Here is a 56415-nt window from a genome sequence, read left to right as displayed (position 1 = left end):
ATGTGGCCTTGCTGCAATATACCGGCGGCACCACGGGGCTGCCGAAGGGCGCCATGCTGAGCCACGGCAATCTCACCTCAGCGGTGTCGATCTACACCATCTGGGGCGAAGCAGCGCGTGCCGAGCGCAACACGATCGAGCGCGTGATCTGTGTGTTGCCGCTGTTCCATATCTACGCGCTGACCGTGATCCTGCTGCAGCGGATCCATGTCGGCGACACCATCTCGCTGCACCAGCGCTTCGACACCGGCCGCGTGCTCGACGACATCGAGAAGAACCGCGCCACGGTATTTCCCGGCGTGCCGACGATGTGGATCGCGATCGCCGCCGATCCGTCGCTGGAAACGCGTGACCTGTCGTCGCTGGTATCGGCCGGATCGGGCGGCGCACCGCTGCCGGTCGAGGTCGCGCGATTGTTCGAGGCCAAGACCGGGCTCAAGCTGAAGAGCGGCTGGGGCATGACCGAGACCTGTTCGCCGGGCACCGCGCATCCCGCCGTTGGTCCCGATAAGCCGGGCTCGATCGGGCTGATGATGCCGGGCGTCGAGCTCGATATCGTCTCGCTGGACGATCCGTCGCGGGTGCTGCCGACCGGCCAGAGCGGCGAGATCCGGATCAAGGGCCCGAACGTCACCAAAGGCTACTGGAACCGGGCGCAGGAATCCGCTGACTCGTTCGTCGGCGAGCACTTTCTCACCGGCGACATCGGCTACATGGACGATGACGGCTATTTTTATATCGTCGATCGCAAGAAGGACATGATCATCTCGGGCGGCTTCAACGTCTATCCGCAGATGATCGAGCAGGCGATCTATGAGCACCCGGCGGTGCACGAGGTCATCGTGATCGGTGTGCCCGACCAGTATCGCGGCGAGGGCGCGAAAGCCTTCATCAAGCTGCGGCACGGTGCCGAACCGTTCAGCCTCGACGACCTCCGGGATTTCCTGTCCGGCAAGCTCGGCAAGCACGAATTGCCGGTCGCGGTCGATTTCGTCGACGATTTGCCGCGCACCGCCGTCGGAAAACTCTCGCGCCATGCCTTGCGCGCGCTGCATCCATCGCCAACACTCGATCAACGACAAACCGCCACCGGAGGCCGCCCATGACTGAAGCCGTAATCGTTTCCACCGCCCGCACCCCGATCGGCAAGGCCTATCGCGGCGGCCTCAACGCCACCGAAGGCGCGACCTTGCTCGGCCACGCCATCGAGCACGCCGTCAAGCGCGCCGGGCTGGATCCCCGCGAGATCGAGGACGTGGTGATGGGCGCTGCGTTGCAGCAGGGCTCGACCGGCGGCAACATCGCCCGCAAGGCGCTGCTCCGCGCTGGCCTGCCCATCAGCGTCGGCGGCACCACCATCGACCGGCAGTGCGCTTCGGGCCTGCAGGCGATCGCGCTGGCGGCACGCTCGGTGATCTTCGACGGTGTCGAGATCGCGGTCGGCGGCGGCGGCGAGTCGATCTCGCTGGTGCAGAACGACCACGCCAACAAGTTCCACACCGTCGATCCCGAACTGATGAAGATCAAGTCGGACGTCTACATGCCGATGCTCGACACCGCCGAGAACGTGGCGAAGCGCTACAACATCTCGCGCGAGCGCCAGGACGAGTACTCGCTGGAGAGCCAGCGCCGTACCGCGGCGGCTCAGCAGGGCGGCAAGTTCAACGACGAGATCGCCGCCATCACGACGAAGATGGGCGTCGCCGACAAGGCGACCGGTGAAGTCACGTTCAAGGACATCACGATCCACAAGGACGAAGGCCCGCGCCCCGAGACCACCGCCGAAGGCCTCGCCGGCCTGAAGGCCGTGCGCGGCGACGGCTACACCATCACCGCCGGCAACGCCTCGCAGCTGTCCGATGGCGCTTCCGCCACCGTGATCATGAGCGACAAGACTGCGGCTGCGAAGGGTCTCACCCCGCTCGGCATCTTCCGCGGCTTCGTCTCGGCCGGCTGCGAGCCGGACGAGATGGGCATCGGCCCGATCTACGCCGTGCCGCGGCTGTTGAAGCGTCATGGCCTCAAGGTCGAGGACATCGACCTCTGGGAGTTGAATGAAGCTTTCGCGGTGCAGGTGCTGTATTGCCGCGACAAGCTCGGCATCGATCCGGAGAAGCTCAACGTCAATGGCGGCGCGATCTCGGTCGGCCATCCCTATGGCATGTCGGGCGCCCGCCTGACCGGCCACGCGCTAATCGAAGGCCGCCGCCGCAAGGCGAAATACGCGGTCGTCACCATGTGCGTCGGCGGCGGCATGGGCTCTGCCGGCCTGTTCGAGATCATCCACTAACTGTCATTCCGGGGCGCACGCGGCGCGAGCCGCGCGCGAACCCGGAATCCCGAGATGGGACGATGAACATCTCGAGGTTCCGGGCCTCCGCCAGCCGGCTTCGCCGTCTGTCGCATCCCGGAACGACAACATTATCGTTTAATTTTCACAGGAGGATCCGATGGATCTCAACTTCAGCAAGGAAGAAGTCGCGTTTCGCGACGAAGTGCGCGCGTTTTTCAAGGATCACGTACCGCCGGCGACCCGGCAGAAAATGGCCGAGGGCCGCCATCTCGGCAAGGACGAGATGGTCGCCTGGTGGCGCATCCTCAACGACAAGGGCTGGGGCGTGACGCACTGGCCGGAGGAATATGGCGGCACCGGCTGGAGCTCGGTGCAGCACTACATCTTCAACGAAGAGCTGCAGATGGTGCCGGCCCCGGCGCCGCTCGCCTTCGGCGTCAGCATGGTCGGCCCGGTGATCTACACCTTCGGCAGCGAGGCGCAGAAGAAGCGCTTTTTGCCGCGCATCGCCTCGGTCGAGGATTTCTGGTGCCAGGGCTTCTCCGAGCCCGGCTCCGGCTCCGACCTCGCGTCCTTGAAGACCAAGGCCGAGCGCAAGGGTGACAAGTGGATCATCAACGGCCAGAAGACCTGGACCACGCTGGCGCAATACGCCGACTGGATCTTCTGTCTCTGCCGCACCGATCCCACCGCCAAGAAGCAGTCCGGCATCTCCTTCATCCTGGTCGACATGAAGACGCCGGGCATCACCGTGCGCCCGATCGTCACCATCGATGGCGGCCGCGAAGTCAACGAAGTATTCTTCGATGACGTCGAGGTGCCCTATGAGAACCTCGTCGGCGAAGAGAACAAGGGCTGGGACTACGCCAAATTCCTGCTCGGCAACGAGCGCACCGGTATCGCCCGCGTCGGCGTGTCCAAGGAGCGCATCCGTCGCATCAAGGAGCTGGCGTCGCAGGTGGAGTCGAACGGCAAGCCGGTCGCAGACGATCAGAAGTTCCGCGAGAAGCTGGCGATGATCGAGATCGAGCTGAAGGCGCTCGAACTGACGCAGCTCCGCGTCGTCGCGGATGAAGGCAAGCACGGCAAGGGCAAGCCCAACCCGGCGTCCTCGGTGCTGAAGATCAAGGGCTCGGAAATCCAGCAGGCGACGACCGAGTTGCTGATGGAAGTCATCGGCCCGTTCGCGGCCCCCTATGACGAGCATGGCGACGACGGCAGCAACGAGGCGATGGAATGGACCGCGCAGATCGCGCCGAGCTATTTCAACAACCGCAAGGTCTCGATCTACGGCGGCTCCAACGAGATCCAGCGCAACATCATCACCAAGGCCGTGCTGGGGCTGTAAGCGCACTTCTTTCACCTCTCCCCAGCGGGGAGAGGTCGGCGCGCAGCGCCGGGTGAGGGGGCGGCTGCGAGTAAAACATGGGCTCCCCCTCACCCGAAGCCTCGCTGGCGCGAGACTCCGACCTCTCCCCGCTGGGGAGAGGTGACCATCACTGCCATTGCAAAAAATCGACGCAGCGACCGGATCGCGCGAAACAGGAAACGGAAACATGGATTTTGATTTGTCGGAGGAGCAGCGGCTTCTCAAGGATAGCGTCGACGGTCTCCTGAAGACCTCGTACGACTTCGATCACCGCAAGAAGTATCGCGGCGAGAAGGGCGGCTGGAGCAAGAACGTCTGGGGCAAGCTCGCCGAGCAGGGCCTGCTCGGCCTGCCGTTCACGGAAGAAGAGGGAGGCTTCGGCGCCGGCGCCGTCGAGACCATGATCGTGATGGAATCGCTCGGCCGCGCATTGGTCGTCGAGCCCTATCTGCCCACGGTAATCATCGGCGGCGGCTTTTTGCGTCGCGGCGGATCTGCCGCGCAGAAGGAAGCCTACATCCCCGCGATCATCGACGGCTCGAAGACGCTGGCTTTTGCGCAGCTCGAGAAGAACTCGCGCTACGATCTCGGCGACGTCTCCACCTCCGCGAAGAAGAACGGCGACGGCTGGTTGATCGACGGCGAGAAGTTCGTCGTGCTGAACGGCGAGAACGCCGACACGCTGATCGTCTCGGCGCGCACCAATGGCGGCCAGCGTGACCGCAGCGGCATAGGCCTGTTCCTGGTGCCGGCGAATGCCCCCGGCGTCAGCATCAAGGGCTATCCGACGCAGGACGGCCTGCATGCCGCCGACATCACCTTTACTGCGGTGCAGGTCGGCGCAGACGCGGCGATCGGAGATCCCGCGAACGCGCTGCCGCTGATCGAGACCGTGGTGGATGACGCCCGCATCGCATTGTGCGCCGAGGCGGTCGGCGAGATGGACGAGTCGCTGAAGACCACCGTCGAATATCTCAAGACCCGTACCCAGTTCGGCGTCGCGATCGGCACGTTCCAGGTGCTGCAGCATCGTGCCGCCGACATGTTCGTCGCGGTCGAGCAGGCGCGCTCGATGGCGATGTTCGCCACCATGGCCAGCGACTTCGAGGACGCCGCGGAACGCGCCAAGGCGGTCTCGGCGGCAAAAGTGCAGATCGGCAAGTCGCTGAAATTCGTCGGCGAGCAGGCGATCCAGCTGCATGGCGGCGTCGGCATGACCATGGAGTACAAGATCGGCCACTACTTCAAGCGGCTGACCATGATCGAAAGCACCTTTGGCGATACCGACTATCATCTGCGTTGCGTGACAGACGCGGGCGGCTTGAACGGCTAGAACACCGGCCTCTCCCCGTCATTGCGAGGAGCGAAGCGACGCGGCAATCCAGAGAGCCACACGCGCAGTCTGGATTGCTTCGTCGCAACGGCTCATCGCAATGACGGGGAGAGCGAAGTGCAAACAAAAACAACAACAGGGAGCTCTCCATGAACAACCCGTTCGATCTCACCGGCAAGGTCGCCGTCATCACCGGCTCGAGCCGCGGCATCGGCCGCGCGTCGGCCGAGTTGCTGGCCAAGCTCGGCGCCAAAGTGGTGGTGTCCAGCCGTAAGCAGGACGCCTGCGAGGAAGTCGCCGAAGGTATCCGCAAGGATGGCGGCGACGCGCACGTCATCCCCTGCAACATTTCCCGCAAGGACGAGGTTGCGGCGCTGATCGCGGGGACCGTGAAGCATTACGGCCCGATCGACATCCTGGTCTGCAATGCTGCGGTCAATCCCTATTACGGCCCGCTGCTCGACATCACTGACGAAGCTTTCGACAAAATCATGGGCTCCAACGTCAAGAGCAACATCTGGCTGTGCAAGGAGGCGATCCCGGCGATGGCCGAGCGCGGCCGCGGCTCCGTCATCATCATCTCATCGATCGGCGGGTTGCGCGGCTCCACGGTGATCGGCGGTTATGGCATCTCCAAAGCCGCGGATTTCTCGCTGTGCCGCAGCCTCGCCGGCGAATGGGGCCCGAAGGGCGTCCGCGTCAATTGCATCGCGCCGGGCCTTGTGAAGACCGATTTCGCGAAGGCGTTGTGGGAAGACCCCGAAAGTCTCAAGCGCCGCACCGCCACCACGCCGTTGCGCCGGATCGGCGAGCCGCACGAGATTGCCGGCGCGGTGGCCTATCTCGGCTCGGATTCCTCGACCTTCATGACCGGCCAGACCATCGTCATCGACGGCGGCGTCACGACGGCCGGGGCATAATCTTCCTTCCCTCTCCCCGTGCGAAGCTTCGCTTCGCTAGGTGGGAGAGGGTGGCTTCGCGAAGCGAAGACGGGTGAGGGGGCCGCGCGCTCTGTCGCCAAAGCCCCCTCATCCGTCACGGCCTGCGGCCGTGCCACCTTCTCCCACAAGGGGAGAAGGAAGATGCGCGAGTTGTCAGAGAGGAGACCCCCATGCCCTTCATCCTCGCCATCGATCAAGGCACCACCTCGTCCCGCGCGATGGTCTTTCGCGAGGACCTCTCGATCGCCGCCGTCGCGCAGCAGGAGTTTCCGCAGCATTTTCCGGCGTCCGGCTGGGTCGAGCACGAGCCGGACGACATCTGGTCGTCGATGCTGCAGACCTGCCGCGAAGCGATCGCCAAAGCCGGCATCACCGCCCGCGACATTGCTGCGATCGGTATCACCAACCAGCGCGAGACCACGGTGGTATGGGACCGCTCGACCGGCCAAGCGGTGCACCGCGCCATCGTCTGGCAGGACCGCCGCACGGCGGAGATGTGCGCGCAACTCAAGGCCGATGGCCACGAGCCCGCGATCACCGGGAAGACAGGATTGATCATCGATCCGTACTTTTCCGGCACCAAGGTCGCCTGGATCCTCGATCACGTGCCCGGCGCGCGCGTTCGCGCCGAACGCGGCGAGCTCTTGTTCGGCACCGTCGACAGCTATCTGCTGTGGCGCCTCACCGCGGGCCGGGTGCATGCCACCGACGCCACTAATGCCTCGCGCACGCTGCTGTTCAACATCCATACCGGGCAGTGGGACGAAGATCTGTTGCGCCTGCTGCGGGTTCCCGCGGCGATGCTGCCGGAGGTGAAGGATTCTTCCGCCGATTTCGGCAGCACCGATCCCGAATTGTTCGGCGGCGCCATCACCGTTGCCGGCATCGCCGGCGACCAGCAGGCGGCGACCATCGGCCAGGCCTGCTTTGCGCCCGGCATGATCAAATCGACCTACGGCACCGGCTGCTTCGCGCTGCTCAACACCGGCACCACCGCGGTGGCGTCCCAGCACAAGCTGCTCACCACGGTTGCCTATCAGCTCAAGGGCGTGCGGACCTACGCGCTGGAGGGGTCGATCTTCGTCGCCGGCTCCGCGGTGCAATGGCTTCGCGACGGGCTTGGCATCATCAGGAACGCCGCCGAGACCGGTCCGCTCGCCGAGCAGTCCGACCATGCGCAGTCGGTCTATCTGGTGCCGGCCTTTGTTGGCCTCGGTGCGCCGTACTGGAACCCTGACGTGCGCGGCGCGCTGTTTGGCCTGACGCGTAACACCGGCCCCGCCGAGCTGGCGCATGCCGCGCTGGAGAGCGTGTGCTACCAGACCATCGACCTGCTGGCCGCGATGCGCGCCGACTGGCCGGAGGCCGACGCCGCCAATATCGTGCTGCGCGTCGATGGCGGCATGAGCGCGTCGGACTGGACGATGCAGCGCCTCGCCGACTTGCTGGACGCGCCGGTCGATCGCCCGACTATTAGCGAGACCACGGCGCTGGGCGCGGCCTATCTCGCCGGGCTGCATGTCGGCCTCTATCCGGAGCCGCAGAAATTCGCCGACAACTGGCGGCTTGAGCATCGTTTCCGCCCGAACATGAGCGAAGCCACTCGCACGCGAAAACTGGCGGGCTGGACGCGCGCGGTGAAAGGATTGCTGGCGAGCCAGGCGTAGCCCGGATGACAATCCGGGGCCGGCTCATCTATACGTACGACGGCTCCTGGATTGCGTCACCGCCCGCGAGCCGCGGTCGCTAACTTCATCCGGGCTACGACTGAGCCGTTGGTGATTTTCCACGCGCCAGCCACGAACACACGACAGCCGGGATGGCGCCGACGATCCCGAAGGTGAGGATCTCGCGCAGCGACAGCGGGCGGCTGGTGGCGACGACCAGAAGCGCGATGACGGCGACGTAGCCCGTCACTGCAGAGGTCAGCAGCTTCGGCCACAGTCCCATTTTGCGCTCGAGCAGCCAGTCCTCGAACCACATCACCAGCACGATCGGCAGGCCGAACACATAGGCGAACGGCAGCCCGACCAGCAGCCCGATGGCGCCGCCATAGATCTTGCCGCCGAGCACGTCGCGCACCGCAAAGACCGCGAAACCGATCAGCGGCCCCAGCAACAGGAAAACCAGAAAACGCCTCATGCCACCTCCGGACCGCTCACCCGCAAGATGCAAGCCTAGCCCGGATGGCACAAAGCGCAATCCGCCGTTGTGGATTACTTCGCGCCGATCGCCCGGCCACGGAACTGCAGATGTACCGCGCAATTGCAGCCCGGCGGATGCGTGGCCATCTCTTTGGCGATGACGTCGTTGGCCGGTTCGGGGGCGTGGACCGGCGTGGCGGTCATGGCTTCCTTGACGCGGCGGTCCTGCGCCGACTGCTCCTGCGTCGGAATGTAGTTCAGCACCGGCGCCAGCCAGCGTTCCGCTTCGGAGACGCTCCAGCCCTTGCGGGTGGCGTAATCATCGACCTGGTCGCGCTCGATCTTGCCGACGCCGAAATAATAGCTCTCCGGATGGCTGTAATACATGCCGGACACCGACGAGCCCGGCCACATCGCGTAGCTTTCGGTCAGCGTCACGCCGGCGGTCTTCTCGGCGTCGAGCAGGCGGAACAGGGTGGCCTTCTCGGTATGGTCGGGTTGCGCGGGATAGCCGGGGGCCGGGCGGATGCCCTGATATTTTTCCAGGATCAGCTCGTCGACCGGCAGGTCCTCGTCCGGCGCGTAGCCCCAAAACTCCCGGCGCACGCGCATATGCATGCACTCGGCAAAGGCTTCGGCGAGACGATCGGCCAGCGCCTGGCACAGGATCGCCGAATAGTCGTCGTTGGCGTTCTTGAAGCGGTTGGCGATGATGTCCTCGCCGATCCCCGCGGTGACGACAAAAGCGCCGATATAGTCCGGCACGCCGGAGGCCACCGGCGCGATGAAGTCGGACAAAGCGGCGTTGAAGCGGCCGTCGCGCTTCACCAGCTGTTGGCGCAGCGTGTGCAGCGTGGCGACCGGCGCGGTGCGGGTTTCGTCGGTGTACAGCACGATGTCGTCGCCGACCGCGTTGGCCGGCCAGAAGCCGATCGTCGCCTGCGCCTTGAACCATTTTTCGTCGACGATCAGCTTCAGCATCTTTTGGGCGTCGGCATAGAGCGAGGTCGCGACATCGCCGACCTTGTCGTCTTTCAGGATCGCCGGGAAGCGTCCGGCCAGTTCCCAGGTCTGGAAAAACGGCGTCCAGTCGATGTATTCGGCGAGCTCGGCCAGCGGGTAATCGCTGAACGACTTGATGCCGAGGAAGGTCGGCTTCTGCGGCGGCGCCTTGGTGAAGTCGATCACCATGCCGTTGGCGCGTGCATCCGTCAGCTTCAGACGCTTCTTGTCGGCCTGGGCGCGGAAATGCGCCGCGGAGATCTTGGCGTAATCGGCGCGGATTTCCGCGGCATAGGCGTCGCGCCTGTCTTCCGACATCAGCGACGAGGCGACGCCGACGGCGCGGCTGGCGTCGTTGACGTGGACCACCGGGCCCTTGTAGTTCGGCTCGATTTTCACCGCGGTATGCACGCGGCTGGTGGTGGCGCCGCCGATCAGCAGCGGCACCTTCAGCCCCTGGCGCTCCATCTCGCTGGCGAGAAAGCTCATCTCGTCGAGCGACGGCGTGATCAGGCCGGACAGGCCGATGATGTCGGCGTTCTCGGCCTTGGCAGTCTCGATGATCTTCGACGCCGGCACCATAACGCCGAGATCGATCACCTCGAAATTGTTACATTGCAGCACGATGCCGACGATGTTCTTGCCGATGTCATGGACGTCGCCCTTGACGGTGGCGAGCACGATCTTGCCGGCGTTCTTGCGGCCGTCGCCCTTGATGCCGGCTTTGAGATTATCCGCCTTCTCCTGTTCCATGAACGGCATCAGCCAAGCCACCGCCTGCTTCATCACGCGGGCGGATTTCACCACCTGCGGCAGGAACATCTTGCCGTCGCCGAACAGGTCGCCGACGATATTCATGCCGTCCATCAAGGGACCCTCAATGACGTGCAGCGGACGCGCCACGGTGAGGCGCGCGGCCTCGGTGTCCTCGTCGATATATTCGGTGATGCCGTGCACCAAAGCATGGCTGAGCCGCCGCTCGACCGGCCACTCGCGCCAGGCGAGATCCTTTTCCTTCACTTCCTTGCCCTGGCCGCGGAATTTTTCCGCAAGCTCGAGCAGTCGCTCGGAGGCGCCGGGGTCACGGTTGAGGATCACGTCCTCGCAGGTCTGGCGCAGTTCGGGATCGATGTCGTCATAGACGATCATCTGCCCGGCATTGACGATGCCCATGTCCATGCCGGCCTTGATGGCATGATACAGGAACACCGAATGCATCGCCTCGCGCACCGGCTCGTTACCGCGGAACGAGAATGAAAGGTTGGAGACGCCGCCGGAAATATGCGCGTGCGGCAGGTTCTGGCGGATCCAGCGCGTCGCCTCGATGAAGTCGACGCCGTAATTATTGTGCTCTTCAAGGCCGGTCGCGATCGCAAAGATGTTTGGATCGAAGATGATGTCTTCCGGCGGGAAGTCGAGGTCGTTGACCAGGATGTCGTATGCGCGTTTGCAGATCTCGGTCTTGCGCGCAAACGTATCGGCCTGGCCGACCTCGTCGAACGCCATCACGACCACCGCGGCGCCGTGGCGACGCGCGATCTTGGCCTCGTGGATGAACTTGTCGACGCCTTCCTTCATCGAGATCGAGTTCACCACCGGCTTGCCCTGAACGCATTTCAGGCCGGCTTCGATCACGTTGAATTTGGAGGAGTCGACCATCACCGGGACGCGGGCGATATCCGGCTCGGCGGCGACGAGGTTGAGGAAGGTGATCATCGCCTGCTCTGAATCGAGCAAGCCCTCGTCCATGTTGACGTCGATGATCTGCGCTCCGTTCTCGACCTGGTCGCGGGCGACCTGCAGTGCCGCGGTGTAGTCGCCGGCGGTCACCAGCTTGCGGAATTTCGCCGAGCCAGTGACGTTGGTGCGCTCGCCGACATTGACGAACGGAATTTCCGGCGTCAGCTCGAAGGCTTCGAGGCCGGACAGACGCAAGCGCGGCTCGATCTCGGGTACGATGCGCGGCTTGTGGGGTGCCACGGCCTTGGCGATCGCGGCGATATGGTCCGGCGTGGTGCCGCAGCAGCCGCCGACGATGTTGACGAGGCCGGATTTGGCGAATTCGCCGATCAGCCCGGCCATGAATTCCGGGCTCTCGTCATAGGCGCCGAATTCATTGGGCAGGCCGGCATTCGGATAGGCGCAGACCAGCGTATCGGCGACGCGGCCGATATCCGCGATATGCGCGCGCAGATCCTCGGCGCCGAGCGCGCAGTTGAAGCCGATGGTCGCCGGCTTGGCATGGCGCACGGAATTCCAGAACGCTTCCGGTAACTGGCCGGACAGCAGGCGGCCAGACTTGTCGGTGATGGTGCCGGAGATCATCACCGGCACGTCGATGCCGCGCGCCTCGCAGATTTCCGCGATGGCGTAGAGCCCGGCCTTGGCGTTCAGCGTATCGAAGATCGTTTCGAGCAATAGCAGATCGGCGCCGCCGTCCAGCAGGCCGTTGATCTGCTCGCTATAGGCGATGCGCAGGTCGTCGAAAGTGACGGCGCGGTAGCCCGGCGAGGACACGTCGGGCGAGATCGAGGCGGTGCGGTTGGTCGGACCAATGGCACCGGCGACGAAGCGCGGTTTGCCGTCTTCGGCGGAGACCTTGATGGCAGCGTTCTTCGCCAGTCGGGCGCCTTCAAAGCTCATCTCATAGGCGATGTCGGCGAGGTCGTAGTCGGCCTGCGCGATCGAGGTCGAGGAGAAGGTGTTGGTGGCGACGATGTCGGCGCCGGCGCGCAGATATTCGGCGTGAATGTCCTCGATCGCCTGCGGCTGGGTCAGGATCAGCAGATCGTTGTTGCCGCGCAGGTCGCGGTGAAAATCCTTGTAACGCTCGCCGCGAAAGGCGGCCTCGTCGAACTGCAGGCCCTGGATCATGGTGCCCATGGCACCGTCCAGCACGAGGATGCGTTCGGCAGCAGCTTTCAGCAGTTCGGTACGTTTGGCGGAAACGGGAACGGTCATGGATCAGGCTGCTTTCTGCGCGCCGTTCGGCCGGAAGCCGAGCAAATGGCTGATGGCGAAAACGAGATCGGCGCGGTTCATGGTGTAGAAATGGAAGTCGCTGACGCCCTGCTTGGCGAGCTTCTGCACCTGGCCTGCGGCCACGGTGGCGGCGACCAGCTTTCGGGTCTCGGCGTCGTTGTCGAGGCCGTCGAACTTCTCATCGAGCCAGGCCGGCACGCTGGTGCCGGCACGGGTGACGAAGGATCGCGCCTGCTTGAAATTATGCATCGGCATGATGCCGGGCAGGATCGGGATATCGATGCCGCGAGCGCGGACGCGGTCGAGGTAGCGGAAGTACAGATCGTTGTCGAAGAACACCTGGGTGATGGCGCGCGTCGCCCCGGCATCGACCTTGGCCTTCAGCACGTCGATATCGGCGTCGAAGTCCGGGCTCTCCGGGTGCTTTTCCGGATAGGCGGAGACGGTGACGTCGATGTCCGGATAGCGCCGCTTGATCGAGGCCACCAGGTCCGCCGAGGTCTGGTAGCCGTCGGGATGCGCCAGATAGGGCGTGCCGATCCCGGTGGTCGGATCGCCGCGCAGCGCCACGATGTGGCGGACGCCGACGTCGTGATACTGCGCGACCACGTCGTCAATATCGCCCTTCGAGGCGTTGACGCAGGTCAGATGCGCGGCCGGGACCAAAGCGGTCTCATTGAGAATCCGGGTGATGGTGGAATGGGTGCGCTCGCGAGTCGAGCCACCCGCGCCATAGGTCACCGACACGAATTTCGGCGACAGCGGCGCCAGTCGCGTGATGGTCTCCCACAGACTGCGTTCCATTTCCTCGGTCTTCGGCGGGAAGAACTCGAAGGAAATGTTGGGAAGCCTGGTCGGTTCGGGCGCTGCGATATCGCTCATGTCGGCTAACTCCACGCGGCCCGCGCGGGCGGTGACCGGTTGTCCTGCGAGCGAGCGGTGTCCGGGACACCCGTGCGCTGCAACAATATAGGCGGAAAGTCGGGACTACATAGCCCATTTTCCGGCAGAAAGGCGTGGGAAGTGGCCCATTTTATGAAAGCGAGGGCGGATAAATAGAAGGAAATCGCCTTGAGTGGGCAGTTAATTTCAACGGTTCAAGCTGTTTATCTCGGTATTTTGCCTGCCTAAGATCGTGGGCGGAATTGAAGTCGAGATGTAGGTAAGAGGGTTCGGCCCACGGGGTAGACGGCGCATCTGCTTCTGGTCGGCCCGCGAGTTAGCCGAGGCGGCCGTGTCGAGCATTCACCCGGATACCGCTAATGTCGGGACCGACGCCGCCGCGACGTCCTTGGTGCTCGATCCCGACGAAAGGTGAAACCGATGCTTTACGCGATACTGGCCTATCATGTGGAAGACGTCGTCGCGTCCTGGACGCCGGAAGAAGATGCCGCGGTGATGGGCGGCCTGCATGGGGTGCACGACCGGCTGACGGCCGAGGGCCGCCTTGGCCCCGCCGCGCGATTGGGCGCAACCAAGGACGCCTTCACCCTGCGTGGCCCCGGGGCCGGGATGGTGATCGACGGCCCGTTCGCCGAGACCAAGGAGCAGTTGCTGGGCTTCTACGTCGCCGAATGCACGTCGCGTGAAGACGCGATCGCCGCCGCGCGCGACCTGCGCCGCGTCAATCCGACCGCGGTTTACGAGATCCGCCCGATCATCCTGTTCCTGCCCGGCGCGGCGCTGGATGCGACCCACGCGCTGGCGGATCACGCCGCGGGGTAAGCTTCCTGACGAGCGCACGGCCTCTGACGGAGAGGCCGGCGCGACTACTCCGGCGCTTCGCCGTAATTGGCGCGGAAGGGGTGTGCCGGGTAGACGCCGACGATGCGGAATTCGCGGCTGAAGAACTGCAACTCTTCCAGCGCGAAAGCCAGATTGCGGTCGTCGGGGTGGCCGTCGACGTCGGCATAGAACTGGGTGGCGAAGAAATTGCCGTCGACCATGTAGCTTTCCAGCTTGGTCATGTTGACGCCGTTGGTGGCGAAGCCGCCCATCGCCTTGTAGAGCGCGGCCGGCAAGTTGCGGACCCGGAACACGAACGACGTCACCAGCGGCCCGGAGCCCTGCGCCGCCCATTTGGCGTCCCTGGCCAGAATCACGAAGCGCGTGGTGTTGTGGTCCTCATCCTCGACATTTTCGGCCAGGATATCGAGGCCATAGATGTCGGCGGCGAGCTTCGACGCCAGCGAGGCGCAGGATTTGTCGCCGCGCTCGGCCACGGCCCGGGCCGAGCCCGCGGTATCGGCGGCGACGATCGCTTTCAGGCCGAGTTTGCGGATGATGCGGCGGCACTGGCCGAGCGCGTGGACGTGGCTCTCGATGGTCTTGATGTCGTCGAGCTTGGTGCCGCGCGGGGCCATCATCTGGTGGTGGATCGGCAGAAACCACTCGCCGACGATGAACAGGCCGGATGCCGGCAGCAAATGATGGATGTCGGCAACCCGGCCGGCGATCGAGTTCTCGATCGGGATCATGCCGAGTTCGGCCTCGCCCGACGAGATCGCCGCCAGCGCGTCCTCGAAGGTGGCGCAGGGCAGCGGCTCGGCGTCCGGAAAGGCTTCGACGATGGCGATGTGGGAGTTTGCGCCGGGTTCGCCCTGGAATGCTATTTTCATGGTGTTCTCGTCTGTGATCGATCGCTCACGTGTTGGTCAGGACACGCCGCGCGGTTTCCAGGTCGGCTTGCGTATCGACGCCGCGCGGTACGGTATCCACGATGGAGACGTCAATGCGCATGCCGGCCTCCAGCGCGCGCAACTGCTCGAGCTTCTCCCGCCATTCGAGAGGCGAGGGCGGCAGTGCCACGAAGCGTTGCAGCGCCGCGCGCCGGTAGGCGTAGAGGCCGATGTGATGGTAGCGCGGCCCGTCGCCCCAGGGGGCCGTGGCACGCGTAAAATACAGCGCCCGCAGCCGTTGCGGGCCGAGCGCAGAGCCGATCACCTTCACCACGTTGGGGTTGGTGCTTTCTTCCTCCGTATGGATTTCCGCGGCCAATGTGGCGATATCCACGGCCGGGTCGGCCAGCGGCCCCAGAACGGCGCGGATATTGTCCGGCAGGATGGTCGGGAAATCGCCCTGCAAATTGATCACGGTATCGATCCTGCCGTCCGGATCGAGCAGGCCAAGCGCCTCGAAAATGCGGTCGGAGCCGGACGGGTGCTCGGCAGACGTCATTACCGCCTCGCCGCCACAGGCACGGACGGCATCCGCGATCTCCGGCGTATCGGTGGCCACTGCCACGCGGCCGATCCCGGCTGATTCCGCCCGGCGCAATACGTGCACGATCATCGGCAGGCCGGCGATGTCGAGCAGCGGCTTGCCGGGCAGGCGGGTCGCCGCCATGCGCGCCGGAATCAGAATCAGGGTTCGGGTCTCGGTCATGGCGATGCAGTCTGAACCCAGCGGAAACGCGTCAGGATATGCGGGATGGGGTGGCGGATTGCGGCGTTTATACGGGTTGCCAGAGCGGGGGCAAACCGTTATCTCAATTTCGCTGCCTTAGCAGCCGCGAACGCGCGATTCCGAGACAACGCGGCCGATCAACGGCCCACCACCGCCTTACGGCGCGGAGCCTGACTGACGATGGACTCCTTTGAACTCAACAAGATCATCGGTGCCATTCTGGGCACCTGCCTGCTGCTGATGGCGACCAGCATCACGGCAGACGCGATTTTTTCCCCCAAGAAAATAGAAAAGCCCGGTTACGACATCGCGGTAAAGGAAGAGGCGGCCGGCGGCGCCAAGGCGGCCGCCGCGGGGCCCTCCGAACCGATCGAGAAGCTGCTGCAGACCGCCTCGGTCGAAAAGGGCATGGGCGCGGCCAAGAAGTGCGCCGCCTGCCACACCTTCGAAAAGGGCGCCCCGAACCGCGTCGGTCCGAATCTGTTCGGCACCGTCAACGAGAAGATCGGCACCGCCAAGGGCGGCTTCAACTTCTCGGCTGCCATGAAGGGCAAGGGCGGCGAGTGGACCTTCGATGCGCTCAACAAGTTCCTCACCAGTCCGAAGGCCTATATTCCGGGCACCGCGATGGGCTTCGCCGGCATCGCCAAGGACAGCGAGCGCGCCGACGTGATCGCCTATCTGGCTTCGCTGGCCGACACCCCGGTGCCGCTGCCGACGGCCGCGAAGTAAACAAGCCCGCAAAAAGCATCCATTGGAACGAACGGCCAGGCTCAGCCTGGCCGTTTTCGTTTTGCCTTACGAAAGCTTAAGCGGGACGTTTGGCCGCAATGGGCTAGGATGCGGGGATGGTATCCTCAGGGAAACCCGGCATAATCGGTCGAATCCTCGCCTTATATGTCCGCTCTACTCGACGCTTCGGTTCACAGGAATTCAGCATCTTGCCCATGGCCTTCTCCCGACGACGTCTGCTGCAGACCAGCGCCTTTGCCGCCCTCGTCCCCATGCTCGGTGCGGCGCCTGCGCTTGCGCAAGCCGCGGTCCCCGAGGCGGAATGGCGCCACGCTTTATCGCTGTTCGGCGAGATCAAATATCCGGCCGGCTTTCCGCGCTTCGATTACGTCAATCCGGAAGCCCCCAAGGGCGGCGTGGCGCGCCAGATCGCGCTCGGCACCTTCGACAATTTCAACATCGTCGTGTCCGGCGTGAAGGGCAACATCGCCGCCGCCGTCGGCCTGATCTACGAATCGCTGACGACGCCGTCGCTCGACGAGGTGTCCACCGAATACGGCCTGCTCGCCGAATCCGTCAGCCATCCCGCGGATTTTTCCTCGGCCACTTACCGCCTGCGCGCGCAGGCGAAATGGCACGACGGAAAGCCGGTGACGCCGGAAGACGTGATCTTTTCACTGGATTCCTTCAAGAAGCATCACCCGCAATATTCGGCCTATTACCGCCATGTGGTGAAGGCCGAGAAGCAGGGCGAGCGCGACGTCAAATTCACCTTCGACGGGCCGGGCAATCGCGAATTGCCGCAGATCGTCGGCCAGCTCCTGGTGCTGCCGAAGCACTGGTGGGAGGGCACCAATGCCTCCGGTGCCAAGCGCGACATTTCCGCGACCACACAGGAGCCGCCGCTCGGCAGCGCGGCCTACAAGATCAAGGAATTCGTCGCCGGCCGCTCGATCGTGGTCGAACGCGTCAAGGATTACTGGGCGCGCGACCTCAACGTGAATGTCGGCCGCCACAATTTCGATGAGCTGCGCTACGAATATTTCCGCGACGGCACCGTGGCGCTAGAAGCCTTCAAGGGCGACCAGGTCGACTGGCGCACCGAGAACAGCGCCAAGAACTGGGCGACGGCCTACGACTTCCCGGCGGTCACCGACAAGCGCGTCGTGCTCGAGGAATTCCTCAACCGCTCGTCCGGCGTCATGCAGGGCTTTGCCATGAACCTGCGCCGCGACAAGTTCAAGGACCCGCGCGTCCGCCGCGCGCTGAACTATGCGTTCGATTTCGAGGAGATGAACAAGCAGATCTTCTTCAACCAGTACAAGCGCATCGGCAGCTATTTCGAGGGTACCGAGTTGGCGTCGTCCGGCCTGCCGGAAGGCCGCGAACTGGAGATACTGGAGATCGTGCGCGCCGAGGTGCCGGCGGAAGTGTTCACCAAGCCCTACAGCAATCCCGTCGGTGGCAGTCCCGAGGCGGTGCGCGAGAATTTGCGTGAGGCGTTGAAGCTCTTCAAGGAAGCCGGCTTTGAGGTGCGCGAGCGCAAGCTGGTCAATGCCAAGACCGGCGTGCCGTTCGAACTCGAACTGCTCGGCGAGGATCCCAACTCCGAGCGCATCATGCTGTTCTTCAAGCCGTCGCTGGAACGGCTCGGTATCGGCGTCTCGGTTCGCACCATCGACTCCACGCAATATGAAAACCGGCTGCGCAGCTGGGATTTCGACATCGTCGGCTCGATCTGGCCGGAGTCGCTTTCGCCGGGCAACGAGCAGCGCGAATTCTGGGGCTCGCAGGCCGCCGACATGGCGGGATCGCGCAACGTCGTCGGCATCAAGAACCCGGCGATCGACAAATTGATCGACCGCGTGATCTTCACCAAGGACCGCGCCGATCTGATTGCGGCCACCAAGGCGCTGGATCGCGTGCTGTTGTGGAATCACTACGTCGTGCCGCAGTTCACCTACAACAAGGTCCGTACCGCGCGCTGGGATCGGTTCGGCCGTCCCGCCGAGCCGCCGAAATACGGCCAGTCCGGCTTTCCGGCTATCTGGTGGTACGACGCCGAGCGCGCCGCCAAGAGCAAGCGGTCTTGAGCGACATCTCTCGACAGCGTGGTCTGAACCGCCGCCATGTGCTTGGTCTGGGGCTCGGCGCCGTCGCCGCCACACATTTCTCGCCGGCGCAAGCGCAAGACGAGACGCCGATGCACGGCATCTCGGCGTTCGGCGATCTGAAATACCCGGCCGATTTTCCGAACTTCGACTATGTAAATGTCAAGGCGCCGAAGGGTGGGGTGTTCTCGACGGTGCCGTCGACCCGCGCCTTCAACCAGTCGTTCTCGACCTTTAATTCGCTCAACGCCTATATTCTCAAGGGCGACGGCGCGCAGGGCATGGGCATGACTTTCTCGCCGCTGATGCTCCGCGCCGCGGACGAGCCCGATGCGATGTACGGGCTGGTGGCGAAGTCCGTGCAGATTTCCGGCGATGGCCTAACCTACACATTCAAGCTGCGCCCGGAGGCGCGTTTCCACGACGGCAGCCAACTCACCGCGCGCGACGCGGCGTACTCGCTGACCACGCTGAAAAGCAAGGGCCATCCGCTGATCAGCCAGCAGTTGCGCGACATGGCCCGGGCCGAAGCGACCGACGATGCCACGCTGGTCGTCACCTTTGCGGAAAAGCGCGGCCGCGACGTGCCGCTGCTGGTCGCCGGCCTGCCGATCTTCTCGCAAGCCTATTATGCGGCGCGCCCGTTCGATGAATCCTCGCTCGACATTCCGCTCGGCAACGGCCCCTACAAGGTCGGTCGCTTCGAGGTCGGGCGCTACATCGAACTCGACCGCGTCAAGGACTGGTGGGGCGCCGACCTGCCGGTCAGCCGCGGCTTCTATAATTTCGATACGGTGCGCTTCGATTTCTATCGCGACCGTGACGTCGCCTTCGAAGGCTTCACCGGCCGCAACTACCTGTTTCGCGAGGAATTCACGTCGCGGACCTGGAACACACGCTACGATTTCCCGGCCGTGCTCGACGGCCGCGTCAAGCGCGAGACGCTGCCGGACGACACGCCGTCCGGGGCGCAGGGCTGGTTTCTGAATACGCGACGCGAAAAATTCAAGGACCCGCGCGTGCGCGAGGCGCTGGGCAATGCCTTCGACTTCGAGTGGACCAACAAGTCGATCATGTACGGCGCCTATCAGCGCACGGTCTCGCCATTCCAGAATTCCGACATGATGGCCTCCGGCCCGCCGTCGCCGGAAGAACTCGCTTTGCTCGAGCCTTTTCGAGGTCAGGTGCCGGCCGAAGTGTTCGCCACGCCCTATGTGCCGCCGACCTCCGACGGCTCCGGCCAGGACCGCACGCTGCTGCGCCGTGCGATCCAGTTGCTCAACGATTCCGGCTGCGTCATCAAGGACGGCAAGCGCCTGACCGCGCAGGGCGAGCCGTTCAAGGTCGAGTTCCTGCTCGACGAGCCGACCTTCCAGCCGCACCACATGCCCTACATCAAGAATTTAGGCACTCTCGGCATTGAGGCGACATTGCGGGTCGTCGATCCCGTACAGGCCCGCGCCCGACGTGACGATTTCGACTTCGACCTCATGATCGAGCGCTTCAGCTTCTCCACGGTGCCCGGCGATTCCCTGCGTTCGTTCTTCTCGATGCAGTCGGCTACCACCAGGGGCTCCAACAATCTTGCCGGGATTTCCGACCCGGTCGTCGATGCGCTGATGAACGAGGTGATCGCCGCCGATACGCGGGCGAAGCTGGTCTTCGCGGCGCGCGCGCTCGACCGCGTGGTTCGCGCCGGGCGCTACTGGGTGCCGCAATGGTATTCCGGCGCGCACCGGCTGGCCTATTGGGACGTATTCGGTCATCCTGCCAACCTGCCGAAATATATCGGCGTCGGCGCCCCCGATCTGTGGTGGGCCTCGAAGCCCGCGAGCGAACAGGCCAGATAGACCATGACCGCCTATATCGCCCGCCGCGTCCTGCTGATGTTTCCCACGCTGTTGGGCATCCTGTTCGTGTCCTTCGTCGTGGTGCAGTTTGCCCCGGGCGGTCCCGTCGAGCGCGTCATCGCGCAACTCTCGGGCGCCGACACCGGCGCGTCGCGCGTCTCCGGCTCCTCGGGTGGCGATTTCGGCAATCGCGGCCAGGCTGGCGCGGCCGGCGATGCGGTGAATTCGAAGTACCGCGGCGCGCAGGGGCTCGACCCGGATTTCGTGAAAAGCCTGGAGAAGCAGTTCGGCTTTGACAAGCCCGCTTACGAACGCTTCGCGCTGATGCTGTGGAATTTCGCCCGCTTCGATTTCGGCAAGAGCTATTTTCGCGACACCTCTGTGCTGCAACTAATCAAGGAAAAACTGCCGGTCTCGATGTCCTTGGGCATCTGGATGATGCTCTTGACCTATCTGATCTCGATTCCGCTCGGGATCCGCAAGGCGGTGAAGGACGGGTCGCGCTTCGACACCTGGACCTCGGCCGTGATCATCGTCGGCTTCGCAATCCCCGGCTTTCTATTTGCGATCCTCTTGATCATCCTGTTCTCCGGCGGCTCATTCTGGAGCATCTTTCCATTGCGCGGGCTGACGTCGGACGGCTGGGACCAGTTCCCGTGGTACTGGAAGATCATCGACTATTTCTGGCACATGACGCTGCCGCTGATCTCGATGGTGCTCGGCGCCTTCGCCACCATGACGCTGCTGACCAAGAACTCGTTCCTCGACGAGATCCGCAAGCAATATGTCATGACCGCGCGCGCCAAGGGCTGCAACGAGCGCCAAGTGCTCTACAATCACATTTTTCGAAACGCGATGCTGATCGTGATTGCCGGCTTTCCCGGCGCTTTCATCCACGCCTTCTTCTCCGGCTCGCTGCTGATCGAGACCATCTTCTCGCTCGATGGACTGGGCCTGCTCGGCTTCGAGAGTGTGCTGAACCGCGACTATCCGGTGGTGTTCGGCACGCTGTTCATCTTCTCGCTGGTCGGCCTCGTCGTGAACCTGTTGTCCGACCTGGCCTATATGTGGATCGATCCGCGGATCGACTTTGAGGCGCGGGAAGTCTGATGACCATCACCGCACCCGCCGTCGAAACCACCACGCAGACCCCGCTCGGCGAAGCCGTGCCGCCGTCGCGCCGGCCGCTCGGCATCTCGCCGCTGAACCAGCGTCGCTGGCAGAACTTCAAGGCCAACCGCCGCGGCTACTGGTCGCTGTGGCTGTTTGCGATCCTGTTCTTCGTCTCGCTGTTCGCCGAAGTCATCGCCAACGACCGGCCGTATTTCATCCGGTTCGACGGCAAATCATATTTCCCGGCCTTCGTCAGCTATTCCGAAACCACCTTCGGCGGCGACTTCGAAACCGCCGCCGACTATCGCGATCCGTTTCTGCAGAAGCTGATCGCGGAGAAGAACGGCACCATCCTCTGGCCGTTGATCCGCTATTCCTACGATACCCATAATCTCGATTTGCCGACGCCGGCGCCGTCGAAGCCGACCTGGATGCTGACCGAGGCACAGTGCAAGCCGGTGGTCGAGAAGAAGGGGCTCAAGAGCTGCCGCGATCTCGAATACAACTGGCTCGGTACCGACGACCAGGGCCGCGACGTGGTGGCGCGGCTGATCTACGGCTTCCGCATCTCGGTGTTGTTCGGCCTGGCGCTGACCATCATCTCCTCGGCGATCGGCATCGCCGCCGGCGGCGTTCAGGGCTATTTCGGCGGCTGGGTCGATCTCGGATTCCAGCGCTTCATCGAGGTGTGGAGCGCGATCCCGTCGCTTTATCTGCTGCTGATCCTTTCCTCGGTGCTGGTGCCCGGCTTCTTCGTGCTGCTCGGGATTCTGCTGCTGTTCTCCTGGGTCTCGCTGGTCGGCCTTGTGCGCGCCGAATTCCTGCGCGGCCGCAACTTCGAGTACATCATGGCCGCGCGGGCGCTCGGCGTCTCCAACGCGAAAATCATGATCCGGCATCTGTTGCCCAACGCCATGGTCGCGACCATGACCTTCCTGCCATTCATCGTCTCGTCCTCGGTGATGACGCTGACCGCGCTCGACTTCCTCGGCTTCGGCCTGCCGCCCGGTTCGCCGTCGCTCGGCGAGTTGCTCTCGCAGGGCAAGGCCAACGTGCAGGCGCCCTGGCTCGGCTTCACCGGCTTCTTCGCGGTGGCGATCATGCTGTCGCTGCTGATCTTCATCGGCGAAGGCGTGCGGGATGCGTTCGATCCCCGCAAGACGTTTCGGTGAGGCTATGGTAGGTTTCGGGGCTAACGAGGTGGACCATGAACAGAATAGTTCGCGAGCATTATCCAGCTTCGAAACTCCCTGACGACTTGCGGGGCAATGTCGATATTTCATCCACAGTTACCGTGACGATCGTCGAGGAAGAAAATCCGCAAAAAAAGGTGCTGAGTTTAGAAGATATCTGGGCGCTGCGAGCTCCGCCATTCCGGACAGCTCAGGAAATCGATGATGACTTGCGTCGGGATCGAGATCGATGGGATGACTGATCAACAGCGCAGGCGACGGATTTATTTCGATTCGAACGCTTTCATCTATGCGATAGAGAGCGTCGATGACGTCGCAACCGTGCTTCACTCGCTTTTTGGCGCTTTAAGAAAGCAAGGTACGTCAGCTTGCACCAGTGAGTTCACATTGGCCGAGATTCTGCCGAAGGCTAACTCGGCCCAGCGTCGGAGCTATTTCACTTTGATTCTGCATAGTGGCCTCTTCGATCTAGTGCCTGTGACGCGGGATATTCTGATTGAGACTGCGGAGTACAGAAAATTCCTGTTGCGGCCAAATTTCGATACGAAGCAGTCTATGCCCAAGCTTCCTGATGCGATTCACGTAGTGACGGCCGTCAAGGCCGGGTGCGACACATTTGTTTCGTTTGATCGCGGTCTGAAGCTTCCTGTCGGAATAGACAGGGTGGGGCGAGAAGACGACGGTCTGCTTAAATTGGTTCAGGAACTTTCTTAATGGACGCCATCAACCAGCCATTGCTCGACGTCCGCGATCTCTCGGTCGCGTTCCACCATGGCAGCGGCACGTCCGTTGCGGTCGATCATGTCTCGTTCTCGATCAAGCGTGGCGAGTGCGTGGCTTTGGTTGGCGAGTCGGGCTCGGGAAAATCGGTCAGCGCGCTGTCGATCCTGCGGCTGCTGCCCTATCCGACCGCGTCGCATCCCTCCGGCCAGATCCGCTTCAAGGGCCACGAACTGCTGGGCATGTCGGAGAACGAGATTCGCGGCATTCGCGGCAACGACATCTCGATCATCTTCCAGGAGCCGATGACCTCGCTCAATCCGCTGCATACTATCGGTGCGCAGATCGGCGAGATCCTGCAACTGCACAGCGGCATGCGCGGCACCAAAGCGCGCGAGCGCACGCTCGAATTGCTGACCCAGGTCGGCATTCCCGAACCGGAAACCCGGCTCGCCTCCTATCCGCATCAATTGTCCGGCGGTCAGCGCCAGCGCGTGATGATCGCGATGGCGCTGGCCAACGAGCCAGATCTGCTGATCGCCGACGAGCCGACCACCGCGCTCGACGTCACCGTGCAGGCGCAGATCCTCACATTGCTGGCCGATATCCGCGCGCGGCTCGGCATGAGCCTGTTGTTCATCACCCATGATCTCGGCATCGTCCGCCGCATCGCCGACGTGGTCTGCGTCATGAACAATGGCAAGATCGTCGAGCAGGGCCCGGTCGAGCAGGTCTTCACCACGCCGCAGCATGCCTATACGCGCGCGCTGCTCGCCGCCGAGCCGAAGCCGGACCCGGCGCCGCCGCGGCCGGACCAGCCGGTGGTGATGGCGACCGATGATCTGAAAGTCTGGTTTCCGATCAAGCGCGGGCTGCTGCGCAAGACGGTCGGCCACATCAAGGCGGTCGACGGCGTGACGCTCGCGGTCCGCCGCGGCGAGACGCTCGGCGTGGTCGGCGAATCCGGCTCCGGCAAGACCACGCTCGGCCTGGCGCTGCTGCGGCTGATCTCGTCGGACGGCCCGATCGTGTTTCTCGGCCGTGACATCCAGGGCTTGCAGTTCAAGGCGATGCGGCCGATCCGCCGTGACATGCAGATCGTGTTTCAGGATCCGTTCGGTGCACTCAGTCCGCGGATGTCGGTCGGCGACATCGTCGCCGAAGGCCTCAGCGTGCACCAGCCGCAATTGTCCGACGACGAGCGCGAGGCGCGCGTCGTCAAGGCGCTGGTCGACGTCGGGCTCGATCCGAAGACGCGATTTCGCTATCCGCATGAATTCTCCGGCGGCCAGCGCCAGCGCATCTCGATTGCGCGAGCGGCGGTACTGGAGCCGAGCTTCGTCGTGCTCGACGAGCCGACCAGCGCGCTCGACATGCTGTTCCAGGCGCAGATGGTCGATCTGTTGCGCGAACTGCAGCGCAAGCGAGACCTCACCTATCTGTTCATCTCGCATGATCTGCGCGTCGTTGCCTCGCTCGCCAGCCATCTGATCGTGATGCGGCAGGGCAAGGTGGTGGAGGAGGGGCCGGCTTCGGAGTTGTTCAAGAACCCGAAGACCGACTACACCCGCGCGCTGTTTGCCGCTGCGTTCCGGATCGAAGCCACGCCGGGCCCGGCCGCCGCATGAAAAATCCCGGCGTTGACGCGATCGCAGATCAGGTCGCCGAGGTGACGCTGTCGGAGCCGACCTCGATCGGTCGCGGCTACATGCGCTATGAACGCTTCGAGATCGCCCTACCGCGGGACGGCGAGGACGCCTTGAAGCAGAAGCGTGACGTCATTCGCGCCGGCCGCGTTGCGGCCGTGCTGCCGATCGACATCGTCCGCGGCGAGATCGTGCTGATCCGCCAGTTCCGGTTGCCCGCGCATCTGGCGACGGGACGGGGCAATATGGTCGAGATCGTCGCCGGCCGCGTCGATGGCGAAGAGAGTGCGATGGCTGCCGCGTCGCGTGAATGCTTCGAGGAGATCGGCGTGACGCCGGACCGCCTGATCGAGCTCTACAGCGTGTTGCCGACGCCGGGGTTTACCGATGAGTACGTCACGTTCTTCCTCGGCTTTGTCGACCCGTCGAAGGTGCTGAACCGCGGCGGCCTGGCCGATGAGACCGAGGATACCCATCCCTTCGTGGTCTCGATCGATGCTGCTATCGCCGCGATCGACGAGGGGGCGGTGTTCAACGGTCTGATGGTCAGCGCGCTGCAATGGCTCGCGCTACACCGTGACCGGCTGCAGGAATTTCACGACCGGGCGACGCCTATAGGCGCTTGATGCTGGTCACCGTGCTGCCGGCCGCGGCAATGCGTGCGATCGAATCCTTCGTGTTCTCGATCGCGGTTGCCATGTGATGCGCATTGGCATGCACAATGGTGGCGGCATCACGCACGATGGCGACGTGGCCTTTCCAGAACACCAGGTCACCGCGCTGCAAGTTCTGCATCTCCACCGCCGACAGCGTGCGACCGAGCCCGCTCTCCTGCATGTCGCTGTCGCGCGGGCAACCGGTGCCGGCGGCCGTCAGCGCCACCTGCACCAGGCCGGAACAGTCGATGCCAAGGCTGCTTTTGCCGCCCCACAGATAGGGCGTGCCGACGAAGCGCTCGGCTACCGCCACGAAGTCGGTCTCCATCGCGTCGATCTCGGCAACATGCGACTTCGGGATGCAATGGCCTTCGCTGGTGACCGCGAATGCCCCGTGAAACTTCACCACGACGATGCGCCCGCCCATCGGCAGCGTATCGACCGGTGGCAGCTTGATCGACGGGCCGGGAAACGCGAAGCTGCGCAGCGCAATTACCTTGTGCGTCACCGCCGGGCCTGGGCGATACAGCGCAAGATCGGGCAGCCAGCCGACATAGCCGTCGCTGTGCAACTGCCCCCACGCCCAGCCTTCGCTGGTGCGATCATAGACCGTGACGCGCTCGCCCTTCAGCGCCTGCGTGTCCAGCGCCGCGCCAGAGAACGGTTCGCGGCGCACCGGCGCAACGCCGTCCATCACCTCGAATTCCTCGCCCTCGACGAAGCGCGCGGCCTCGACCTTGCCCTCGAGATATTTGGCGGCGAGGTCGGGCCGCAGCGGAGTGACGCGTGGATCATGCATAGCGTTGGCTTAGCAAAGCGTAGATCGCGCGCGCGGCCTGGCATTCGCCGCCTTCCGGGCGGGCGGGCTTCGCCGATGGCGTCCAGCCGTAGATGTCGACATGCAGCCAGGTCGTCGTCGGTTCGACGAACCGCTGCAGGAACAGCGCGCAGGTGATCGAGCCGGCGAAACCGCCGGACGGCGCGTTGTTGATGTCGGCGGTTTTCGAATCCAGCCAGGCATCATAGGGCGCCCACAGCGGCAGCCGCCACAGCGGATCGTTCTGCGCGGTCGCACAGCGCGCGACATCGAGTGCCAGCGCCTCGTCGTCGGTGTAGTAGGGCGGCAGGTCCGGCCCGAGCGCGACGCGGGCAGCACCCGTCAGCGTGCCCAGATCGATCAGCAGCTCGGGCTTGTCCTCGTCGGCATAGGCCAGCGCATCGGCGAGCACGAGCCGGCCTTCGGCGTCGGTGTTGCCGATCTCCACCGTCGGTCCCTTGCGCGACTTGAAGATGTCGAGCGGCCGGAAGGCAGTGCCGGCCACCGCGTTTTCCACCGCCGGGATCAGCACGCGCAGCCGCACCTTTAGCCCGGCATCCATCACCATCAGGGCCAGTGCCAGCACATTGGCCGCGCCGCCCATGTCCTTCTTCATGATGAGCATGCCGGAGGACGGCTTGAGATCGAGCCCGCCGGTGTCGAAGCAGACGCCCTTGCCGACCAGCGTAATTTTTGGATGCGTGGGATCGCCCCAGGAGAAATCGATCAGCCGCGGCGCGCGCGGCGAGGCCATGCCGACCGCGTGGATCAGCGGAAATCCCTTCGCCAGTTCATCGCCGGCGATGCAATTGAACGCGGCGCCGAACCGCGTCGCCAGTGTCCTGGCGGCGTCTTCCAGCTCGGCCGGTCCCATGTCGTTGGACGGCGTATTGATCAGGTCGCGCGCAAGCCGGGCGGCTTCCGCGACCCGGCCGATGTCCGCCATGTCGATGCCATCCGGCGGCACCAGCCTGACCTTCGGCGCCTCGTTGCTGCGATAACGGCTGAAACGGTAGCAGCCCAGCGCGAAGGCCAGCACGGCCAGGCGCAGGTCGTGCGGGGCGTTGGCGAAATGATACAGCCCCGGCGGCAGCAGGCCGGGCAATTGACCGGGCCGGAACAGGTCGCGCGGCTTGCCGTCGTCCTCCAGCCCGAACAACACCTGCGCGATCGAGCCGTCGGCGGCCGGCAGCGGCAGGCAGGCGCCGGGCTTGGCGGCGAAGCCGTGGGCCGCAGCGAACGCCTGCGCGGGCGCCGGCAGCGCGGCCGAGATCGCCAGCCAATTGCTCTTGGTGACGAAGGTGATGGCCGTGGACGGCGCGCCGGAGGCGGCCTCGAAGACGGAATGCATAAGGGGGTCTCGCGAAGGGCAGGGGCGGATTAACCAGCCATTAGGGTTAACACATTATTTCTGAAGCCGGTCGGCGGCTGTGTCTGCCGCGTTAAGTGAGTCACCGTGCCATGCGTCAGCCCATTTGTCTTGCCCGGCTTGTTGCGAGCGCCGCCGTGACGATGATTCTGGCGGTCGGCCTTGCCGGCTGCAAGACTGCGGGGTCGGACATCACCGGTTCCATCGGCAGCCGGGTCGAAGCCCCGGTGGAAGCCGATCCGGTCCGGGGCGCCGACATCTATGGCGAGCGTTTTCGCGCCAATCCCAAGGATGCCGACGCCGCGCTGCGCTATGGCCAGGCACTGCGCGCCAATGGTCAGCGCGCCCAGGCCGTCGCCGTGTTCGAACAGGCCAGCCTGCAGAACCCAAGCAATAAGGCGCTGCTCGCCGGCTATGGCCGCGCGCTCGCCGATACCGGCGCGTTCCAGCGCGCCTTTGACGTTCTCGCCAGTGCCCACACGCCGGCCAATCCGGACTGGCGCATTCTCTCGGTGCAGGGCGCCGTGCTCGACCAGATGGGCCGTCACGACGAAGCCCGCGGCTATTACGACAGCGCGCTGAAGATCCGCCCCGAGGATCCCTCGGTGCTGTCCAATCTCGGGCTGTCCTACATGCTGTCGAAGGATCTGCCGCGCGCCGAATCGACGCTGCGCCGCGCCTATGGCAGCGGCTCTGCCGATCCACGAGTCCGCCAGAATCTCGGCCTTGTCGTCGGCCTGCAGGGGCGCTTTGCGGAAGCCGAGACTATCGTGAAGTCCGATCTCCCGCCGGAAGAAGCCGCCGCCAACGTCGCCTATCTGCGCCAGATGATCAGCCGCAAGGACACGCCGCGCGGCCGGCCGGGTCTGGAAGAGACGCTGGGGCGGTCGTAGGCATCTTCTAGGACGCGCTCTTCTTCTTTCCTTCTCCCCTTGTGGGAGAAGGTGGCGCGGACGAAGTCCGCGTCGGATGAGGGGGCGAAGCGCAACACTACCCCTCATCCGGCCGCGCTGCGCGCGTCCACCTTCTCCCACAAGGGGAGAAGGAAGACATCACTGTATCGCGGCGATCTTGATGCCGGTCGGTCCGAGAATGACGATGAACAGCACCGGCAGGAAGAACAGGATCATCGGTACCGTCAGCTTCGGCGGCAGAGCGGCGGCCTTCTTCTCGGCCTCGTTCATACGCATGTCCCGGTTCTCCTGCGCCATCACGCGCAGGCTCTGGCCGAGTGGCGTGCCATAGCGTTCGGACTGCTGCAGCGCCAGGCAGACCGACTTGACGCCCTCCAGCCCGGTGCGCCGGGCCAGGTTTTCGTAGGCCACCTTGCGGTCCTGCAGGTAGGATAGCTCAGCAGTGGTCAGCGTGAATTCCTCGGCGAGTGCTACCGATTGCGAGCCGATCTCGACCGCAACCTTGCGGAACGCGACCTCGATCGACATGCCGGATTCGATGCAGATCAGCAGCAGATCGAGCGCGTCCGGGAATGCCCGGCGGATCGAGAGCTGGCGCTTGCTGATGGCGTTCTTCAGGAAGATCATCGGCGCCTGCATGCCGAGATAGGTCGCCAGCAGGCACATGCCGATCTTGATCGGCATCGAATATTCCAGGTTCGACAGCACGAACACGTAGATCACCGAAAAGATGAGGAACACGATCGGCATCACGGCGCGGAAGAACAGGAACGTCACATAGGGCGCCTGGCCGCGATAGCCGGCCATCACCAGCTTGTCGAGCGCGGCTTCCTGCGCCAGCCATTTGCTGAGGTTGAAATCCGTCACCACCTTCGACACCAATTGCCGGGGCGATTGCCGCAATGACCCGCGATCGCTCTTGCTCAGCCGGTCGCGCTCGCGCTGGCGGATGCGCTCGCGCTCGCTGGCGACGGCCTTCATGCGCCTGGCAAGGCCGTTGCCGGCAAACAGCGGCGTGATCAGGCTGTAGGCGGTGCCGGCCACCGCGATGGCCGCCAGCAACAGCGTCATGAATTTGGGGTCGTGGATCTTGGCGATCAGAAAATCGAGCATGCGACACCATCAGAAATCGAAATTGATCATCTTCTTCATGACGAAGATTCCGCACGTCATCCATACCGCGCTGGCGGCCAGCAACAGCCGGCCGGTTGGGTCGGTCCACAACAGCGAGATGTAGTCCGGCGTCGAGAGATAGACGAGCAGCATCACGATCGGCGGCAGCGAACCGATGATGCCGGCGGAAGCCTTGGCCTCCATCGACATCGCCTGAATTTTTTCCGACATCTTCTTGCGATCGCGCAGCACCTTGGAGAGATTGCCGAGCGCTTCCGACAGATTGCCGCCGGACTTTTGCTGAATCGCCACCACGATGCCGAAGAAGTTGGCCTCCGGCACCGGCATGCGCTCGTACAAGCGTGCGCAGGCCTCGCCGAGCGGCATGCCGATCGTCTGGGTCTCGATGATGGCGTAGAATTCCGTGCGCAGCGGCTCGGGCGCGTCGGCGGCGACCACCTTGATGGAATCGAACAACGGCAGACCGGCCTTGATGCCGCGAACGATCACATCGACGGCGTCGGGCAGCGCCTTCAGAAAAGCCTTCTCGCGCCGCGTCTTGAGAAACGCCAGAACCCAGCGCGGCAGGCCGAAGCCGGCGGCAAAGCCGATACCTGCGGCTCCCAGCAGACCGCCGCCGCCCATCAGAACCGTCAGGAACGACGCGACGCCGAGGGCGCCGGAGATCGTCAGGAACTTCTGTTCGCTCCAGTCCAGCCCCGCTTGCGCGATGCGGATGCCAAGCGCGACCTTTTTCTCCTTCTGGCGGCGGGCCTCGACTTCCTTCATCGAGCCCTCGACCTGTTCGCGGCGCGAGCGCTGCGACTTGTCGGACTGGCGTTTCACCGGCTCGCGCCGCGAAACGGCGATACGGCGCTGCTCCATTTTGTTGGCGCCTGACAGCGAGGGATACAGAAACACCCAGGCCAGTCCGCCGACGGCGGTGAAGGCGAGGAAGGCCATCGCGAGCGCCTGCATGTTCATCGCGCGCTCCCTAGTTCATCACAGCGACTTCGGCGGCATCGAGCGCTGCCGCCAGTCGTTTCTCTTCGCCGTAATAGCGCGCACGGTCCCAGAACCGCGGCCGGCCGATGCCCGTGGAGCGGTGCTTGCCGAGAATGTTGCCGTTGGCGTCCTCGCCGGTCATGTCATAGATGAACAGGTCCTGGGTGATGATGGTATCGCCTTCCATCCCCATCACCTCGGTGATGTGGGTGATGCGGCGGGAGCCGTCGCGCAACCGCGCGGCCTGCACCACGACGTCGATCGAGGCACAGATCATCTCGCGGATGGTGCGCGACGGCAGCGAGAAGCCGCCCATCGTGATCATGGACTCGCAACGCGACAACGCCTCCCGCGGGTTGTTCGCGTGCAGCGTGCCCATCGAGCCGTCATGGCCGGTGTTCATCGCCTGCAGCAGATCGAAGGCCTCGGGTCCACGGACTTCGCCGACGATGATCCGTTCCGGGCGCATACGCAGGCAGTTGCGCACCAGTTCGCGCATCGTGACCTGGCCTTCGCCCTCGATGTTTGGCGGCCGGGTTTCGAGCCGCACCACATGCGGCTGCTGCAGCTGCAGTTCGGCGGCGTCCTCGCAGGTGATGATGCGCTCGTCGTCGTCGATATATTGCGTCAGGCAGTTCAGCAGCGTGGTCTTGCCGGAGCCGGTGCCGCCGGAGATCAGCACGTTGGCGCGGCAGCGGCCGATGATTTGCAGGATGGTGGCGCCTTCCGGCGAGATCGCGCCGAACTTGACCAGCTGGTCGAGCGTCAGCTTGTCCTTCTTGAATTTGCGGATGGTGAGCGCCGGCCCGTCGATCGCCAGCGGCGGCACGATGGCGTTGACGCGGCTGCCGTCGGCGAGGCGAGCGTCGCAGATCGGCGAGGATTCATCGACGCGGCGGCCGACTTGGCTGACGATGCGCTGGCAGATGTTGAGGAGCTGCTGGTTGTCGCGAAACCGGATACCGGTCTTCTGGATCCGACCGGCAACTTCGATGAACACGGTGCCGGCGCCGTTGACCATGATGTCCGAGATGTCATCACGCGACAGCAATGGTTCCAGCGGGCCGTAACCGAGCACGTCGTTGCAGATGTCGTCGAGCAGCTCTTCCTGCTCGGCGATCGACATCACGATGTTCTTGATCGCGATGATCTCGTTGACGATGTCGCGGATTTCCTCACGGGCCGATTCGCCGTCGAGCTTGGCAAGCTGCGCCAGATCGATCGCCTCGATCAGAGCGCCGAAGATCGTCGCCTTGACCTGGTAGTAGTTCTCCGACTTTCGGTCGGCGATGGTTGCAGCAGTCGTCGTGCGGGCCGGCGACAGCGGCGGCGACGAGACCGGCGGCGCGCTGACGCTGGGCGCGCTCGGGGCAAGCTCCATCGTGCTGGCGGGCTTGATGGCCCGGGGTTCTGTATCGCTTGCGCTACGCTTACCAAACACGACGACGCTCCTGGCGGTGTCTTACTTTGACCGCAACTTCTCGAGGAATGGCGACAGGAAAGAGCCGCGCGGCTTCTTGGTCTCGCCGCGGCCGGTCAACCGCTGCGCGATCTGCAGGAATATCTCGGTAGTGCGATGACCGCTGGCGATCTCGGCGATCATCTGCCCGTTGTTGGCCGCCAGGCCGAACATCTGCGGATCGAACGGGATCGAGGCGATCGGCGCCGTCTCGATCGCCTTGGCGAATTCGCTGGCAGTGATTTCCGGGCGCTTCGGCACGCCGACCTGGTTGAGGCAGTACACCGGCGCACGGTCATTGGGTCGCGCGGCCTTGATCAGGTCATACATGTTCTTGGCGTTACGCAGATTGGCGAGATCGGGAGCCGCGACGATCAGAATGTCGTCGGCGCCGATCAGCGCCCGCCTGGTCCAGCCCGACCATTGATGCGGCACGTCGAGCACGATGCAGGGCATCGTGGCGCGCAGCGTATCGAAGATCGAGTCGAACGCATCCGCGCCGAAATCATAGACCCGCTCCAGCGTCGCCGGCGCCGCCAGCAGGCTGAGATGGTCGGTGCATTTCGACAGCAGGCGGTCGATGAAGGCGGTATCGACGCGGTCCGGCGAGAACACCGCATCCGCGATGCCCTGCGGCGGATCCTGGTTGTAATCGAGCCCGGCGGTGCCGAAGGCCAGGTCGAGATCGGCAACGACGGAATCGAGCGCGAGGTCGCGCGCGATCGCCCAGGCGACATTGTGGGCGATGGTGGAGGCGCCGACGCCGCCCTTGGCGCCGACCACCGCGATGATGCGGCCGACCGCCTTGGCTTCCGGCGCCGAAAACAGCCCGCAGATCGAGCGCACGACGTCGATCGGCGCCACCGGCGCGATCACGTAGTCGCTGACGCCGCGGCGTACCAGTTCGCGGTACAGCGTGACGTCGTTGACCTTGCCGATCACCACGACGCGGGTGCCGGCGTCGCAGACCGAAGCGAGCTGGTCGAGGCCGGCGAGGATGTCGGTTTTCGGCTCGGTCTCGAGCACGATGACGTTGGGAGTCGGTGACGAGCGATAGGCCTCGGTGGCCGCGGCCATGCCGCCCATCTGGATCTTGAGATGCGCCTTGCCGAGCCGGCGGTCCTCGCCGGCGGCCTGCACGGCCGCGGCGGTTTCCGGAGTCTCGCAAAACGCTTGCACCGACACCCGGGGTGCCGGCGCGATGTGTTCTTCCGCCATCGGCGGTGTGGCAGCCGGATCTTCCCCGGCCTGGCGTGCGTAGCTGATCATTTGCCGATATCGCTCAGTTTGGCCTTGTCGCTTTCGGGATAGGTGATCGCCGTCGGGGTACCCTTGCGGTATTTCTCGAAGGCGGCGGTGCGCCGTGCCGTATAGGCCGGGCTTTCCGGTCGCGGCTGGATCAGGTCGGCGGGGTTATCGACCATCGCCGCCATGTTGCGCTGATAGGCGCAGCCAAAGTTGTGATAGGACCGATTCTCCAGGTAGCTCGGGTTCTTGATCGAGGGACCGAGATCCGCCGGCCAGGTGCCACATGGGCCGGCATCGGCCACGATGCGCGGATATTTCAGCCGGATGGTTGCGAACAGACGCGGATCCTCCGGATGGTACTGCCGCACGGTCACGCCGCCGGCGGGGAGGCCGACCTGGACGAGCAGCATCTGGATCTCCCGCAGCGACTCCTGCGCGGCGCGGGCGTTCGGCGTACCGACCGGCACTTCAGCAATGATGGCGCCGGTGCCGTCGGCGAGCCAGGTCTGGCCGAGCCCGATGACGTCGGCGCGCTGCGCCGAAGTCAGGCCGCCGCGCGTCGAGCCGACGAAGATCTCAGTGTTGCGGTTCGATTCCTGGATCACGATCGGATGCCGCAGCCGGTAATCCTCCGGCGCCAGTGCCAGACTGCCGGTCACTTCCGGTTGACGGGTCGTGTTACATGCGCCGAGCGCCAGAGCGAGGCCGGTCAAAGCGAGCGCCAGGCAGAGCCTTTTACGGAAGGCGGCGGGGTGTGTGGTGGTCATGATTCTGTCCTCGTCCCGCGTCAGTCCGTGATAAAGCCGTAGGTGCCGCGATAATTCTTGGTGGTCTCGGGCCGGCCTGGTGCGCCATAGATGCGATTGATGCTGCCGAGCAGGTCGGCCTGCGGATCGGAGGCGGAAGCAAATCCATCGTCCGGACGCGACAGATCCTTCTGCGCGACGGCGCGGACCACCATCGGCGTCACGATCACCATCAGCTCGGTCTGGTTGTTGACGAAATCACGGCTGCGAAACAGCGTGCCCAGCACCGGCAGCGTGGACAGCCCGGGCAGTCCGTTGATCGCCTGCTTGGTCTGATCCTGGATCAGGCCGGCCATCGCCATGGCGCCGCCGGAGGGAATTTCCAGCGTAGTTTCGGCGCGGCGCACCTTGATCGAGGGTACCGTGAGGCCGCTGATGGTGATTGAATTGTCGGTCGAGACTTCCGACACTTCGGTCATCACCCGCAGGCTGATGCGGCCTTCCGACATCACCACCGGGGTGAAGTTGAGCGAGATACCGAACTTCTTGAACGAGATCGAGGGCGCGCACTGGCCTACCGCGCCTGCCGCGGTGGTCTGGCAGGTCACGCCGGTCGGGATCGGGAATTCGCCGCCGGCCAAAAAGGTCGCGGATTCGCCGGAGATCGCCGTCAGGTTCGGTTCGGCCAGCGTACGCACCACGCCGGCGCTTTCCATTGCCTTCAGCGTCGCCGTCACGGACGGCACGGCGCCGCCGCCGAACGAGGCCGCGGTGCTGCCACTGCTGAGCGAACGACCCAGTGCGGTGAAAGCATTGGTGTTGGTGAAGGTCACGGCAGACGTGCCGTAAGCCAGATTGGCGGTCAGATCGATTCCGAGCTGCTTGACGATGCTGCGCGTGACTTCCGCCACGGTGACCTTGAGCAGCACCTGGTCGCGGCCGCGCACGACGATGCTGTTGACGACCTTGTCGACCCCGCCGACGAGGCGCGCGGCAATGTCGCCGGCCTGTTGCGCTTCGATCGGGCTCGAGACCGAACCCGACAGCATCACGCCTTCGCCGACGCCCTCGATCCGCAGGTCGGCGTTCGGCATCGCCTGCCGCAGCGCAGCGCGCACGCCGTTGAGGTCGCGGGTGACGGCAATGTCATAGGCGGCGATCTGCTGCCCGGTGGAGTCGAAGAACACGATGTTGGTCTGGCCGACGGTGGCGCCGATGATGTAGGCGCGCTGCGCCGAGCGCACGACGGCATTGGCGATCTTCGGATCCGCCACCAGAACGTCCTTGATGTCGCGCGGCAGGTCGATGACCACCGACTTGCCGATGCCGAGCGCCAGGAAGCGCGCACCCATCTGCCCCTCGGACGACACCGGCGCGCCGGCATAGCCGCGCGGGTCGGCGGCCAGTACAGGCGACAGCGCGGTATTCAGCGCAAAAGCCGAAATAGCCGTAAACGACAGCGCGCAGACCATGAAGGCCTGCATCGATCCGCTGGTTGTCATGCGCCTCATCGTCTGCGTCCTCGTCACTTGGTCGTGGTCTGCGTCGGGATGCCGTAGCGAACGACGTTGACGCTATCGCGCTTGGCATTGCGGTCTTCGCTGACCGGATCGGGCAGGTTGCGGTCCACCAGCGCGCGCAGCGCCAGCGACAGCGTGCCGGTCTGCCGCGCCCGCGCCAGTATCTCGGCCTGCTCCGGCTTCAGCTCCAGCGTCGCGGTCTTGCCGACGACGGTGTTCTGGCCGTCCTTTTCCTTCGGCGCCTGATCGATCGCGAGCACGCGGATGTTGCTCATGATGACTTCGGAATTGACGATGTCGGCTGCGCCGCCGCGGTCGGGGTTCCGGTCGCGCTTGGACAGGATCACATCGACGCGGTCGTTCGGCAGGATGAACCCGCCGGCGCCGGTTTCCGGGGAGATTTCCGTGGAGACCGCGCGCATGCCGGTCGGCAGCACGGCGGCCATGAAGCCGGAGCCGTTGGCGCGCACCAGCTTGGGCTCGCGAATTGGCTCGCCGGCGATGAAAGGCGACCGCGCGATCGAGCCAGCCAGTTGGTTGGGTGCATCCGGCCTGTCGGTGCGGCGAATGACGGTGGAACTGGCGGCGGAGGACGGCCAGCTTTGCCACTGCACGTCACCGGGCCCTAGCGTCTGACCAAGCGCGATTTCGGATTTGGCGACGAGGACGTCGGTGGTTTGCAGTTGCGCGACCGGCGCGACCGGCGGCGGCGCCTGTTCGGAACTGCCGGCCAGATAAAGGGCCACGCCACCCGCGCCTACGGCAATGGCCAGGACCACGATGCGTGCGGTATTCATACGCTTCAACTTTCCACATTACGCCGCGACGCGAACGTCGCTGTAAGGGGCAGTTGACCAGCTATTCGTCAAAGCATGGTTAATGCGCGGTATCTAAATCGAGCCTAGCGGTAATCGCTGCTCAGTGCAGCGCCAGTCGGGTCAGATCGACGGCCCGGATCCATTCTGTTTCCGGGTAGACCATCAAGGCCCCCAGCGCGAGCGCGATGCCGTAGGGGATGCCGGTCTCCCTGTCATGCAGCTTCAGAAGCCAGGGCTGGCGGCCCAGCGCCTGCGGCAGCGGCCACTGCCGCGCCTGCAGCAGCAGCAGCGTCAGCGCGCCGCCGAACAGCGAGGCATAGAGCAGAAAGTCGAGCAAATGGCCGAAGCCGAACCACAATCCCACCGAGGCCGCCAGCTTTGCGTCGCCGCCGCCGACCCAGCCGAAGGCAAAGCAGGTGAAGGCCACCACGAGCACCGCAGCGCCGGCGCCAACATGCGATCCGATGTCAGGGAGTGACATGCCGCCGAACAGGGCCAAGACGGCAAAGCCGACGATCAGCAGCATCGAAATGCGATTCGAGATCGTCATCGTGAACAGGTCGCTGGCGGCGGCAAAAGCCATCAGTGCCGGGAACAGCAGCAGGCGTGCAAGGTCGAGGATCATCAATCAGGCCCGTTGCGGCGATGCAGCCAATCTAGCCGGCAGAAATGAACAATCGGCAAACACGCCGGAATTACCAGGCGCCGATGATCCGCGTTGCCAGCGCGGCCAATGCCAGCACCAAAGCGAGGCAGACGATGCCGGCGGGTTCGCGAAACAGGGCCGCCAGCGGCGAAGACGGCTGCGCCAGCAGGCGCGGATTGGGCTTACTCATCAGCGACGCCTTGTCGGGCGACCGGCCTGTCGTGAACCGGTGCCGCACGCATTGATACAATTAAATACAAAAAAGGCTCCGGTTTCTCCGGAGCCTTTTCTGCAAGATCGACCGATGCTTACTTCAGCGAAGCGTTGATGCTGCCAAACGTCGAGTTCAGCTTGGTGCCCAGGCCGTTGACGGCGGCGATGATCACCAGCGAGATGCCGGCTGCAATCAGGCCGTATTCAATAGCGGTGGCGCCGGACTCGTCCTTGACGAAACGCGCAACGAGATTCTTCATAATACAAACTCCATGAGTACACGAGGCTGTCGAACTAAGGTTTGGTCCTGTCGGCGTTCTCAGCACCGTGACCATGTCGGTACTCTAGGAGACGACACTTGCAGACGGGTTAATTCGATCGCCGAAAGTGGCCTTGAATCATCACTTGTTGAGCACGGTAAATGAAAACTTAAGCGTATTCAGTGGGACATGGGCTAAATCACCGGAGCGACGGGGCCGGGTTCATGGCTCTTTAAGTATGATGCGCTACCTGTCGGATCAGATTACCCGATGAGGTCGCCATGTTTCCAATGCCCATGGAAATCGTTGATATGTGCGGCGAGACCCTCGCCAAGGTTGCGCCGATCACGCTCGTGCTGGCGATCGTCTTTACGGTGCTGTCCCATTTCTGGGCCTGCAATCCCGGCAAGGCATGGTGGCAGAAGACCGAGCTCGTCACCGATATCTGTTACTGGTTCTTCATCCCGCTGCTGACCCGCGTGGTCCGTATCGGCCTGCTGGTTCTCGGTGCTGCCGTCATTTTCAATATCCATGACGCCGGCGGATTGATCGCATTTTACGACAATGGTCATGGTCCGCTGGCCGAAATGCCGCTATGGGCGCAGGCCATCGTCTTTCTCGTGGTATCCGACTTCCTGCTGTACTGGTTCCACCGCATGTATCATGGCGGCGGGTTCTGGAAATACCACGCGATTCATCACTCTTCGGAAGATCTGGAGTGGATCTCCGCGGCGCGCTTTCATCCGGTCAACCTGTTTCTCGGCACGGTCGCCGTCGATGTCGTGCTGTTGATGGCCGGCATCTCGCCTAACATCATGCTGTGGGTTGGCCCATTCACGACGTTCCACTCCGCCTTCGTGCACGCCAACCTGAACTGGACGCTGGGTCCGCTGCGCTACGTGATCGCCACGCCGGTGTTTCACCGCTGGCATCACACCTCAATGGCTCGCGGCGGCGACACCAATTTCGCCGGCACCTTCCCGGTCTGGGATATTCTGTTTGGTACCTTCCGGATGCCGGAAGGTGAATTGCCGGACGATTACGGCGTCGATGGCGAACCGCTGCCCACTGCGTTCGGCGGCCAGTTGATCTATCCCTTCAAGCAGTGAAGGCGGGCCTGACGGCCGCAACCTCGACGGTCATCGCGCGGCTTGACCGAGAGATCTGGTTGCAACGGCAGCGGTGAGAAAAGCCGCCTCAACTTCGTCTGTTCGGGCACCTAACTGGCGGGCGATGACAACGGGATTCCAAAGCTCGCATCTCTTTTGCAATCTCCTGTTCCCGTTTGCTCTTCCTTCACCAATTAACGTCAGATTTGCCATGTCGGGCGTCGGCACCGCTGCGTATCTGCTTTTGCCGGCCTTGTTCGTCCCGGAGTACAGAATGTCGTTTTTGTTGCGTAAGCGCGTGCGCGCGCTGTTATTGCTCCCACCGCTCGCGGCGGGGATGTTGCTGACCCCGGCCGTGGTGGCGGCGCCGGTCGATGACCTGATCGCGGTCAATGTCGATCAGGCCACGCTGGTCAAGTTTCCCGGCCAGATCGCCACCATCGTGGTCGGCAATCCGCTGATTGCGGATGTCACCTTGCAGCCGGGGGGCCTCGTCGTCGTCACCGGCAAGGGCTACGGCGCCACCAATGTGATCGCCATCGATCGCCGCGGCCAGGTGCTGATGGATCGCATTATCCAGGTGCAGGGCCCGAGCGACAAGGTGGTGACGGTCTTCCGTGGTGTCGAGCGCGAGTCCTATAGCTGCACCCCTGTGTGCCAGCGCCGCGCGACGCTCGGCGACAGCGACGGTTTCTTCAACACGACGATGGGGCAGGCGGGTTCGCTGAGCACATCGGCCGGCGCTGCCGCGGCACCGAAGACCAATTGATCCGGCGATGCGAGCGCGTGCGAACGGTCCGGCCGGTGCGTCGGATCGTGGTTAACATGGCGATAACGGCGCGTGACAGGTCGTCTGTGTCGCTGGAAACACTTCCACAATCAGTTTGCGGTAATCTTGGCGCCAGACAATCACGGTAGTTCAGGGTTTACTGATGCTTTTACCGATCATCTCGATCTCGGCGTCCGGCCGCACGGTGCGCGGCTTCGGACGGGACCGGCGCGGTTCTGCCGCCGTCGAGTTTGCGATCGTTGCGCCGGTGTTCTTCGCGCTGATCTTCGCCATCATTGAAACGGCCATCGTGTTCTTCGCCGGCCAGGTTCTTGAGACCGCGGTGCAGGACAGCGGACGCACATTCTTCACCAGCACGGCGATGTCGAAATCGGCCTATGAAACGGCGGTCTGCGACCGCGTCAAGGTGTTGATGGACTGCACGAAGCTGCGCAACGATGTGCAGACCTATGCGGCGGGCGCCGCCTTCACGATTGCCGATCCGATCGATGCCAACGGCAAATTCGTCGACAGCTTCAGCTACAACCCGCCGGCTACGACCGACACGACCAGCACCGTGGTGGTGCGTTCGTTCTACCAGTGGCCGCTGTTCGTGACAGGTCTTGGCTACAACATCGCCAACATCAACCGCGGCGGCACCAGCCAGTCGCGCCTGCTGACGGCGACAGCCGCATTCCGTCCGCAATGAGAGCCGGGATCATGGTCAGGTCTGTTGCATCGTGCTGCCGGATTTCGCGCTGTCTGAGACGCCTGGCGGCGGACAATTGCGGTATCGCCGCGGTTGAATTTTCCATGATCATGCCGCTGATGATCTTGATGTTCTTCGGCATGATCGACGTCTCGATGGGGGTCGGCGCAGATCGCAAGGTCACGATCATCGCGCAATCGATGGCAGATCTGGCCTCGCGCTATACCAAGGTTACCGACACCGACTTCACCAACTTCTTCACGATCGGTGATGCGGTGCTGACGCCCTACACCGCTTCGGCGCTCACGGTCACGATCAGTCAGGTCTATATCGACCCGACGACCGGTACCGGAAAAATCTACTGGAGCAAAGGCGATGCAGCGCGCACGGTGAATTCGGCGATCACGGTGCCGACGGGGCTGATCGGGAAAGACTCATCGAACAACGTGCTGGCGAACCAGTACCTGATCCTCGCCGAGGTGAGCTACGTCTACAAGCCGATCATCGGTTACGTCGTGCCGAAGGCCGGCATTACGCTCAGCGAGTCGACCTACACCCGGCCGCGACAGTCGGCCTGCGTGTTTTATTCGGCGGCCAACGACTGCAAGTAATTTGCGCCGCGGATGCGGGCAAACGCATCAATAGCAAAAGGCCGCACTGCAAAGCGCGGCCTTTTGTACATGTCGATGACTTCACGCAGCGGCAGCCGCGGAGTTCGTTTAGCCGGCGGCGCGCAGGTTGTCGGCCGAAGACTTGCCAGAGCGACGATCGGCAACGATTTCGTAGCTGATCTTCTGGCCTTCACGCAGGGTGCCCAAGCCGGCACGCTCGACAGCGCTGATGTGCACGAACACGTCGTTGCCGCCGTCATCCGGCTGAATGAAGCCGAAGCCCTTGGTCGCGTTAAACCACTTCACAGTTCCCATGCTCACGGGGGTAGTCCCTTCTCAATAAACTTTAGTAGTAGCCGGCGCCCCTCTCCGGAGGGCGCGCAGGCTGGTGACATCGAATTTTTGGAAGGGTCGTCAGTCTAGACCGGCTGCACCGGGGGATAGATAATGTCGTCCGGCCGAAAATCGATTGACAGATGTTAAGCGAAGCGGGCGGTCAAGACAATCCTGACGCGCATGATTTTTTGATAGCGCACGAACAGTCGCGCCTCCCACGAAAAACCGCGCGCGACACAGGGTGCCACGCGCGGTGTAGTTGTTGTGCAGTGCAAGCTAGGCGTCGCGCGCGTTAGCGTACTTAGCGCCGGCGGAACTGGCCGCGCGGCGGAGCGCCACGCGGTGCGCCGCCGCCGGGACGTTCGTCCTTGTGGCGGAAGATCAGCCGGCCCTTTTCGAGATCGTAGGGCGACATCTCGATCGTCACGCGATCACCCGCCAGCGTCTTGATGCGGTTCTTTTTCATCTTGCCTGCGGTGTAGGCGACGATTTCGTGTCCGGCATCCAGCTGCACGCGGTAGCGCGCATCCGGAAGGATTTCGGTCACCAGTCCTTCGAACTGGATCAGCTCTTCTTTGGCCATTCGTTAGCTCCAGATCGATCGTGTGTTAGCGCGGACGCTGGGTGCGGTTCGGCGTGGTATTGGGTCGGCTCTCGCGATGCAGGAAGGCAACGCCCTGCATCCCTTCTTTCGGTGCAGCGCCGGCCTGGGTGGCCGGACGTGCGGTCGGTTCGTGCCGCGCGTTGTCGCGGTTCGGTTGCGGTGCGCCGCCATTGCCGCCGCCCGGGGGGCGACGACGGTTGCGCGCGTTCTGGCCAGGCGCGCCGTCATTGCTGCGCGGTGCGGACGGGCGCGAATTGCGGTTCTGACCGCCACGGTTCTGGGAGGGCGGCGGACCCACGTCGTTGCGACCGGGGGTGCGGCGATCTTCCTTAGGCAGCGAGATGCGGATCAGCTTTTCGATATCGCGCAGATACGCCATTTCCTCGCCGGAGCAAAGCGAGATCGCGATGCCCTCGGCCCCGGCGCGCGCGGTGCGGCCGATGCGGTGGACATAGGTCTCGGGGATGTTCGGCAGGTCGAAATTGACGACATGGGTGATGCCGTCGACGTCGATGCCGCGGGCGGCGATATCGGTCGCCACCAGCGTCTTGATTTCCCCGCTGCGGAAATTCGCCAGCGTGCGCTCGCGATGGTTCTGCGACTTGTTGCCGTGGATGGCGTCGGCGCGGATGCCGGCGCGCTCAAGGCCCTTCACGACCTTGTCGGCGCCGTGCTTGGTGCGGGTGAAGATCAGCGCGCGGTTGACGGTCTCGGACTTCAGGATCTGCGCCAGGATGGTCGGCTTGGCGGAGTGATCGACCTGGATCACGCGCTGGGCGATGCGCTCCACGGTGGACGCCACCGGGGTCACGGCGACGCGGGCGGGGTCCTTCAGCATCGATTCGGCGAGCTCGGCGATGTCCTTCGGCATGGTGGCCGAGAAGAACAGCGTCTGGCGCTTGATCGGCAGCTTGGCGACGATTTTGCGGATGTCGTTGATAAAGCCCATGTCGAGCATGCGATCGGCTTCGTCGAGCACCAGGAACTCAACCAGGTTAAGTTTCAGGCCGTTGCTCTGCACGAGGTCGATCAGTCGGCCGGGGGTGGCGACGAGGACGTCGACGCCCTGCATCAGCGAGCGCACCTGGCGGCCCATCGGCACGCCGCCGATGGCGAGTGCGGAGGTAAGGTGCATGTGGCGGCCGTAGGCGTTGAAGCTCTCTAGGATCTGGCCGGACAGTTCGCGGGTCGGGCTGAGCACGAGCACGCGGCAATGCTTGGGCTGCACCTTGATGCGGTCGAGCAGCAGGCGGTGCAGGATCGGCAGCGCGAAGGATGCGGTCTTGCCGGTGCCGGTCTGGGCGATGCCGATGACGTCCTTGCCGGTGATGGCGATCGGGATGGTCTGCGCCTGGATCGGGGTTGGGGTGGTGTAGTTTTCTTCTTTAAGCGCACGGGTAATGGGCTCGGCGAGGCCGAATTCCTGAAAGGTGGTCAAAAGATAGGTCTTTCCATCATGAAAGCAGGCGCCCGGCCATCAGGCCAGGAGCGCGCGAGGGGTGTCTGGAGACACCCGCGTGTCTGGGGCGTCGTTTAGGTTGGCTGAAGGGGCAAGCCAGAAACCGTTGGACGGGATCAGTACACGCGGCTCGCATAGACCTGATGATTCTCAAGGTCGTGTTGGTCATATGGAACAGGAACGCGGCGTTTTCAAGGTCAATCGAGGCAGTAGCCGATCCAGCGACAAAATACCGCTGCACGAAATTTATACAAACGTGCATTATTGCAAGTTTTTTGGTCCGCCTGCCTTGGCGGCGTTCAGAGTATGAGCGCAAAAATTAGGCACGCAATCGTCGCGGGACTCGCCGGATCGCGGAATTACCAGCAGTCACAAAGCGATAACGCGCAGAATGGCGATGGCACACTTCTTGCCATTCCCTTGACGCATCGGCCGTGGGGCCGGTCCGCAAACATTTACGTCTGCGTCAGGGAGATGAACGCACATGATCACCAATTTGACTCACGCCATAGCCGGGCCGCTCACCCGGCGCCGCGCCTTGGCGGCGACCGCGGGCCTTGTCCTCGGCCTTTCGGCCTTCTCGCCCGCCATGGCAGCAGACGACACCATCAAGGTTGGCGTGTTGCACTCGCTGTCGGGTACGATGGCGATCTCCGAGACGACGCTCAAAGATACGGTTCTGTTCATGATCGATGAGCAGAACAAGAAGGGCGGCGTGATGGGCAAGAAGCTCGAGGCCGTGGTGGTCGATCCCGCCTCGAACTGGCCGCTGTTTGCCGAGAAGGCGCGTGAACTGATCACCAAGGACAAGGTCGCCGTGGTGTTCGGCTGCTGGACCTCGGTGTCGCGCAAGTCGGTGCTCCCGGTGTTCAAGGAATTGAACTCGGTCCTGTTCTACCCCGTGCAGTATGAGGGCGAGGAATCCGAGCGCAACGTGTTCTACACCGGCGCGGCTCCCAACCAGCAGGCGATCCCCGCGGTCGATTACCTGATGAAGGACGAAAAGGTGAAGCGCTGGGTGCTGGCCGGCACCGACTACGTCTATCCGCGCACCACCAACAAGGTGCTGGAAGCCTACTTGAAGTCGAAGGGCGTCAAGCAGGAAGACATCATGATCAACTACACCCCGTTCGGCCATTCGGACTGGCAGACGATCGTCGCCGACATCAAGAAGTTCGGCTCGGCGGGCAAGAAGACCGCGGTGGTCTCGACCATTAATGGTGACGCCAACGTGCCGTTCTACAAGGAACTCGGCAACCAGGGCATCAAGGCCAAGGACATCCCGGTGGTGGCGTTCTCGGTCGGTGAGGAAGAACTCGCCGGCATCGACACCAAGCCGCTGCTCGGCCATCTCGCCGCCTGGAACTACTTCCAGTCGATCAAGGACCCGGAGAACGAGAAGTTCATCAAGTCCTGGCAGGCCTTCACCAAGAACCCGAAGCGCGTGACCAACGATCCGATGGAAGCTACCGTCATCGGTTTCAACATGTGGGTGAAGGCGGTCGAGAAGGCCAAGTCGGTGGAAGCCGACAAGGTCATCGACACGCTGCCGGGCATCGAAGCCAAGAACCTGACCGGCGGGACCTCGAAGATGCTGCCGAACCACCACATCACCAAGCCGGTGTTCATCGGCGAGATCAAGGGTAACGGCCAGTTCGACGTCGTCTGGAAGACCCCGGGTCTGGTGGCCGGCGACGCCTGGTCGAAGGAGCTCGAAGGCTCCAAGGACCTGATCGGCGACTGGGTCGGCAAGAAGTGCGGCAACTACAACACCAAGACCAACAAGTGCGGTGGTCAGGGCTCCTGATCCCGTCGTGATGGTCTGAGCAACGCGGGACCGTCTTTGCCCGTCATTGCGAGGAGCATCTGCCGTGGCTCGCAGAGCCACGGCAGATGCGACGAAGCAATCCAGTCCTTCTTCCTTGCGGCTCTCTGGATTGCCGCGTCGCTTCGCTCCTCGCAAAGACGGGGGCGCGATCCGTCGTTTGATGAGTTACTCCCGAGCAAACTGGAGAAGGCGGCAGTGTCGCCGCCTTCTTTTTTCTCCCGTCCGGGGTCATAAAGTGCATAATAAACTAGCCGCGCGTTTTCGCGTTCTGATCTGTGCCGTGCTTCTGATAGCCGCGTCTGCCATTCCCGCGCTGGCCGGTCCAATCGAGGACGCCGTCGCCAAATTCGCCAATGATGATTATTCCGACACCGACGACGCCATCGGCGTGATCGCCACCTCCGGCAACCCGCAGGCCTTCGCCATCATCACCGCGCTGCAGGACGGCCGGCTGATGGCCGACCCCGACAGCAAGAAAGTCTATCTCACCGACGCCGACGGCAAGAGCACCGACGTTGCAACCGGCGCGCCGGTCGCCAGCGTGCCCGACAGTGCCGCCGCGGTGCGCCTCAACAACCGCCTGCGTCGGACCATCGATGCGGCGCTGGGCGGGCTGACGCTGATGTCGCCGGATCCCGCCAAGCGGGTCGAAGCCGCGCAATCGGTGTTCAAGACCCATGACGCCGCGATGCTGCCGATTGTCGATCAGGCGCTGGAGAAGGAAACCGACAAAAAAGCGAAGCAGGCATTCATCGAGGCCCGCGCCGCCATCCTGCTGTTCAAGGAAGACGCCACCGACGTCGAGAAACTCGAATCGATCGCCGTCATCAAGGCGCGTGGCGACCAGGAAGCCCTGGCGCTGCTGACCGGGCTCGCCGGCGCCGAGCAATCGATCCTCGTGACCCGCAGCGCCGCCAGCGCCACCAAGGCGATCGAGAGCCGGCAGACGCTGTGGTCGATCGCCCAGAACGCCTGGTATGGCCTGTCGCTCGGCTCGGTGCTGCTGCTCGCCGCCATCGGCCTCGCCATCACCTTCGGCGTGATGGGCGTCATCAACATGGCGCATGGCGAGATGGTGATGATCGGTGCCTATGTCACCTTCGGCGTGCAGGAGATCATCCGCACATCCTATCCCGGGCTGTTCGACTATTCGCTGCTGATGGCGGTGCCGCTGGCGTTCCTGATCGCCGGCATCATCGGCATCGTCATCGAGCGCACCATCATCCGCTTCCTCTACGGCCGCCCGCTGGAAACGCTGCTGGCGACCTGGGGCCTGTCTCTGGTGCTGCAGCAGGCGGTGCGCACCATGTTCGGCCCGACCAACCGCGAGGTCGGCAATCCGTCCTGGATGTCCGGCGCCTTCGAACTCGGCCAGATCACCATCACTTACAACCGGCTGTGGATCCTGTGTTTCACGCTGGCGGTGTTTGCGATCCTGCTGGCGATGCTGCGCTATTCCAGCATCGGGCTGGAAATGCGCGCGGTGACCCAGAACCGCCGGATGGCGGCCTCGATGGGCATCGCGACCTCGCGCGTCGATGCGCTGACCTTCGGGCTCGGTTCCGGCATCGCCGGGATCGCCGGCGTGGCGCTGTCGCAGATCGACAACGTCTCGCCCAATCTCGGCCAGAGCTACATCATCGACTCATTCATGGTCGTGGTGTTCGGTGGCGTCGGCAATCTGTGGGGCACGCTGGTCGGCGCGTTTTCGTTAGGGATCGCCAACAAGTTTCTCGAGCCGGTCGCCGGCGCGGTACTCGGCAAGATCGCCATTCTGGTGCTGATCATCCTGTTCATCCAGAAGCGCCCGCGCGGGTTGTTCGCACTCAAGGGCCGGGCGATCGAAGCATGATGATGAATGTAGATATGAACGCCTGCCGTGACGCGCTGCTCTTCTCCCTCCCCCCTTGCGGGGGAGGGTCGGGGAGGGGGGTAACCCCAAGCGACGTCGCCTGTGGCAACCCCCACCCCCGACCCCTCCCCGCAAGGGGGAGGGGAGCCGGCCGTGCACTGTTGTGGAGTCCGCGCGTATGACCCCGCACATCCTCACCCGCTCGCTGGACCGTAGCGCCACGATCTTCCTGCTGATCGTGGCGTCCGTCGGCGTACTGCTGCCCCTGTCCAACCTGCTGCTGCCGGCCGATTCCATGTTCCAGGTGCCGACCTATCTGCTGGCGCTGTTCGGCAAATATGTCTGCTACGCGATCCTCGCGCTGTCGATCGACCTGATCTGGGGCTATTGCGGCATTCTCTCGCTCGGCCACGGCGCGTTCTTCGCGCTCGGCGGCTATGCGATGGGCATGTATCTGATGCGCCAGATCGGCCCGCGCGGCGTCTATGGCAATCCCGTCTTGCCGGACTTCATGGTGTTCCTGAACTACAAGGAGCTGCCGTGGTATTGGTACGGCTTCGACATGTTCTGGTTCGCGGCCCTGATGGTGCTGCTGGTGCCGGGCCTGCTCGTCTTCGGCTTCGGCTGGCTGACGTTCCGCTCCCGCGTCTCGGGCGTGTACCTCTCGATCATCACCCAAGCGATGACCTACGCGCTGCTGCTGGCCTTCTTCCGCAACGATTTCGGTTTCGGCGGCAACAATGGCTTGACCGACTTCAAGGACATTCTCGGCTTCAACGTGCAGGCCGATGGCACTCGAGCGGCTCTGTTCGCGTTGAGCTGCCTTGCTTTGATGCTCGGCTTCCTGATGTGCCGCGCGGTGGTGACGTCGAAGCTCGGCAAGGTGCTTATCGCGATCCGCGATGCGGAATCGCGCGCGCGTTTTCTCGGCTACCGCGTCGAATCCTACAAGCTGTTCGTGTTCACGCTGTCGGCCTGCATGGCCGGCGTTGCGGGGGCGCTCTACGTGCCGCAGGTCGGCATCATCAATCCCGGCGAGTTCGCCCCGGCCAATTCGATCGAGGCGGTGATCTGGGTCGCCGTCGGTGGCCGCGGCACGCTGATCGGCGCGGCGCTCGGCGCCGTCGTCGTCAACTACGCCAAGACCGTGTTCACCTCAGGCGCGCTGGCGCCGTACTGGCTGTTCATGCTGGGCGCGCTGTTCATCCTGGTGACGCTGCTGCTGCCGAAGGGCATCATCGGTACCTTCAACGCCTGGTGGGAGCCGTGGAAGGCGAAGCGCGACACCGCCAATGAAGACAGCGCCGCCGCTGAAGACGGCGTCAGCAAACCCCGACCAGCGGAGTAGGGCGCATGACCATTACCGACACGCCTGAGCTTGTAAAGCCGACCTACCACGCGCCCGTGGCGGTCGATCCGCAGGTCGCCGCCCGCGAGGCCGAGGCGCGGCAGAAGCGCATCACCTCCGCATTGCTGTATCTCGACGGCGTCCACGTCTCGTTCGACGGTTTTCACGCCATCAACAATCTCTCGCTGGTGCTTGGCCCCGGCGAGATGCGCGCCATCATCGGCCCGAACGGCGCCGGCAAGACCACCATGATGGATATCATCACCGGCAAGACCCGACCGGACGAGGGCGACGTCTATTTCGACGGAATCCACGATCTCACGCTGCTCGACGAGACCGAGATCGCCAAGCTCGGCATCGGTCGCAAATTCCAGAAGCCGACGGTGTTCGAGAGCCAGAGCATCGAGGACAATCTGATGCTGGCGCTGAACGTCGACCACAGCGTGCGCGGCACGCTGTTCTGGCGCAACACACGGGCGCAGATGGAGCGTATCGGCCGCGTGCTGGAAACCATCCGCCTGACCGATTCCCGCCACCGCCTTGCCGGCAATCTCTCGCACGGCCAGAAGCAATGGCTGGAGATCGGCATGCTGCTGGCGCAGGATCCGAAACTGCTGCTGGTCGATGAGCCCGTCGCGGGGATGACCGACGTGGAAACCCACCAGACCGCCGAACTGCTGAAGGCAATCAACCGCGACAACAAGACCGTGGTGGTGGTCGAGCACGACATGACCTTCGTGCGCGAACTCGGCGTCAAGGTGACGTGCCTGCACGAAGGGACGGTGCTGGCGGAGGGCACGATCGATCAGGTCTCGACCAACGACCGCGTCGTCGAAGTGTATCTGGGAAGATGACAATGCTGAAGGTCGATAATATCAGCCTGTATTACGGCGCGGCGCAGGCGCTGCGCGGCGTCACGGTGGCGGCGGAGCCCGGCAAGGTGACCTGCGTTTTGGGCCGCAACGGCGTCGGCAAGACCTCACTGCTGCGTGCGCTGGTCGGCCAGCAGGCGATCTCGTCGGGCTCGATCACCTTCGACGGCCAGGACATCTCGGCGCTGAAGCCCTATGAGCGGGCGCGGCGCGGTATCTCCTTCGTGCCGCAGGGCCGCGAGATCTTTCCGCTGCTCACGGTCGAGGAAAACCTCAAGACGGGTTACGCGCCGCTGAAGCGGGCTGATCGCCATATTCCCGACGACGTGTTCTCGCTGTTTCCGGTGCTGAAATCGATGCTTGGCCGGCGCGGCGGCGACCTGTCGGGCGGCCAGCAACAGCAACTCGCGATCGGCCGCGCGCTGGTGATGCGGCCGACGCTGCTGCTGCTGGACGAGCCGACCGAAGGCATCCAGCCCTCGATCATCAAGGACATCGGCCGCGCGATCACCTACCTGCGCAGTCTCGGCACGATGTCGATCGTGCTGGTCGAGCAATATCTCGACTTTGCCTGCGAGCTCGGCGACAATTTTGCGGTGATGGACCGCGGCGTGGTGAAATTCGCCTGCGATCGCTCGACGCTGGATCCCGCCGAGATCAGCCGGCAGATGGCGCTGTGATCCATCCGCTGTATGATGCGGGCGGAGACAGCATGGCCATCGATTCCCCCGACGCATCATCCGCGATCTTTGCCGCCAACCGCGCCCGCGGCGCGGTGACCTTCGACGTGCAACTGATCGACGGCAAGACCCGCCGCCGCCAGTTGCATGAATCAGGCTCGCTGCGCGTTCGCTTCCCGTCGCCGGAGGATCACGGCCTGTCGGCGATGTTCGTCAACACGGCGGGCGGTGCTGCGGGCGGCGATCGCTTCGATATCGATATAGCGGCGGGGGAGGGCACCCGCCTGACCGTCAGCACCGCCGCGGCCGAAAAAGTCTATCGCTCGCACGGCCCCGCAGCCGAGATCAACATCAGGCTGACGGCCGGCGCCGATGCACACCTCGCCTGGCTGCCGCAGGAGACCATCCTGTTCGATCGCTCCCGGACTGAGCGTTCGATCGACATCGACCTCGATGCCACGGCCTCGCTGGTCGTCTGCGAGATCGTGATCTTCGGCCGCGCCGCGATGGGCGAAAAGATGCTGTCCGGCGGCTTCGTCGATCGCTGGCGGCTGCGCCGCGGCGGCCGTCTCGTGTTCGCCGAAACCGTTCGGCTCGACGGCGACCTCGGCGAGAAACTGGCAAGGCCGGCGATCGCCAATGGCGGCCTCGCCATCGGCACCGCGCTGATCGTGCCCGGCGACGAGGCGCTGGTGGAGCGCATCCGCGAGGCGTCAGATGGGTTCGGCGGAGAGGTGGGAATCTCCTCGTGGAACGGATTTGCAATGGCCCGTTTCTGTGCGCAAGATGCGGCCAAGCTACGCACCGACATGATGAAGGTCCTGGCGCGCTCCGGCGCGGCGCTGCCGCGGCTGTGGCTGAACTAAACATGCAAGTCGAGTAGGCCGATGAATCTGTCCCCCCGCGAAAAAGACAAGCTGCTGATCTCGATGGCCGCGATAGTCGCGCGCCGAAGGCTCGAGCGCGGCGTCAAGCTGAACCATCCCGAGGCCATCGCGATCATTTCCGACTTCATCGTCGAAGGCGCCCGCGACGGCCGCACCGTCGCCGAGCTGATGAAGTCCGGCGCCGAGGTCATCACCCGCGCGCAATGCATGGACGGCATCGCCGAAATGATCCACGACATCCAGGTCGAGGCCACCTTCCCGGACGGCACCAAGCTGGTCACCGTCCACGAACCGATCCGATGAAGGAGCCTGCCATGGCCGACGCCCCGTCGAAGCCGAGCTGGAAGGACCTTGCCGAGTTCGACCTCAGCGATCCCGAGAGCGCGCTGGCGCTGGTCGAGCATTTTCACGGTGAGTGGTATAATGGCGGTTTCTCGCAATTGTTCGCGAACTGGAATCGCGCGGATATCGTGCTGATCCCCGAGGCGCTTAGAATCGTCGGCGCGCCCGAGGCCGCGCCGGTCGTCGAGGCCGCGATCGCTTTGTTTCCTGACGATCAGGACGACTGGCGCGATATCGCGCTCAAGGCCATGCTGGATCCGGCAAGTCCGCTCGGCAACAAGCTATGGGATCTGAACGGCTCGCTTGGCGATCTCGAGGATGTCATCCAGCAGGCCGCCGAGGCGTTCGAACTGAAGCTCAGCGAAGACGAAGATCTGTAAAGGACCGACCATGATCCCCGGTGAACTCTTCATTCAGGACGGCGAGATCGAACTCAACGCCGGCCGCGCGACCGTGACGCTGACGGTGGCGAATTCCGGCGACCGGCCGATCCAGGTCGGCTCGCACTATCATTTCTTCGAGACCAATCCCGGCCTGAAATTCGACCGTGCCCTTGCCCGCGGCATGCGGCTCGACATCGCCGCCGGCACCGCCGTCCGCTTCGAGCCCGGCCAGAGCCGCGACGTGCAACTGGTCGAGCTGGCCGGCAAGCGTGAGGTCTACGGCTTCCGCGGCGACGTGATGGGGAAGCTGTAGATGTCGGTCAGGATCAAGCGTTCCGTCTATGCCGACATGTTCGGCCCCACCACCGGCGATCGCGTCCGGCTGGCCGATACCGATCTCATCATCGAGGTCGAGAAGGACTTCACCATCTACGGCGAGGAGGTGAAGTTCGGCGGCGGCAAGGTGATCCGCGACGGCATGGGGCAGTCGCAGGCCACCAATGCCGAGGGGGCGGTCGATACCGTGATCACCAACGTGCTGATCGTCGACCACTGGGGCATCGTGAAGGCCGACGTCGCCATCCGCGAAGGCTATATCTGCGCGATCGGCAAGGCCGGCAATCCCGACATCCAGCCCGGCGTCACCATCAATGTCGGACCGGGCACCGACGTCATCGCCGGCGAAGGCAAGATCCTTACCGCCGGCGGCTTCGACAGCCACATCCATTTCATCTGTCCGCAGCAGATCGAGCACGCGCTGATGTCCGGCGTCACCTCGATGCTCGGCGGCGGCACCGGCCCGTCGCACGGCACCTTCGCCACCACCTGCACGCCCGGCCCGTGGCACATCGGGCGGATGATCCAGTCGTTCGATGCCTTCCCGGTCAATCTCGGCATCTCCGGCAAGGGTAACGCCTCGAAGCCCGCCGCGCTGATCGAGATGATCCATGCGGGGGCCTGCGCGCTGAAGCTGCACGAGGACTGGGGCACCACGCCGGCCGCGATCGACAACTGCCTGACCGTCGCCGACGACCATGACGTGCAGGTGATGATCCATTCCGACACGCTGAACGAATCCGGCTTCGTCGAGGACACCATCAAGGCCTTCAAGGGCCGTACCATTCACGCCTTCCACACCGAAGGCGCCGGCGGCGGGCACGCGCCGGATATCATCAAGGTCGCCGGCCTGCCGAACGTGTTGCCGTCCTCGACCAATCCGACGCGGCCGTTTACGCGCAACACGATCGACGAGCATCTCGACATGCTGATGGTCTGCCACCATCTCGATCCGTCGATCGCGGAAGATCTGGCGTTTGCCGAAAGTCGCATCCGCAAGGAAACCATCGCCGCCGAAGACATCCTGCACGATCTCGGCGCGCTCTCGATGATGTCGTCGGACAGCCAGGCGATGGGCCGGCTCGGCGAGGTCATCATCCGGACCTGGCAGACCGCCGACAAGATGAAGAAGCAGCGCGGGTCCTTGCCGCAGGACAACGGCAACAACGACAATTTCCGCGTCAAGCGCTATATCGCCAAGTACACGATCAACCCTGCGATAGCGCATGGCGTGTCGAAACTGATCGGCTCGGTGGAGAAGGGCAAGCTCGCCGATCTCGTGCTGTGGTCGCCGGCGTTCTTCGGCGTCAAGCCGGATCTGGTGATCAAGGGCGGCATGATCGTGGCGGCGCCGATGGGCGATCCCAACGCTTCCATTCCGACGCCGCAGCCGGTGCACTACCAGCCGATGTTCGGCGCCTTCGGCCGCGCGCTGACGCAGTCGAGTTTCGTGTTCACCTCGGGGGCGGCGATCTCGAACGGGCTGCAGGCCAGGCTCGGCACGCAGAAGGCGCTGTATGCCGTGGAAAACACCCGCAGCGGCATTTCGAAGAAGAGCATGATTCACAATGACGCGACGCCGGACATCGAGGTCGATCCGGAGACCTACGAGGTCCGCGCCGATGGCGAGTTGCTGACCTGCGCGCCGGCCGAAGTGCTGCCGATGGCGCAGCGCTATTTCATGTATTGAATGCCGCTTGTGGCTTCCCTTCCCCCTTGTGGGAGAGGGTGGCCGCGCGCCAGCGCGGACGGGTGAGGGGTGTGTGGCGCTTTGTAGTTACCCCTCATCCGTCGCGGGCTTCGCCCGCGCCACCTTCTCCCACAAGGGGAGAAGGAAGAAAGCGGTGGCACGTCCTGCGCGCAACAAGCCCCCTTCAATCCCGCGCCATAACCCCCTAAGGTCCGCCCCGGCCGTCTCAGTGCCACAACAGAACCGGGAGCATTCGCCTTGATCTACGTCGTCGCCACCCTGACCGTGAAACCCGAAACACGGGCCGAACTGATTGCCGCCGCTACCGCCTGCATCGCCGAGACCCGCAAGGAAGCCGGCAATATCGCCTATGACATGCATGAGAGCATCACCGACCCGACCAAGATGGTGTTTGTCGAACAATGGGAAAACGCCGAGGCGCTGGTGCCGCATCGTCAGATGGAGCACATGAAGGCATTCGGGCGCGTCGCCGTAAAATGCTTTGCCGCGCCGCCGAAGATCGAGATCATCACCCCCGCCGATGTCGTCGTGCGATAGGACGCGCCGGCGCGGATTTACAAGAATGAGAGTATGACCATGATCCGCGCCACCGACGTCAAGGGCCAGCACCCGTTCAAGGAAGCCGCAGCCGACACCGTCGTGCTCGATTTCGACGATCGGCATCGCCGCCGCATGGCGATGACCGGCACCCGCGGGCTCGAGTTCCTGCTCGACCTCGAAACCGCCATCGCGCTGCGAGGTGGCGATGCGCTGGTGCTGGAAGACGGCCGGCTGGTCGAGGTGGTCGCTGCCCCCGAGCCGCTGATCGAGATTCGCGGCACCGAGCCCGCACATCTGGTTCGCATTGCCTGGCACCTCGGCAATCGCCATTTGCCGACGCAGATCACCGCCCGTGGCCTGCGCATCCGCCGCGACCATGTCATCGAGGACATGGTGAAGGGCCTCGGCGCCCGCATCATCGAAATCGAAGCGCCATTCGATCCCGAAGGCGGTGCCTATGCGGCGGTCGCGGAAATTCATGACCATTCCGGCCATGGTCACGCGCACCACGATCACGGCCACCATGGCCACGATCACGGCAAGCACGACCACGCGGGCCACGATCACGCCGCACACGCGCCCGCCGAGCATGTTCACGACGAACATTGCGGCCATGACCATGGGCATCACGGCCATTCCCATGCTGATGACCACAAGTAGCCCGGCAAAAATCCCCGCCGTGCTGTCGACCGACGACGGCGCGGCGCTGTACCGGCTGATGACCTGGCTGTCACCGGCGTTTCCGGTCGGCGCCTTCTCTTATTCCAGTGGTATCGAATGGGCGGTGGAAGCCGGCGACATTACCGATGCGACCAGCCTGCAGGACTGGTTGTCGGCGATGCTGACCGACGGCTCCGGCTTCTGCGACGGCGTGTTCCTGGCCCATGTGCATCGCGCGGTTTCGGGCGGCGATAACGTGGCGCTGCGCCACATCGCTGAACTCGCTGCGGCCTTCGTGCCCTCGAAGGAGCGCCAGCTCGAGACGACGTCGCAGGGCCGGGCCTTTATCGAGATCGCGCGCAGCGCATGGAGCCATCCGGGCCTGGAACGCCTGATCGACGCTTGCGATGGCGCCATCGTCTATCCGGTCGCGGTTGGCCTCGTCAGCGCCGCGCATCAGATTCCGCTGGCCGCCACCATGCACGCCTTCTTTCATGCGGTGACCTCGAACTGGATTTCCGCCGGCGCCCGCCTGGTGCCGCTCGGCCAGACCGACAGCCAGCGCGTGCTGGCGGCGCTCGAGCCCGTCGTGGTCGCGACCGGCGCCCGCGCGCTGACAGCTTCGCTCGACGACCTCGGCGGCGCCACCTTTCGCGCCGATCTGGCCAGCCTGCGCCATGAGACGCAGTATACGAGGCTGTTTCGGTCATGATGTCCGCGGTAGCCCGGATCAAGCGTAGCGAAATCCGGGGCCGTCCTATCCATTGAAATGCTTTTTCCCGGATTGCGCTACGCTCCATCCGGGCTACGATCAACGCATCAAACCGAAAGAGCCTCTGACATGTCCTCGTTTCACGGCCCATTGCGCGTCGGTATTGGCGGTCCTGTCGGCTCCGGCAAGACCGCGCTGATGGACCTGTTGTGCAAGACCATGCGCGAGCGTTACGACATCGCGGCCATCACCAACGACATCTACACCAAGTGGGATGCCGAATTCCTGGTGCGCTCGGGGTCGCTGACCGCCGACCGCATCGCCGGCGTCGAGACCGGCGGCTGCCCGCATACCGCGATCCGCGAGGACGCGTCGATGAATCTGGCGGCCGTCGCCGACATGCGCGCCAAATTTCCGGATCTCGACATGGTGCTGATCGAATCCGGCGGCGACAACCTTGCCGCCACCTTCTCGCCGGAGCTGGCCGACCTCACCATCTATGTGATCGACGTCGCGGCCGGCGACAAGATCCCGTCAAAGGGCGGGCCGGGCATCACCCGTTCCGACCTGCTGGTGATCAACAAAATCGATCTGGCGCCGCATGTCGGAGCGTCGCTGGAAAAAATGGATACCGACGCCAAACGGATGCGCGGCGCGCGCCCGTTCGTGATGACCAACATGAAGACCCAGGATGGCCTGGATCGCATCATTGCCTTTATCGAAGCGAAGGGCGGGCTGAAGGCCAGGGCCGCGTGAATGGTGCCGACTGCAGGTAATTGCTTGCCATCGTCCGCAGATGTTCGGGACGGTCACTTCGTCAAGCCTGTCTGGGAACCCACATTAAATTCCGATCGATCTGGAACAAAGACATTTCGGCGTGATTGGGCTAACCCTAGCCGCGAATTGGCCGTTGCCAATGAGGCGCGGCGACGATTCCTTCATGACCACGGGCAGCCCGGCGTGCAGTTCATCAGCTATTTGTTTGGGATCGCCGCTCTGCCCGCGAACGGTGCATCTCATTCCGCCTGCTATATTCGGCCATGCCCGTG

Annotated in this window: 56 protein-coding genes (2 of these 56 running past the window's edge); 36 read left to right on the top strand and 20 right to left on the bottom strand. The window is 63.8% G+C overall.

All coding sequences use genetic code 11. The annotated features are described in order from the left end of the window. The 6 genes from pimA to glpK all read left to right on the top strand — a co-directional run. Nucleotides 1–1106: the 3' portion of a dicarboxylate--CoA ligase PimA gene (gene pimA, locus FIU28_RS22010; protein ID WP_143575245.1), read on the top strand. It extends 580 nt beyond the left edge of the window; 1106 of the gene's 1686 nt are visible here — the last part of the coding sequence; its start codon lies off the left edge, out of view; it ends in the stop codon at nt 1104–1106. Beyond that, nucleotides 1103–2290 carry an acetyl-CoA C-acyltransferase gene (locus FIU28_RS22005; RefSeq protein ID WP_143575244.1) on the top strand — a complete coding sequence of 396 codons (1188 nt, stop codon included), beginning with the start codon at nt 1103–1105 and terminating at the stop codon, nt 2288–2290. Before pimA ends, FIU28_RS22005 begins: the two co-directional genes overlap by 4 nt. 160 nt (nt 2291–2450) lie before the next feature. Next, nucleotides 2451–3641 (top strand): pimeloyl-CoA dehydrogenase large subunit, encoded by a 1191-nt coding sequence (pimC, locus tag FIU28_RS22000; RefSeq protein WP_143575243.1) that lies wholly within the window; start codon nt 2451–2453, stop codon nt 3639–3641. Nucleotides 3642–3849: 208 nt separating this feature from the next. Beyond that, a complete protein-coding gene (pimD, locus tag FIU28_RS21995; RefSeq protein WP_143575242.1) occupies nt 3850–4995 on the top strand; it encodes a pimeloyl-CoA dehydrogenase small subunit in 1146 nt (381 codons plus the stop codon). A 149-nt stretch (nt 4996–5144) separates the two neighbouring features. Further along, nucleotides 5145–5915, top strand: a complete 771-nt coding sequence (locus tag FIU28_RS21985) for an SDR family NAD(P)-dependent oxidoreductase (RefSeq protein ID WP_143575240.1) — start codon at nt 5145–5147, stop codon at nt 5913–5915. A gap of 191 nt (nt 5916–6106) precedes the next feature. After that, nucleotides 6107–7603, top strand: a complete 1497-nt coding sequence (gene glpK / locus FIU28_RS21980; protein WP_143575239.1) for a glycerol kinase GlpK — start codon at nt 6107–6109, stop codon at nt 7601–7603. Between the two features lie 94 nt (nt 7604–7697). On the opposite strand, the gene FIU28_RS21975 is transcribed toward glpK, so the two are convergent. From FIU28_RS21975 to metF, 3 genes are all read right to left on the bottom strand, one after another. Beyond that, complete coding sequence (locus FIU28_RS21975; protein WP_143575238.1) at nt 7698–8078, bottom strand: hypothetical protein; 381 nt, start codon at nt 8076–8078, stop codon at nt 7698–7700. Nucleotides 8079–8152: 74 nt separating this feature from the next. Next, nucleotides 8153–12043, bottom strand: a complete 3891-nt coding sequence (gene metH / locus FIU28_RS21970) for a methionine synthase (protein WP_143575237.1) — start codon at nt 12041–12043, stop codon at nt 8153–8155. A gap of 3 nt (nt 12044–12046) precedes the next feature. After that, complete coding sequence (metF, locus tag FIU28_RS21965) at nt 12047–12946, bottom strand: methylenetetrahydrofolate reductase [NAD(P)H] (protein ID WP_143575236.1); 900 nt, start codon at nt 12944–12946, stop codon at nt 12047–12049. A 441-nt stretch (nt 12947–13387) separates the two neighbouring features. Here metF and FIU28_RS21960 point away from each other — a divergent pair, with 441 nt between their 5' ends. Beyond that, the gene (locus tag FIU28_RS21960; protein WP_143575235.1) at nt 13388–13789 is read left to right on the top strand and encodes a YciI family protein; all 402 of its coding nucleotides are present in this window, start codon (nt 13388–13390) and stop codon (nt 13787–13789) included. 44 nt (nt 13790–13833) lie between these two features. Here the strand turns inward: FIU28_RS21960 and FIU28_RS21955 are convergent, their stop codons facing one another. Together FIU28_RS21955 and FIU28_RS21950 are read right to left on the bottom strand one after the other, a co-directional pair. After that, nucleotides 13834–14682, bottom strand: a complete 849-nt coding sequence (locus tag FIU28_RS21955; RefSeq protein WP_143575234.1) for a prephenate dehydratase — start codon at nt 14680–14682, stop codon at nt 13834–13836. 25 nt (nt 14683–14707) lie between these two features. Continuing rightward, entirely contained in the window at nt 14708–15448 is a 741-nt protein-coding gene (locus FIU28_RS21950; protein ID WP_143575233.1) for a 3-deoxy-manno-octulosonate cytidylyltransferase, read from the bottom strand. Between the two features lie 201 nt (nt 15449–15649). Here FIU28_RS21950 and FIU28_RS21945 point away from each other — a divergent pair, with 201 nt between their 5' ends. The 9 genes from FIU28_RS21945 to FIU28_RS21905 all read left to right on the top strand — a co-directional run bounded on the left by FIU28_RS21945 (nt 15650) and on the right by FIU28_RS21905 (nt 25460). Further along, nucleotides 15650–16201, top strand: coding sequence for a c-type cytochrome (locus FIU28_RS21945; protein WP_143575232.1), 552 nt, complete (start codon nt 15650–15652; stop codon nt 16199–16201). A 215-nt stretch (nt 16202–16416) separates the two neighbouring features. After that, a complete protein-coding gene (locus FIU28_RS21940) occupies nt 16417–18294 on the top strand; it encodes an extracellular solute-binding protein (protein ID WP_143576335.1) in 1878 nt (625 codons plus the stop codon). Continuing rightward, nucleotides 18291–20162 (top strand): extracellular solute-binding protein, encoded by a 1872-nt coding sequence (locus tag FIU28_RS21935; RefSeq protein WP_246660768.1) that lies wholly within the window; start codon nt 18291–18293, stop codon nt 20160–20162. Before FIU28_RS21940 ends, FIU28_RS21935 begins: the two co-directional genes overlap by 4 nt. A 3-nt stretch (nt 20163–20165) precedes the next feature. Further along, on the top strand, nt 20166–21272 hold the full coding sequence (locus FIU28_RS21930) for a microcin C ABC transporter permease YejB (RefSeq protein ID WP_143575231.1): 1107 nt from the start codon (nt 20166–20168) through the stop codon (nt 21270–21272). Next, nucleotides 21272–22447 (top strand): ABC transporter permease, encoded by a 1176-nt coding sequence (locus tag FIU28_RS21925; protein ID WP_143575230.1) that lies wholly within the window; start codon nt 21272–21274, stop codon nt 22445–22447. The genes FIU28_RS21930 and FIU28_RS21925 overlap by 1 nt, the downstream gene beginning before the upstream one ends. Before the next feature lie 35 nt (nt 22448–22482). Next, nucleotides 22483–22710, top strand: a complete 228-nt coding sequence (locus FIU28_RS21920) for a hypothetical protein (protein ID WP_143575229.1) — start codon at nt 22483–22485, stop codon at nt 22708–22710. Continuing rightward, the gene (locus tag FIU28_RS21915) at nt 22703–23182 is read left to right on the top strand and encodes a type II toxin-antitoxin system VapC family toxin (protein ID WP_168203011.1); all 480 of its coding nucleotides are present in this window, start codon (nt 22703–22705) and stop codon (nt 23180–23182) included. The genes FIU28_RS21920 and FIU28_RS21915 overlap by 8 nt, the downstream gene beginning before the upstream one ends. Next, nucleotides 23182–24816, top strand: coding sequence for an ABC transporter ATP-binding protein (locus FIU28_RS21910; RefSeq protein WP_143575227.1), 1635 nt, complete (start codon nt 23182–23184; stop codon nt 24814–24816). Before FIU28_RS21915 ends, FIU28_RS21910 begins: the two co-directional genes overlap by 1 nt. Beyond that, complete coding sequence (locus FIU28_RS21905) at nt 24813–25460, top strand: NUDIX domain-containing protein (protein WP_143575226.1); 648 nt, start codon at nt 24813–24815, stop codon at nt 25458–25460. The genes FIU28_RS21910 and FIU28_RS21905 overlap by 4 nt, the downstream gene beginning before the upstream one ends. Here the strand turns inward: FIU28_RS21905 and FIU28_RS21900 are convergent. Together FIU28_RS21900 and FIU28_RS21895 are read right to left on the bottom strand one after the other, a co-directional pair. Then, nucleotides 25447–26289 (bottom strand): C40 family peptidase, encoded by an 843-nt coding sequence (locus tag FIU28_RS21900; protein ID WP_143575225.1) that lies wholly within the window; start codon nt 26287–26289, stop codon nt 25447–25449. The two genes, FIU28_RS21905 and FIU28_RS21900, sit on opposite strands and share 14 nt — an antisense overlap. Continuing rightward, nucleotides 26282–27658: a leucyl aminopeptidase family protein gene (locus FIU28_RS21895; RefSeq protein ID WP_143575224.1), complete on the bottom strand. Its 1377-nt coding sequence runs from the start codon at nt 27656–27658 to the stop codon at nt 26282–26284. Before FIU28_RS21895 ends, FIU28_RS21900 begins: the two co-directional genes overlap by 8 nt. A gap of 110 nt (nt 27659–27768) precedes the next feature. On the opposite strand from FIU28_RS21895, the gene FIU28_RS21890 reads away from it, so the two are divergent. Beyond that, a complete protein-coding gene (locus tag FIU28_RS21890) occupies nt 27769–28569 on the top strand; it encodes a tetratricopeptide repeat protein (protein WP_143575223.1) in 801 nt (266 codons plus the stop codon). 159 nt (nt 28570–28728) lie between these two features. Here the strand turns inward: FIU28_RS21890 and FIU28_RS21885 are convergent, their stop codons facing one another. From FIU28_RS21885 to FIU28_RS21845, 10 genes are all read right to left on the bottom strand, one after another. After that, complete coding sequence (locus FIU28_RS21885) at nt 28729–29703, bottom strand: type II secretion system F family protein (protein WP_143575222.1); 975 nt, start codon at nt 29701–29703, stop codon at nt 28729–28731. 9 nt (nt 29704–29712) lie between these two features. Continuing rightward, entirely contained in the window at nt 29713–30687 is a 975-nt protein-coding gene (locus tag FIU28_RS21880; protein ID WP_143575221.1) for a type II secretion system F family protein, read from the bottom strand. A 10-nt stretch (nt 30688–30697) separates the two neighbouring features. Then, on the bottom strand, nt 30698–32149 hold the full coding sequence (locus FIU28_RS21875; protein ID WP_143575220.1) for a CpaF family protein: 1452 nt from the start codon (nt 32147–32149) through the stop codon (nt 30698–30700). A gap of 21 nt (nt 32150–32170) precedes the next feature. Then, nucleotides 32171–33436: an AAA family ATPase gene (locus FIU28_RS21870; RefSeq protein WP_143575219.1), complete on the bottom strand. Its 1266-nt coding sequence runs from the start codon at nt 33434–33436 to the stop codon at nt 32171–32173. Beyond that, nucleotides 33433–34182 (bottom strand): CpaD family pilus assembly protein, encoded by a 750-nt coding sequence (locus FIU28_RS21865; RefSeq protein ID WP_143575218.1) that lies wholly within the window; start codon nt 34180–34182, stop codon nt 33433–33435. Before FIU28_RS21865 ends, FIU28_RS21870 begins: the two co-directional genes overlap by 4 nt. Before the next feature lie 20 nt (nt 34183–34202). Continuing rightward, nucleotides 34203–35663 carry a type II and III secretion system protein family protein gene (locus tag FIU28_RS21860; RefSeq protein WP_246660767.1) on the bottom strand — a complete coding sequence of 487 codons (1461 nt, stop codon included), beginning with the start codon at nt 35661–35663 and terminating at the stop codon, nt 34203–34205. Between the two features lie 23 nt (nt 35664–35686). Further along, nucleotides 35687–36478: a Flp pilus assembly protein CpaB gene (gene cpaB, locus FIU28_RS21855; protein WP_143575216.1), complete on the bottom strand. Its 792-nt coding sequence runs from the start codon at nt 36476–36478 to the stop codon at nt 35687–35689. A gap of 121 nt (nt 36479–36599) precedes the next feature. After that, complete coding sequence (locus tag FIU28_RS21850; protein ID WP_143575215.1) at nt 36600–37124, bottom strand: A24 family peptidase; 525 nt, start codon at nt 37122–37124, stop codon at nt 36600–36602. Nucleotides 37125–37194: 70 nt separating this feature from the next. Then, nucleotides 37195–37335, bottom strand: a complete 141-nt coding sequence (locus tag FIU28_RS26580; protein WP_168203010.1) for a hypothetical protein — start codon at nt 37333–37335, stop codon at nt 37195–37197. 118 nt (nt 37336–37453) lie between these two features. Further along, nucleotides 37454–37618: a Flp family type IVb pilin gene (locus FIU28_RS21845; RefSeq protein ID WP_143575214.1), complete on the bottom strand. Its 165-nt coding sequence runs from the start codon at nt 37616–37618 to the stop codon at nt 37454–37456. Between the two features lie 281 nt (nt 37619–37899). Between FIU28_RS21845 and FIU28_RS21840 the strand changes: the two genes are divergently transcribed. The 4 genes from FIU28_RS21840 (at nt 37900) to FIU28_RS21825 (ending at nt 40816) form a co-directional block, all read left to right on the top strand. Next, nucleotides 37900–38727, top strand: a complete 828-nt coding sequence (locus FIU28_RS21840; RefSeq protein ID WP_143575213.1) for a sterol desaturase family protein — start codon at nt 37900–37902, stop codon at nt 38725–38727. A gap of 274 nt (nt 38728–39001) precedes the next feature. Continuing rightward, nucleotides 39002–39496: a pilus assembly protein N-terminal domain-containing protein gene (locus FIU28_RS21835; protein ID WP_143576334.1), complete on the top strand. Its 495-nt coding sequence runs from the start codon at nt 39002–39004 to the stop codon at nt 39494–39496. 163 nt (nt 39497–39659) lie between these two features. Further along, the gene (locus FIU28_RS21830; protein ID WP_143575212.1) at nt 39660–40205 is read left to right on the top strand and encodes a TadE/TadG family type IV pilus assembly protein; all 546 of its coding nucleotides are present in this window, start codon (nt 39660–39662) and stop codon (nt 40203–40205) included. Next, nucleotides 40202–40816 carry a TadE/TadG family type IV pilus assembly protein gene (locus FIU28_RS21825; protein ID WP_441351250.1) on the top strand — a complete coding sequence of 205 codons (615 nt, stop codon included), beginning with the start codon at nt 40202–40204 and terminating at the stop codon, nt 40814–40816. Before FIU28_RS21830 ends, FIU28_RS21825 begins: the two co-directional genes overlap by 4 nt. A gap of 108 nt (nt 40817–40924) precedes the next feature. On the opposite strand, the gene FIU28_RS21820 is transcribed toward FIU28_RS21825, so the two are convergent. The 3 genes from FIU28_RS21820 to FIU28_RS21810 all read right to left on the bottom strand — a co-directional run bounded on the left by FIU28_RS21820 (nt 40925) and on the right by FIU28_RS21810 (nt 43194). Continuing rightward, nucleotides 40925–41137, bottom strand: a complete 213-nt coding sequence (locus tag FIU28_RS21820) for a cold-shock protein (RefSeq protein WP_011474122.1) — start codon at nt 41135–41137, stop codon at nt 40925–40927. A 316-nt stretch (nt 41138–41453) separates the two neighbouring features. Continuing rightward, the gene (infA, locus tag FIU28_RS21815; protein ID WP_143575210.1) at nt 41454–41735 is read right to left on the bottom strand and encodes a translation initiation factor IF-1; all 282 of its coding nucleotides are present in this window, start codon (nt 41733–41735) and stop codon (nt 41454–41456) included. A 25-nt stretch (nt 41736–41760) separates the two neighbouring features. Then, nucleotides 41761–43194, bottom strand: coding sequence for a DEAD/DEAH box helicase (locus tag FIU28_RS21810; RefSeq protein ID WP_143575209.1), 1434 nt, complete (start codon nt 43192–43194; stop codon nt 41761–41763). 505 nt (nt 43195–43699) lie between these two features. On the opposite strand from FIU28_RS21810, the gene urtA reads away from it, so the two are divergent. From urtA to FIU28_RS21730, 15 genes are all read left to right on the top strand, one after another. Next, nucleotides 43700–45022, top strand: a complete 1323-nt coding sequence (gene urtA / locus FIU28_RS21805; protein ID WP_143575208.1) for an urea ABC transporter substrate-binding protein — start codon at nt 43700–43702, stop codon at nt 45020–45022. Nucleotides 45023–45323: 301 nt separating this feature from the next. Further along, nucleotides 45324–46895, top strand: a complete 1572-nt coding sequence (gene urtB, locus FIU28_RS21800) for an urea ABC transporter permease subunit UrtB (RefSeq protein ID WP_441351249.1) — start codon at nt 45324–45326, stop codon at nt 46893–46895. A 178-nt stretch (nt 46896–47073) separates the two neighbouring features. Beyond that, complete coding sequence (urtC, locus tag FIU28_RS21790; RefSeq protein ID WP_143575206.1) at nt 47074–48243, top strand: urea ABC transporter permease subunit UrtC; 1170 nt, start codon at nt 47074–47076, stop codon at nt 48241–48243. Nucleotides 48244–48248: 5 nt separating this feature from the next. Continuing rightward, a complete protein-coding gene (gene urtD / locus FIU28_RS21785) occupies nt 48249–49097 on the top strand; it encodes an urea ABC transporter ATP-binding protein UrtD (protein WP_143575205.1) in 849 nt (282 codons plus the stop codon). Nucleotides 49098–49099: 2 nt separating this feature from the next. Further along, nucleotides 49100–49795, top strand: coding sequence for an urea ABC transporter ATP-binding subunit UrtE (urtE, locus tag FIU28_RS21780; protein WP_143575204.1), 696 nt, complete (start codon nt 49100–49102; stop codon nt 49793–49795). A gap of 32 nt (nt 49796–49827) precedes the next feature. Continuing rightward, nucleotides 49828–50661 (top strand): urease accessory protein UreD, encoded by an 834-nt coding sequence (locus FIU28_RS21775; RefSeq protein ID WP_143575203.1) that lies wholly within the window; start codon nt 49828–49830, stop codon nt 50659–50661. 21 nt (nt 50662–50682) lie between these two features. Continuing rightward, complete coding sequence (locus FIU28_RS21770; protein ID WP_068733936.1) at nt 50683–50985, top strand: urease subunit gamma; 303 nt, start codon at nt 50683–50685, stop codon at nt 50983–50985. 11 nt (nt 50986–50996) lie between these two features. After that, on the top strand, nt 50997–51404 hold the full coding sequence (locus FIU28_RS21765; RefSeq protein WP_168203009.1) for a DMP19 family protein: 408 nt from the start codon (nt 50997–50999) through the stop codon (nt 51402–51404). 10 nt (nt 51405–51414) lie between these two features. Next, nucleotides 51415–51720 carry an urease subunit beta gene (locus FIU28_RS21760; RefSeq protein WP_143575201.1) on the top strand — a complete coding sequence of 102 codons (306 nt, stop codon included), beginning with the start codon at nt 51415–51417 and terminating at the stop codon, nt 51718–51720. Beyond that, the gene (ureC, locus tag FIU28_RS21755) at nt 51721–53433 is read left to right on the top strand and encodes an urease subunit alpha (protein WP_143575200.1); all 1713 of its coding nucleotides are present in this window, start codon (nt 51721–51723) and stop codon (nt 53431–53433) included. It abuts the gene before it with no gap. A 258-nt stretch (nt 53434–53691) separates the two neighbouring features. Continuing rightward, nucleotides 53692–53991 (top strand): putative quinol monooxygenase, encoded by a 300-nt coding sequence (locus tag FIU28_RS21750; RefSeq protein WP_143575199.1) that lies wholly within the window; start codon nt 53692–53694, stop codon nt 53989–53991. A 39-nt stretch (nt 53992–54030) separates the two neighbouring features. Next, a complete protein-coding gene (locus FIU28_RS21745; RefSeq protein WP_143576333.1) occupies nt 54031–54654 on the top strand; it encodes an urease accessory protein UreE in 624 nt (207 codons plus the stop codon). Continuing rightward, nucleotides 54635–55366: an urease accessory protein UreF gene (locus FIU28_RS21740; RefSeq protein ID WP_143575198.1), complete on the top strand. Its 732-nt coding sequence runs from the start codon at nt 54635–54637 to the stop codon at nt 55364–55366. The genes FIU28_RS21745 and FIU28_RS21740 overlap by 20 nt, the downstream gene beginning before the upstream one ends. A 129-nt stretch (nt 55367–55495) precedes the next feature. After that, the gene (ureG, locus tag FIU28_RS21735) at nt 55496–56122 is read left to right on the top strand and encodes an urease accessory protein UreG (protein WP_143575197.1); all 627 of its coding nucleotides are present in this window, start codon (nt 55496–55498) and stop codon (nt 56120–56122) included. Nucleotides 56123–56412: 290 nt separating this feature from the next. Beyond that, nucleotides 56413–56415: the beginning of a CHASE domain-containing protein gene (locus tag FIU28_RS21730; protein WP_143575196.1), read on the top strand. The gene runs 1644 nt beyond the window's last position; 3 of the gene's 1647 nt are visible here — the first part of the coding sequence; its start codon is at nt 56413–56415; its stop codon lies beyond the right edge, outside the window.

This window comes from Tardiphaga sp. vice154 (genome assembly GCF_007018645.1).
GTDB lineage: Bacteria > Pseudomonadota > Alphaproteobacteria > Rhizobiales > Xanthobacteraceae > Tardiphaga.
The sequence above is the reverse complement of the archived record's forward strand: the minus strand, read 5'-3'. Positions and strand labels throughout refer to the sequence as shown.

Coding starts and splice junctions, on each gene's coding strand:
- FIU28_RS22005 (WP_143575244.1), top strand. CDS start 1,103: ATGACTGAAGCCGTAATCGTTTCCACCGCCCGCACCCCGATCGGCAAG.
- pimC (WP_143575243.1), top strand. CDS start 2,451: ATGGATCTCAACTTCAGCAAGGAAGAAGTCGCGTTTCGCGACGAAGTG.
- pimD (WP_143575242.1), top strand. CDS start 3,850: ATGGATTTTGATTTGTCGGAGGAGCAGCGGCTTCTCAAGGATAGCGTC.
- FIU28_RS21985 (WP_143575240.1), top strand. CDS start 5,145: ATGAACAACCCGTTCGATCTCACCGGCAAGGTCGCCGTCATCACCGGC.
- glpK (WP_143575239.1), top strand. CDS start 6,107: ATGCCCTTCATCCTCGCCATCGATCAAGGCACCACCTCGTCCCGCGCG.
- FIU28_RS21975 (WP_143575238.1), bottom strand. CDS start 8,078: ATGAGGCGTTTTCTGGTTTTCCTGTTGCTGGGGCCGCTGATCGGTTTC.
- metH (WP_143575237.1), bottom strand. CDS start 12,043: ATGACCGTTCCCGTTTCCGCCAAACGTACCGAACTGCTGAAAGCTGCT.
- metF (WP_143575236.1), bottom strand. CDS start 12,946: ATGAGCGATATCGCAGCGCCCGAACCGACCAGGCTTCCCAACATTTCC.
- FIU28_RS21960 (WP_143575235.1), top strand. CDS start 13,388: ATGCTTTACGCGATACTGGCCTATCATGTGGAAGACGTCGTCGCGTCC.
- FIU28_RS21955 (WP_143575234.1), bottom strand. CDS start 14,682: ATGAAAATAGCATTCCAGGGCGAACCCGGCGCAAACTCCCACATCGCC.
- FIU28_RS21950 (WP_143575233.1), bottom strand. CDS start 15,448: ATGACCGAGACCCGAACCCTGATTCTGATTCCGGCGCGCATGGCGGCG.
- FIU28_RS21945 (WP_143575232.1), top strand. CDS start 15,650: ATGGACTCCTTTGAACTCAACAAGATCATCGGTGCCATTCTGGGCACC.
- FIU28_RS21940 (WP_143576335.1), top strand. CDS start 16,417: ATGGCCTTCTCCCGACGACGTCTGCTGCAGACCAGCGCCTTTGCCGCC.
- FIU28_RS21930 (WP_143575231.1), top strand. CDS start 20,166: ATGACCGCCTATATCGCCCGCCGCGTCCTGCTGATGTTTCCCACGCTG.
- FIU28_RS21925 (WP_143575230.1), top strand. CDS start 21,272: ATGACCATCACCGCACCCGCCGTCGAAACCACCACGCAGACCCCGCTC.
- FIU28_RS21920 (WP_143575229.1), top strand. CDS start 22,483: ATGAACAGAATAGTTCGCGAGCATTATCCAGCTTCGAAACTCCCTGAC.
- FIU28_RS21915 (WP_168203011.1), top strand. CDS start 22,703: ATGACTGATCAACAGCGCAGGCGACGGATTTATTTCGATTCGAACGCT.
- FIU28_RS21910 (WP_143575227.1), top strand. CDS start 23,182: ATGGACGCCATCAACCAGCCATTGCTCGACGTCCGCGATCTCTCGGTC.
- FIU28_RS21905 (WP_143575226.1), top strand. CDS start 24,813: ATGAAAAATCCCGGCGTTGACGCGATCGCAGATCAGGTCGCCGAGGTG.
- FIU28_RS21900 (WP_143575225.1), bottom strand. CDS start 26,289: ATGCATGATCCACGCGTCACTCCGCTGCGGCCCGACCTCGCCGCCAAA.
- FIU28_RS21895 (WP_143575224.1), bottom strand. CDS start 27,658: ATGCATTCCGTCTTCGAGGCCGCCTCCGGCGCGCCGTCCACGGCCATC.
- FIU28_RS21890 (WP_143575223.1), top strand. CDS start 27,769: ATGCGTCAGCCCATTTGTCTTGCCCGGCTTGTTGCGAGCGCCGCCGTG.
- FIU28_RS21885 (WP_143575222.1), bottom strand. CDS start 29,703: ATGCTCGATTTTCTGATCGCCAAGATCCACGACCCCAAATTCATGACG.
- FIU28_RS21880 (WP_143575221.1), bottom strand. CDS start 30,687: ATGAACATGCAGGCGCTCGCGATGGCCTTCCTCGCCTTCACCGCCGTC.
- FIU28_RS21870 (WP_143575219.1), bottom strand. CDS start 33,436: ATGATCAGCTACGCACGCCAGGCCGGGGAAGATCCGGCTGCCACACCG.
- FIU28_RS21865 (WP_143575218.1), bottom strand. CDS start 34,182: ATGACCACCACACACCCCGCCGCCTTCCGTAAAAGGCTCTGCCTGGCG.
- FIU28_RS21860 (WP_246660767.1), bottom strand. CDS start 35,663: ATGACAACCAGCGGATCGATGCAGGCCTTCATGGTCTGCGCGCTGTCG.
- cpaB (WP_143575216.1), bottom strand. CDS start 36,478: ATGAATACCGCACGCATCGTGGTCCTGGCCATTGCCGTAGGCGCGGGT.
- FIU28_RS21850 (WP_143575215.1), bottom strand. CDS start 37,124: ATGATCCTCGACCTTGCACGCCTGCTGCTGTTCCCGGCACTGATGGCT.
- FIU28_RS26580 (WP_168203010.1), bottom strand. CDS start 37,335: ATGAGTAAGCCCAATCCGCGCCTGCTGGCGCAGCCGTCTTCGCCGCTG.
- FIU28_RS21845 (WP_143575214.1), bottom strand. CDS start 37,618: ATGAAGAATCTCGTTGCGCGTTTCGTCAAGGACGAGTCCGGCGCCACC.
- FIU28_RS21840 (WP_143575213.1), top strand. CDS start 37,900: ATGTTTCCAATGCCCATGGAAATCGTTGATATGTGCGGCGAGACCCTC.
- FIU28_RS21835 (WP_143576334.1), top strand. CDS start 39,002: ATGTCGTTTTTGTTGCGTAAGCGCGTGCGCGCGCTGTTATTGCTCCCA.
- FIU28_RS21830 (WP_143575212.1), top strand. CDS start 39,660: ATGCTTTTACCGATCATCTCGATCTCGGCGTCCGGCCGCACGGTGCGC.
- FIU28_RS21825 (WP_441351250.1), top strand. CDS start 40,202: ATGAGAGCCGGGATCATGGTCAGGTCTGTTGCATCGTGCTGCCGGATT.
- infA (WP_143575210.1), bottom strand. CDS start 41,735: ATGGCCAAAGAAGAGCTGATCCAGTTCGAAGGACTGGTGACCGAAATC.
- urtA (WP_143575208.1), top strand. CDS start 43,700: ATGATCACCAATTTGACTCACGCCATAGCCGGGCCGCTCACCCGGCGC.
- urtC (WP_143575206.1), top strand. CDS start 47,074: ATGACCCCGCACATCCTCACCCGCTCGCTGGACCGTAGCGCCACGATC.
- urtD (WP_143575205.1), top strand. CDS start 48,249: ATGACCATTACCGACACGCCTGAGCTTGTAAAGCCGACCTACCACGCG.
- urtE (WP_143575204.1), top strand. CDS start 49,100: ATGCTGAAGGTCGATAATATCAGCCTGTATTACGGCGCGGCGCAGGCG.
- FIU28_RS21775 (WP_143575203.1), top strand. CDS start 49,828: ATGGCCATCGATTCCCCCGACGCATCATCCGCGATCTTTGCCGCCAAC.
- FIU28_RS21770 (WP_068733936.1), top strand. CDS start 50,683: ATGAATCTGTCCCCCCGCGAAAAAGACAAGCTGCTGATCTCGATGGCC.
- FIU28_RS21765 (WP_168203009.1), top strand. CDS start 50,997: ATGGCCGACGCCCCGTCGAAGCCGAGCTGGAAGGACCTTGCCGAGTTC.
- FIU28_RS21760 (WP_143575201.1), top strand. CDS start 51,415: ATGATCCCCGGTGAACTCTTCATTCAGGACGGCGAGATCGAACTCAAC.
- ureC (WP_143575200.1), top strand. CDS start 51,721: ATGTCGGTCAGGATCAAGCGTTCCGTCTATGCCGACATGTTCGGCCCC.
- FIU28_RS21745 (WP_143576333.1), top strand. CDS start 54,031: ATGATCCGCGCCACCGACGTCAAGGGCCAGCACCCGTTCAAGGAAGCC.
- FIU28_RS21740 (WP_143575198.1), top strand. CDS start 54,635: ATGCTGATGACCACAAGTAGCCCGGCAAAAATCCCCGCCGTGCTGTCG.
- ureG (WP_143575197.1), top strand. CDS start 55,496: ATGTCCTCGTTTCACGGCCCATTGCGCGTCGGTATTGGCGGTCCTGTC.